General features: G+C 66.1%; 55 protein-coding genes and 1 pseudogene (1 of these 56 running past the window's edge). 28 read left to right on the forward strand and 28 right to left on the reverse strand.

The annotated features are described in order from the left end of the window. Positions 1-53: 53 nt before the first annotated feature. Positions 54-983, forward strand: a complete 930-nt coding sequence (locus BKA02_RS01360; RefSeq protein WP_179430582.1) for a LysR family transcriptional regulator — start codon at positions 54-56, stop codon at positions 981-983. A gap of 14 nt (positions 984-997) precedes the next feature. Here BKA02_RS01360 and BKA02_RS01365 read toward each other — a convergent pair whose 3' ends face one another. Further along, the gene (locus BKA02_RS01365; protein WP_179430584.1) at positions 998-1,633 is read right to left on the reverse strand and encodes a DUF1349 domain-containing protein; all 636 of its coding nucleotides are present in this window, start codon (positions 1,631-1,633) and stop codon (positions 998-1,000) included. Between the two features lie 131 nt (positions 1,634-1,764). Here BKA02_RS01365 and BKA02_RS01370 point away from each other — a divergent pair, with 131 nt between their 5' ends. After that, entirely contained in the window at positions 1,765-2,340 is a 576-nt protein-coding gene (locus BKA02_RS01370; RefSeq protein ID WP_179430586.1) for a hypothetical protein, read from the forward strand. A gap of 247 nt (positions 2,341-2,587) precedes the next feature. Next, positions 2,588-3,853: pseudogene (locus BKA02_RS01375) on the forward strand (IS256 family transposase). A 171-nt stretch (positions 3,854-4,024) separates the two neighbouring features. On the opposite strand, the gene BKA02_RS01380 reads toward BKA02_RS01375, so the two are convergent. The 4 genes from BKA02_RS01380 to BKA02_RS01395 form a co-directional block, all read right to left on the reverse strand. Next, positions 4,025-4,576 carry a type IV toxin-antitoxin system AbiEi family antitoxin domain-containing protein gene (locus BKA02_RS01380; protein ID WP_179430588.1) on the reverse strand — a complete coding sequence of 184 codons (552 nt, stop codon included), beginning with the start codon at positions 4,574-4,576 and terminating at the stop codon, positions 4,025-4,027. Positions 4,577-4,885: 309 nt separating this feature from the next. Continuing rightward, positions 4,886-5,383 (reverse strand): hypothetical protein, encoded by a 498-nt coding sequence (locus BKA02_RS01385; protein WP_179430590.1) that lies wholly within the window; start codon positions 5,381-5,383, stop codon positions 4,886-4,888. A 33-nt stretch (positions 5,384-5,416) separates the two neighbouring features. Continuing rightward, entirely contained in the window at positions 5,417-5,728 is a 312-nt protein-coding gene (locus tag BKA02_RS01390) for a type II toxin-antitoxin system RelE/ParE family toxin (protein WP_179430592.1), read from the reverse strand. Next, positions 5,725-5,958 carry an addiction module protein gene (locus BKA02_RS01395; RefSeq protein ID WP_179430594.1) on the reverse strand — a complete coding sequence of 78 codons (234 nt, stop codon included), beginning with the start codon at positions 5,956-5,958 and terminating at the stop codon, positions 5,725-5,727. Before BKA02_RS01395 ends, BKA02_RS01390 begins: the two co-directional genes overlap by 4 nt. Positions 5,959-6,101: 143 nt before the next feature. On the opposite strand from BKA02_RS01395, the gene BKA02_RS01400 reads away from it, so the two are divergent. Continuing rightward, complete coding sequence (locus BKA02_RS01400; protein WP_179430596.1) at positions 6,102-6,872, forward strand: hypothetical protein; 771 nt, start codon at positions 6,102-6,104, stop codon at positions 6,870-6,872. A gap of 212 nt (positions 6,873-7,084) precedes the next feature. Here BKA02_RS01400 and mobF read toward each other — a convergent pair whose 3' ends face one another. The 8 genes from mobF to BKA02_RS01440 form a co-directional block, all read right to left on the reverse strand. Then, complete coding sequence (gene mobF, locus BKA02_RS01405; protein WP_218844398.1) at positions 7,085-10,594, reverse strand: MobF family relaxase; 3,510 nt, start codon at positions 10,592-10,594, stop codon at positions 7,085-7,087. A gap of 307 nt (positions 10,595-10,901) precedes the next feature. Next, complete coding sequence (locus BKA02_RS01410; RefSeq protein ID WP_179430600.1) at positions 10,902-12,794, reverse strand: hypothetical protein; 1,893 nt, start codon at positions 12,792-12,794, stop codon at positions 10,902-10,904. Between the two features lie 86 nt (positions 12,795-12,880). Further along, the gene (locus BKA02_RS01415; RefSeq protein WP_179430602.1) at positions 12,881-13,411 is read right to left on the reverse strand and encodes an ABC-three component system middle component 2; all 531 of its coding nucleotides are present in this window, start codon (positions 13,409-13,411) and stop codon (positions 12,881-12,883) included. 58 nt (positions 13,412-13,469) lie between these two features. Then, positions 13,470-14,504 (reverse strand): hypothetical protein, encoded by a 1,035-nt coding sequence (locus BKA02_RS01420; RefSeq protein WP_179430604.1) that lies wholly within the window; start codon positions 14,502-14,504, stop codon positions 13,470-13,472. Positions 14,505-14,996: 492 nt separating this feature from the next. Further along, entirely contained in the window at positions 14,997-15,434 is a 438-nt protein-coding gene (locus BKA02_RS01425) for a hypothetical protein (RefSeq protein WP_179430606.1), read from the reverse strand. Positions 15,435-16,284: 850 nt separating this feature from the next. After that, positions 16,285-17,172, reverse strand: coding sequence for a DNA-processing protein DprA (locus BKA02_RS01430; RefSeq protein ID WP_179430608.1), 888 nt, complete (start codon positions 17,170-17,172; stop codon positions 16,285-16,287). A gap of 93 nt (positions 17,173-17,265) precedes the next feature. Continuing rightward, on the reverse strand, positions 17,266-17,799 hold the full coding sequence (locus tag BKA02_RS01435; protein WP_179430610.1) for a hypothetical protein: 534 nt from the start codon (positions 17,797-17,799) through the stop codon (positions 17,266-17,268). A gap of 33 nt (positions 17,800-17,832) precedes the next feature. Then, entirely contained in the window at positions 17,833-18,939 is a 1,107-nt protein-coding gene (locus BKA02_RS01440) for a ParB/RepB/Spo0J family partition protein (RefSeq protein WP_179430612.1), read from the reverse strand. A gap of 490 nt (positions 18,940-19,429) precedes the next feature. Here BKA02_RS01440 and BKA02_RS01445 point away from each other — a divergent pair, with 490 nt between their 5' ends. The 5 genes from BKA02_RS01445 to BKA02_RS01465 all read left to right on the forward strand — a co-directional run bounded on the left by BKA02_RS01445 (position 19,430) and on the right by BKA02_RS01465 (position 22,314). After that, positions 19,430-20,542 (forward strand): ImmA/IrrE family metallo-endopeptidase, encoded by a 1,113-nt coding sequence (locus BKA02_RS01445; protein ID WP_425487508.1) that lies wholly within the window; start codon positions 19,430-19,432, stop codon positions 20,540-20,542. Positions 20,543-20,550: 8 nt separating this feature from the next. Further along, complete coding sequence (locus BKA02_RS01450) at positions 20,551-21,300, forward strand: DUF2637 domain-containing protein (protein WP_343045315.1); 750 nt, start codon at positions 20,551-20,553, stop codon at positions 21,298-21,300. Further along, positions 21,297-21,731 (forward strand): hypothetical protein, encoded by a 435-nt coding sequence (locus BKA02_RS01455; RefSeq protein ID WP_179430614.1) that lies wholly within the window; start codon positions 21,297-21,299, stop codon positions 21,729-21,731. The genes BKA02_RS01450 and BKA02_RS01455 overlap by 4 nt, the downstream gene beginning before the upstream one ends. Positions 21,732-21,805: 74 nt before the next feature. Beyond that, on the forward strand, positions 21,806-22,024 hold the full coding sequence (locus tag BKA02_RS01460) for a zinc-binding dehydrogenase (protein WP_179430616.1): 219 nt from the start codon (positions 21,806-21,808) through the stop codon (positions 22,022-22,024). Positions 22,025-22,083: 59 nt separating this feature from the next. Then, on the forward strand, positions 22,084-22,314 hold the full coding sequence (locus tag BKA02_RS01465; RefSeq protein ID WP_179430618.1) for a hypothetical protein: 231 nt from the start codon (positions 22,084-22,086) through the stop codon (positions 22,312-22,314). 97 nt (positions 22,315-22,411) lie between these two features. Here the strand turns inward: BKA02_RS01465 and BKA02_RS01470 are convergent, their stop codons facing one another. Beyond that, on the reverse strand, positions 22,412-22,741 hold the full coding sequence (locus BKA02_RS01470; RefSeq protein ID WP_179430620.1) for an ArsR/SmtB family transcription factor: 330 nt from the start codon (positions 22,739-22,741) through the stop codon (positions 22,412-22,414). A gap of 79 nt (positions 22,742-22,820) precedes the next feature. Here BKA02_RS01470 and BKA02_RS01475 point away from each other — a divergent pair, with 79 nt between their 5' ends. Beyond that, positions 22,821-24,851, forward strand: coding sequence for a heavy metal translocating P-type ATPase (locus BKA02_RS01475; RefSeq protein ID WP_179430622.1), 2,031 nt, complete (start codon positions 22,821-22,823; stop codon positions 24,849-24,851). A 513-nt stretch (positions 24,852-25,364) separates the two neighbouring features. On the opposite strand, the gene BKA02_RS01480 is transcribed toward BKA02_RS01475, so the two are convergent. After that, on the reverse strand, positions 25,365-26,801 hold the full coding sequence (locus BKA02_RS01480) for a PepSY-associated TM helix domain-containing protein (protein WP_179430624.1): 1,437 nt from the start codon (positions 26,799-26,801) through the stop codon (positions 25,365-25,367). A gap of 61 nt (positions 26,802-26,862) precedes the next feature. On the opposite strand from BKA02_RS01480, the gene BKA02_RS01485 reads away from it, so the two are divergent. From BKA02_RS01485 to BKA02_RS01510, 6 genes are all read left to right on the forward strand, one after another. Next, positions 26,863-27,474, forward strand: a complete 612-nt coding sequence (locus tag BKA02_RS01485) for a DUF5134 domain-containing protein (protein ID WP_179430626.1) — start codon at positions 26,863-26,865, stop codon at positions 27,472-27,474. A 125-nt stretch (positions 27,475-27,599) separates the two neighbouring features. Beyond that, entirely contained in the window at positions 27,600-27,983 is a 384-nt protein-coding gene (locus BKA02_RS01490) for a BlaI/MecI/CopY family transcriptional regulator (protein ID WP_179430628.1), read from the forward strand. Between the two features lie 4 nt (positions 27,984-27,987). Then, positions 27,988-28,791, forward strand: a complete 804-nt coding sequence (locus BKA02_RS01495) for a M56 family metallopeptidase (RefSeq protein WP_315900941.1) — start codon at positions 27,988-27,990, stop codon at positions 28,789-28,791. A gap of 75 nt (positions 28,792-28,866) precedes the next feature. Beyond that, on the forward strand, positions 28,867-29,097 hold the full coding sequence (locus BKA02_RS01500) for a heavy-metal-associated domain-containing protein (protein ID WP_179430630.1): 231 nt from the start codon (positions 28,867-28,869) through the stop codon (positions 29,095-29,097). Beyond that, positions 29,090-31,153 carry a cytochrome c oxidase assembly protein gene (locus BKA02_RS01505; protein ID WP_179430632.1) on the forward strand — a complete coding sequence of 688 codons (2,064 nt, stop codon included), beginning with the start codon at positions 29,090-29,092 and terminating at the stop codon, positions 31,151-31,153. Before BKA02_RS01500 ends, BKA02_RS01505 begins: the two co-directional genes overlap by 8 nt. After that, positions 31,150-33,423, forward strand: a complete 2,274-nt coding sequence (locus BKA02_RS01510; RefSeq protein ID WP_179430634.1) for a heavy metal translocating P-type ATPase — start codon at positions 31,150-31,152, stop codon at positions 33,421-33,423. Before BKA02_RS01505 ends, BKA02_RS01510 begins: the two co-directional genes overlap by 4 nt. Positions 33,424-33,505: 82 nt before the next feature. Here the strand turns inward: BKA02_RS01510 and BKA02_RS01515 are convergent, their stop codons facing one another. The 13 genes from BKA02_RS01515 to BKA02_RS01575 all read right to left on the reverse strand — a co-directional run bounded on the left by BKA02_RS01515 (position 33,506) and on the right by BKA02_RS01575 (position 44,788). After that, positions 33,506-33,883, reverse strand: coding sequence for a hypothetical protein (locus BKA02_RS01515; protein ID WP_179430636.1), 378 nt, complete (start codon positions 33,881-33,883; stop codon positions 33,506-33,508). A gap of 56 nt (positions 33,884-33,939) precedes the next feature. Then, complete coding sequence (locus BKA02_RS01520) at positions 33,940-34,842, reverse strand: cytochrome c oxidase assembly protein (protein ID WP_115261558.1); 903 nt, start codon at positions 34,840-34,842, stop codon at positions 33,940-33,942. A 69-nt stretch (positions 34,843-34,911) separates the two neighbouring features. After that, positions 34,912-35,937: a c-type cytochrome biogenesis protein CcsB gene (gene ccsB / locus BKA02_RS01525; protein WP_155049580.1), complete on the reverse strand. Its 1,026-nt coding sequence runs from the start codon at positions 35,935-35,937 to the stop codon at positions 34,912-34,914. A gap of 11 nt (positions 35,938-35,948) precedes the next feature. Further along, the gene (gene lnt / locus BKA02_RS01530; protein ID WP_179430639.1) at positions 35,949-37,523 is read right to left on the reverse strand and encodes an apolipoprotein N-acyltransferase; all 1,575 of its coding nucleotides are present in this window, start codon (positions 37,521-37,523) and stop codon (positions 35,949-35,951) included. A gap of 3 nt (positions 37,524-37,526) precedes the next feature. Next, positions 37,527-38,465 carry a cytochrome c oxidase assembly protein gene (locus BKA02_RS01535; protein WP_179430641.1) on the reverse strand — a complete coding sequence of 313 codons (939 nt, stop codon included), beginning with the start codon at positions 38,463-38,465 and terminating at the stop codon, positions 37,527-37,529. Between the two features lie 89 nt (positions 38,466-38,554). Beyond that, a complete protein-coding gene (gene resB, locus BKA02_RS01540; protein WP_179430643.1) occupies positions 38,555-40,249 on the reverse strand; it encodes a cytochrome c biogenesis protein ResB in 1,695 nt (564 codons plus the stop codon). Further along, entirely contained in the window at positions 40,230-40,991 is a 762-nt protein-coding gene (locus BKA02_RS01545) for a cytochrome c biogenesis CcdA family protein (RefSeq protein WP_155049584.1), read from the reverse strand. The genes resB and BKA02_RS01545 overlap by 20 nt, the downstream gene beginning before the upstream one ends. After that, positions 40,988-41,587 (reverse strand): TlpA family protein disulfide reductase, encoded by a 600-nt coding sequence (locus BKA02_RS01550; protein WP_179430645.1) that lies wholly within the window; start codon positions 41,585-41,587, stop codon positions 40,988-40,990. Before BKA02_RS01550 ends, BKA02_RS01545 begins: the two co-directional genes overlap by 4 nt. Next, positions 41,584-41,919, reverse strand: coding sequence for a DUF6804 family protein (locus BKA02_RS01555; protein WP_179430647.1), 336 nt, complete (start codon positions 41,917-41,919; stop codon positions 41,584-41,586). Before BKA02_RS01555 ends, BKA02_RS01550 begins: the two co-directional genes overlap by 4 nt. Continuing rightward, a complete protein-coding gene (locus BKA02_RS01560) occupies positions 41,916-42,434 on the reverse strand; it encodes a signal peptidase II (RefSeq protein ID WP_155049587.1) in 519 nt (172 codons plus the stop codon). The genes BKA02_RS01555 and BKA02_RS01560 overlap by 4 nt, the downstream gene beginning before the upstream one ends. Next, positions 42,424-43,065 carry a copper resistance CopC family protein gene (locus BKA02_RS01565; protein WP_179430648.1) on the reverse strand — a complete coding sequence of 214 codons (642 nt, stop codon included), beginning with the start codon at positions 43,063-43,065 and terminating at the stop codon, positions 42,424-42,426. The genes BKA02_RS01560 and BKA02_RS01565 overlap by 11 nt, the downstream gene beginning before the upstream one ends. A 95-nt stretch (positions 43,066-43,160) precedes the next feature. After that, positions 43,161-44,138: a flavin-containing monooxygenase gene (locus tag BKA02_RS01570; RefSeq protein WP_315900938.1), complete on the reverse strand. Its 978-nt coding sequence runs from the start codon at positions 44,136-44,138 to the stop codon at positions 43,161-43,163. A gap of 26 nt (positions 44,139-44,164) precedes the next feature. Continuing rightward, the gene (locus tag BKA02_RS01575) at positions 44,165-44,788 is read right to left on the reverse strand and encodes a DsbA family protein (RefSeq protein ID WP_315900937.1); all 624 of its coding nucleotides are present in this window, start codon (positions 44,786-44,788) and stop codon (positions 44,165-44,167) included. Positions 44,789-45,875: 1,087 nt separating this feature from the next. Between BKA02_RS01575 and BKA02_RS01580 the strand changes: the two genes are divergently transcribed. The 12 genes from BKA02_RS01580 to BKA02_RS01635 all read left to right on the forward strand — a co-directional run. Beyond that, positions 45,876-46,526: a M23 family metallopeptidase gene (locus tag BKA02_RS01580; RefSeq protein WP_315900936.1), complete on the forward strand. Its 651-nt coding sequence runs from the start codon at positions 45,876-45,878 to the stop codon at positions 46,524-46,526. Between the two features lie 438 nt (positions 46,527-46,964). Then, on the forward strand, positions 46,965-47,216 hold the full coding sequence (locus BKA02_RS01585; protein ID WP_179430654.1) for a serine hydrolase: 252 nt from the start codon (positions 46,965-46,967) through the stop codon (positions 47,214-47,216). Between the two features lie 9 nt (positions 47,217-47,225). Further along, positions 47,226-48,206, forward strand: a complete 981-nt coding sequence (locus tag BKA02_RS14525) for an AraC family transcriptional regulator (RefSeq protein WP_179430656.1) — start codon at positions 47,226-47,228, stop codon at positions 48,204-48,206. A gap of 625 nt (positions 48,207-48,831) precedes the next feature. After that, positions 48,832-49,635 carry a hypothetical protein gene (locus tag BKA02_RS01595; protein WP_179430658.1) on the forward strand — a complete coding sequence of 268 codons (804 nt, stop codon included), beginning with the start codon at positions 48,832-48,834 and terminating at the stop codon, positions 49,633-49,635. Next, on the forward strand, positions 49,632-50,807 hold the full coding sequence (locus BKA02_RS01600) for a ParB N-terminal domain-containing protein (RefSeq protein ID WP_179430660.1): 1,176 nt from the start codon (positions 49,632-49,634) through the stop codon (positions 50,805-50,807). Before BKA02_RS01595 ends, BKA02_RS01600 begins: the two co-directional genes overlap by 4 nt. 79 nt (positions 50,808-50,886) lie before the next feature. Continuing rightward, the gene (locus tag BKA02_RS01605) at positions 50,887-51,576 is read left to right on the forward strand and encodes a flagellar basal body-associated FliL family protein (protein WP_179430662.1); all 690 of its coding nucleotides are present in this window, start codon (positions 50,887-50,889) and stop codon (positions 51,574-51,576) included. A 14-nt stretch (positions 51,577-51,590) separates the two neighbouring features. After that, positions 51,591-53,210: a M23 family metallopeptidase gene (locus tag BKA02_RS01610; protein ID WP_315900935.1), complete on the forward strand. Its 1,620-nt coding sequence runs from the start codon at positions 51,591-51,593 to the stop codon at positions 53,208-53,210. Between the two features lie 7 nt (positions 53,211-53,217). Beyond that, a complete protein-coding gene (locus BKA02_RS01615) occupies positions 53,218-53,532 on the forward strand; it encodes a DUF6112 family protein (RefSeq protein ID WP_179430664.1) in 315 nt (104 codons plus the stop codon). 207 nt (positions 53,533-53,739) lie between these two features. Beyond that, on the forward strand, positions 53,740-54,012 hold the full coding sequence (locus tag BKA02_RS01620; RefSeq protein ID WP_071644218.1) for a DUF6112 family protein: 273 nt from the start codon (positions 53,740-53,742) through the stop codon (positions 54,010-54,012). Between the two features lie 39 nt (positions 54,013-54,051). Then, positions 54,052-55,524, forward strand: coding sequence for a conjugal transfer protein TrbL (locus BKA02_RS01625; protein ID WP_179430666.1), 1,473 nt, complete (start codon positions 54,052-54,054; stop codon positions 55,522-55,524). Between the two features lie 3 nt (positions 55,525-55,527). Beyond that, positions 55,528-56,997, forward strand: a complete 1,470-nt coding sequence (locus tag BKA02_RS01630; protein ID WP_179430668.1) for an SCO6880 family protein — start codon at positions 55,528-55,530, stop codon at positions 56,995-56,997. A 72-nt stretch (positions 56,998-57,069) separates the two neighbouring features. After that, positions 57,070-57,671, forward strand: partial view of an ATP-binding protein gene (locus tag BKA02_RS01635; protein WP_179430670.1) — the 5' end (the start) only. The gene runs 889 nt beyond the window's last position; 602 of the gene's 1,491 nt are visible here — the first part of the coding sequence; its start codon is at positions 57,070-57,072; its stop codon lies beyond the right edge, outside the window.

Here is a 57,671-nt window from a genome sequence, read left to right on the forward strand (position 1 = left end):
TCGAGACTCACCAATACTTATTTTTCAGTAAATCGATGCTTGGGAGGCATCACATGGAACTGCGGCTCCTGCGCTACTTCGTCGCCGTCTGCGAGCACGGCACGGTGCACGGCGCCGCCGATACCGTACACGTCGCCCAGCCCTCACTGAGTCGGCAGATCCGGCGACTCGAGCAGGATCTGGGCTTCGCACTATTCGACCGGGCGCCGCGGGGGCTGACCCTCACAGCCGCTGGCCGGGCGTTCCTCCCCGTCGCTCAGGATCTTCTCACCCGCGCGGCGCGGGCGACGTCCACGGCACGGGCGATCGCATCCGGTGCGGGCGATTCGCTGACAGTGGCGTCGGCCGCCACGACCGTGACCGACATCATCGCCCCCTTCGTCGTGCGCCAGGGCGCTGACGGACCGATCGGGAACACCGTCGAGGTCTTTCCCGAGAACGTGTACGGCGTCTTCGCCCGCGGCGACGCGGACTTCGCGGTGGGCACCCGCATCCCTCCCGCCGAGTTCCGTTCGCGGGTGATCGGGCATGCCTACCTGTGGGCGCAAGTGCACCCCGCTCATCCGCTGGCCGGAGCGCGCAGCATCTCCCTGGCGCGCCTGGTCAACGAGCCCCTCATCGTCATGAGCCGCTCTCACGGCGTGCGGCACATGTTCGACACGGCCGTCGCCCGAGCGGGGCTCTCCTACACGCCCGCCGTCGAGACGGACTCGTCAGCGCTGGCCATCGCGCTGGCCGCCGCGGGGCGCGGGCTCAGCGTGCTCTCCGACGACTCCCGGTACGGCTTGCGCACCGTCCCGATCCGCGCTGCGGATGGGGACCTCGCGATCACGCTCTACGGCGTGTGGGACGACAAGCACTTCGCTCGCGATCGTATCGTCCAATGCCTCGACGAACTCGGAGACTTCGTCGCTGAGCTGTACCCGCAGGGGTCTCACAGCGCCCGCTCGTCAGTCCGCCCTGATACCCCCGACGCATCCTGATGCCTTCTCAGGCATCACCGTGGACCAGCGTCGTCGTGCGCTCCGTGCAGGAAGGCATCGGCCGACCCTCGCCTCCAGGCGTGGAACGGGATCGTGAGCCCGGCTCTCGTCGGGGCGCACACGAACGGCCCCGCCTCGGCAACGGCATCCGGCACTAACGGCACGACGCGCACGAGCTGCAGCTGAGTATCGGCACCGGCGCGGATGGTCAGCGCATCACCGGAACGGCTGATGCGGATGAGGATGCGTCGGTCGCGCCAGTCGGGCACGGGTGCGAGCGACCAGTCCGAGGCACCGTCGGTGACGACCGCGCCGAGCTGCGGACGGCCGTCGGCGAACTCCACGCCCGCTTTGATCCAGTGCGTCTCGCTGACGCGGACGAAGACCCCGGCCTGATCGAACTGTTCGGAGAACGCCGCCGTGAACTCGACCTCGACGGCGGTGTCCTGTGCGAAGGGCGCGAGGAGCGCGTGTTCGCTGTCGTGCACAAAACCGTAGGACGTCGTACGCCAAGCGTCGCTTCCTTCGACGGCGGTGACGAGCAGATCCGATCCCCGCTCGATCGCGGACACCGGCGGATGCGTCCAGGTGCCGTCCGCCCAGGCGATGTCGCTACAAGGCTCGCGCGCCGGGGTGTCGGAGTCGTTCATGATTCCGCCATCGTATGCCGAGACATTGCGGACTCAGGGGAGCAATCAGCGCGGGGCCTTCCCGCCGGGCGGGTGGAGGTATTCCGTACGATGGGGACATCGACGGCAGACAGCGCGGAGAGGACGCGATCATGCGCGAGAGACTTCTTGCCATCGCAGGGACCGCGGTGATGATCCTCGGCCTGGCGGGCTGCACGGGAGAGGCTTCTCCTGACAGTGACGACGAGACCTCGCCGCCGCTGTACTGCGACCTCATCTCACCCGAGTCCGTGGCCGCGATCGTCGGCGACCTCGAGGTGAAGGACTTCGGCGGCCCCGTCCCCAAGGACGAGTACCGGCGCGTGCAGTGCTCGCTGTATTCACCGAAGGGACGGGAGACGCTGCTCACCGTCTACGAGTACGAGTTGTGGTCGGATGAAGAGGCAGAGAAGGCGCGGACCGAGACCGTCGAGGCGATGCGGATGCATGCCAACGACGGTTCGCAGCACTACGCCGAGCTCGAACTCGACGGCGACGACCTCGGCTACGCGTGGTTCACCGGCGACACTGCGGCCTCGCTGATGCTCACCGAGACGAGGAGCATCTCCGTCAGCGCACCCGCAGATGCCGCGCAGGCCGGAGAGTTCACCGGGCTTCTCGGCCGTGTCGTCGAGGAGATCGACGACAACCTCGACGCCTGGGATGCCGCCCACCCGATCGACGGCTGACGCCTGACGACTGACGACTGACGACTGACGACGCAAGACGATCACCCGGACGAGTAGGGCTGTTCGTTGAGAACTTTGGCCAGATGCGCCGTATTGCGCGCAAGCGTCGCGGTCGCCCTTGCGACCCGAGTAGTGCCCCTTAAGGTGGTGTAGCCCGCGGTGGCCGGCTCGTCGCTCGCGACGTAAGCGCGGTCACCGTGTGATCCTTCGAGAAGTCTCTTACCTCCACTCGAATGGAGTCATCACGATGACCGCACTTCATATTGTCGACCCTGCGAGCGTGCTCGCTGAAGCCCTGACCGACGCGTCGCCGGATCTGATGCGCAGCCTGCTGCAGACCACGATCAATGCGCTGTTGTCCGCTGACGCGGACGCCGTCGCGGGCGCGGAATGGGGCAAGCCCTCACCCGATCGGCTCGCGCAGCGCAACGGCTACCGGCACCGCGACCTGGACACCCGGGTGGGGACCATCGACGTCGCGATCCCGAAGCTGCGGGGGGGGGGGGGGGGGGGGGCACCTACTTCCCGGAATGGTTGCTCGAGCGCCGCAAACGAGCCGAGACCGCGCTGATCACCGTTGTCGCGGACTGCTACCTCGCCGGCGTCTCGACCCGCCGGATGGACAAGCTGGTGAAGACCCTCGGGATCCACTCCCTCTCGAAGTCGCAGGTCTCCCGGATGGCGGCCGAGCTCGACGAGCACGTCGACCAGTTCCGCCACCGACCGCTCGGCGATGCCGGCCCGTTCACGTTCGTCGCCGCCGACGCTCTCACGATGAAGGTCCGCGAAGGCGGGCGAGTCATTAACGCCGTGGTGCTGGTCGCGACCGGCGTCAACGCCGACGGACGTCGCGAAGTGCTCGGGCTTCGTGTGGCAACATCCGAGACCGGGGCGGCGTGGAACACGCTTCTTCGCCGACCTCGTCGCCCGCGGCCTCAGCGGCGTCCGCCTCGTCACCAGTGACGCGCACGCCGGTCTGGTGGAGGCGATCGCGGCGAACCTGCCCGGCGCGGTCTGGCAAAGATGCAGAACCCACTACGCAGCCAACCTGATGTCCGTGACACCGAAGACCATGTGGCCGGCCGTCAAGGCGATGCTGCATTCCGTCTATGACCAGCCCGACGCCGACAGCGTCCACGCGCAATTCGACCGACTCCTCGACTACGTCGACGACAAACTCCCCGACGCATTCGAGCACCTCGACAATGCACGGGCGGACATCCTCGCGTTCACCGGATTCCCCGAAGGGCTCTGGCAGCAGATCTGGTCCAACAACCCCAACGAGCGCCTCAACCGCGAGATCCGCCGCCGCACCGACAGCGTCGGGATCTTCCCCAACAGAGACGCCATCATCCGCCTCGTCGGCGCCGTCCTCGCCGAGCAGACCGACGAATGGGCAGAAGGCCGCCGCTACCTCGGCCTCGACATCCTCGCCAAGAGCAGACTCACCCTCGTCACCGACACCGGAACCGAGGAGGTGAGCGACCCCTTGAGCAGAAAAAGCGGCTGCTGATTTTGCCCCAACGCTCGCTGGAGCGCAGCGATGACGATCGTCGAGGCCAGAATCCATCCCGTGCGGGCGACGGTCGTGCCGAGCGTGGCTAATGCCTGATGAACCCATTGGTCCAGTACGCGCGTGCTTGCAGGAGTGCGATCCTTCTCAGGGAGCGCGGCGAAAGGGTCGTCAGACATACTTTGCCTCGATCTTCGCTGTCAGGTCGGTCGCCTCAGCGACCGTGATCCGGCCACGTTCTCGAGCGGTGTCTGTCGCCACTCGAAGCAGATGCACCGGGACGCCGGTGTCGATCCCCTGCTGGATGGCGGTCTTCTCTGTGACGGTGCGGATGCCCTGCCACCAGGAGAAGTCCGATTCGGCGAGCGGAGCGCGGTGAAGAATGTAGGCGTCTCCGCCGCGCTTGTTGACCCGATGACCTTTCAGGACGGTGACGTGGATTCGGTCTGGATTGATGTCGCAGAGCTCGTACACCGCCAACGCGGTGTCGTGGCTGAGCGCGGCGCCCGGGGTGTTCGCCCACAGGACAGCCAGCATGTACTCATCGCGCTCGGTGGCGGGGAGTTCCGGGAATCGATAGATGCCGTGGCCCACACGATCGAGCTTGTCCCGACGTGCGAGCCGAGCCAGTTCCCCAGGTGCGGCTCCCAAGTTTCGCGCGTCCCGCTCCGTCACATACCCGTACTGGTCAAGGGCGACATCCCAGAGTTCTTTGCGAAGCATGACTCCCCAATCACGTGACGCAAATAGTGTGCCATAAACGGCTTACTTTTCGCTCCTCTCAGTAGGTCCACGTCACGTCGGCTAGTGCGCACTCCCCTACAACATCAGGTTTCTATAGCCAGAAGATCTCAGAAGTCCCAGTCCTCGTCGGGAAGCACGTAATCTTGCGGTCTCTGCGTCTCCGCAGACCGTCCGTGCCACCTGCGTGCCACCCGTACCAAGAACGGCTGTTGCGCCCGCCGAAGCGAGCCGTGACGCAGTACAAATTGTACTCGTCCCAGGTGGCATCTGCACGGGTCCGTCGTGGATCTATCGCCGTTTCGGGAGGAAGGGCAGTTGCTGCACGTCGGGATCACCGGCGGCGAGGCCATCGACGGTGACCTCGTATCCGACGAGGTCCTGACTCGGCCACGGCTCCCCGCTGAGCAGCGAACGCACGGCAGCCAGGCGCTGTTCGAACTCGGCTCGGTTGTCGGCACGGATCTCGAGCGAGTCGGTCTCGTCGGTGGCGCCGATGGGCGTGATCGTGAAGAGCGACTTCGTGATGCTCGATGCGTCCGTCCCGCTACCGATCAGGTCATGTTGGAGGCCGTGTTCTGCCAACGCCGTAGCGACACGGTGACGCACCCGCTGTTCGGCGGCGCCTTCGTCCGCTGCCTCGTCGATGGTCATGGTCTCGAACAGTACGAGAGTGCTCCGGCGCCCGCCGCCGATCGGACGCGCCTCGTATTCGAGTCCGCTCGCAACGCGGAGCGCCTCATCCACGTCGTCGAGCGCGACCCGCACGGTGAGAAAGACCGTCGCCATGCTTTCAGGATAGTTGCGGTCGCCGTGACGGCGTCAGTCTCTTCCGCTCCAGTACAGCGGCATGCGCCGTTCATGAGCGATCGCGACGATCTTTACGGCTTCGTCGGTGAGGTAGTAGACGAGGCGATAGTGCGAGTGAGGAACCTTGGCGTGGCGGAAGACACGTCCGGCCGGGGCGTCCGGGATGGTCTCGGCCGACTCCGGCCATTCGAGGAGACGGTCGATGACCCGGTTGACGTCGGTGCGGAACCTCGCGCCGCGGAGCTGGCCGCCCTGGTCGTACCACTGGATCGCGTCGTCCAGTTCGCGCACGGCATCGGGGTGGAACCCGACGCGGAGCGTCAAGCGTTTCTCTCGACGGCGCGGGCGTCGAGGTAGGCGTTCGCTTCCTCACGGGACAGCATTGCGACCGTACCGTTTTCCAGCTCATCAGCCCTACGTGAAGCGACGGTCGCCCAGGCTTCGTCGATGACGGCCTGGTCGGGGGCGTCGGCATCGTAGAGCACGTCGGCGACCCGCGAGCGCTCCTCGGGCGTGAGCGCCATCGCGGCTTGGATCACCTCAGCCACCGTCATGCCCTGATTCTACCGTGTAGCCGTTCGGATCAGCGAGGTTGCCCCGGTCATGAGGGTGAGAGGAGTCGTCGGTGCCGCTTGGGGTGGTCGTCTCGTACCTGCGTTGAGCAAGTGAGCGGATTGATTGGATGCGAGGAGTGGCCATGGCTTTGGAGTTGGATCGCAAGGCATCGACGGTGGCCGGCGGCATGTTGCTGTGGGTCGAGAAGACAGGCGCGGCACCCGATGAGGCAGGCGGGAGCCGGATGCAGTTCTCTTACGAGGTGCGTGCCGGTGAGCACGTCTACCGAGGTACGGATCTGTATGCGGGTGTTGGGGTGGATGTCCCGGCGTCGCGGATGGTCGGGGTGCTGGCGGGGTTTCTCTCTGATGCGGGTGAGAGATACCGGTCGGGAATGTGCCCACCGGATGACGCCTACCCGGAGTGGGTGTACGAGCAGGCGTACCTCAACGAGGACGAGCTGGCGATGGCGTCGTTCGAGCTGGAGGAACCGGAGGTGTTCACCGGGCGATCCGGTGAGGAGGAAGGGCCGTGGGCGTCGGTGGTGTTCTTGCAGGGCGAAGATGCGGACGCCGCGCTCTCGATCCTGGAGGAGCGAGGTCCGGTGTCGACGATCGCGCATCTGGCGCAGTGGGATTTCGGAGACGAGACCGTGCAGGCAGCCGCCGCGAACGGTTACGTCTACGAGACGCCGCCTGCCGGGACGTGGGACAGGGAATTCCTCAGCGGCCCGTATCACCTGTCCTGGAATCACTCGCTGGGCCACGTGAGCCTGATCCGCAGCATCGCCGGCGCGGCCGAGGCGACGGCACCGTCGGAACGCGCAAGGCGACTCGGGTCGGCGTCCCCGACGATGGCTGCCGGGGTCGGCAGCCCCCGTATCGATGCCCGCACGGAGTCGCTGAGCAGGTGACCGCGTGCGCATAGGCACGCGCTGAGAGGGGAAGGGAGGAACGCCGGGGCGTCGCAGAATTGCGGCGCCCTTTCGGCGTGTCACGGTCAATGCATGGCACGCAAAATGGTGTTCAGCTCGTTGATGACCTTGATGGCGCCGGGCTCGATGCGACCGGTGAGAGCGTCACGTTCGGGATGCCACATGCGACGCCGTGTCCTGACCAGGAGCACTCACCGTCCGATACCCTCTCGTGTGACCTCGGGAGTGGCTGGAGGCGCACCAGGCTGGCGGAGGCTGCTGAGGAAGCCGTCGATGCGTTCGTGATCGAGACGCGGCTGCGTGGCATCCGGTTTCGCCCCGAGCGGGGTGCTGTCGCTGATGCCGTAGCGGTCCCGGTAGGCGACGACCATTCGCAACACCATCCCCCATGAATCTCTCGCTGCTGAACCGGGACTTGGCCTGGCGCCAAGGGCCTTAAGCCAAGGAGGCTTCTCCGTGAGGGCGTCGTCCGCGAGGGCATGGGCGCGCTGTTCGATGAGTGACCGAAGTTCGGTCAGCGCGCGGGTCATGTCCTCTGGCATGCTGCCGGTTGCTTCGGGGATGAACCCGGCGATGAATCGGCGCCGGGTGCCGCGGCTGCGCCCAGGGCTGGTGCGCGTGATGAGTTGCTGCACGCGGTGGCGTAGCAGGCTCGCCGGATCGTCGGCATCGGTGAGCGGCCCGGCCTTCAGGGCGCGGTCGATCAGCCGGTCCGGGCGGTGCCCGACGGCTTCCGCGCGGCGCAGGGTCGCGACGATGGAACCGAATGTGTCCGATTCGATGACCTCGTCGAGGAGGCCCTGGGCAAGGCCCGCTTGAGCAAGGAGTTCGGTGATGTGCTCGGTCTGGGCTTCCTGCGCGATGGTCTCGTACTGATCGGCGAGGTGCGCGATCGAGGACCAGGCTTGCTGCTCAGCCTCGATGGTCTCGTGCGCGGACTTCTCCGCCCCCTCGTGCTGCAGGACCCCGTACAGGATCGATCGGGCGGTGGGTTCGGTGGCAGAGAGCTGGTGTTCTTCGAGATGAGCTTGGTCGGTGGCGACGTACGCGGTGTTGGAGGCCCGGCCGCGGGTCATCGCGACGTAGAAGTTCTCCCGCGTCATCGAAGACGAGTGCACGATCGCGTGCGCGGTGTCCACAGTCGCGCCCTGGGCGCGGTGCGCGGTGACCGCGTATCCAAGGTCCACGTTCTCGGCTGCATACGCGGCTGGCAGGATGACGGTTGTGGCATGCCGGGCGTCCGCACGTGCGATCGTGAGGGAACCGTCGTCGTGGTGTTCTGTGACGCACCACCGGTCCCCGTTCTTCACCCACGACCCGCCGCCTGTGGTGAGGCGGCGGTCGTTCTTCCTGGTGATGATGATGTCTCCCGCACCGGCGCGGGTCCCGTCTCGCAGTCGGACACCGTCGGGTGAGACGTGGCCGTCGAGGATCCGGTCGTCGCGAGCGCGGCTGTTCAGCTCGGTGACGGTCTCGTTGGTCTCCGCGATCAGGAGGCTGCTCTTGCCGTCGGCGATGTCCGTGTACCAGGACCGGTAGGCGGCGTCGAGGATATCTTCATAGTCGCCGCCGACGATCCGGCCCTGATCGTCGTAGGTATCGATCACCTCGGCCCGGCCAAGGCGGAGCTGCAGGGATGCAGTCTTCTCCCACTCGGCATGGAACCGGCGCACGTCCGCCAGCTCGGGCGCATCGCCACGGTCGCGGACCAGCAACCCGAACGCCCCGCCCGCATCGACCGCGGTCAGCTGCGCCCAGTCCCCGACGAGAACAACCTTCGCGCCGGCCTCGGCGGCGTGGGTGGCGATGCGTTCCAGGGCGAGGGTGCCGGCGAGGGACGACTCGTCGATGATGACGAGTTCCCCGGCCTGTAGGTTCCACCGGCCGTGGTCGTGTTCATGAAGCCACTTCGCGGTGTTGTCCGTCTCGATGCTCAGGTCCTCCGCAAGCACTTCTGCGGCGGCAGCGGAGGGGGCAAGCCCGATGACGGTGCCGGTTCCGTGGTTCTTCTCCCACGCGCGGCGCAACGCCCCGAGGGTCGTGGTCTTGCCGGTGCCCGCAGGTCCCACAAGCACATCGATACTCCGCCCGGAGACAGCGATCTTCTCCACCGCAGCCTGCTGCTCCACCGACAGCCTGATGCCTCGTTCGTCACGCCGAGCGACGACCGCGCTGACGGTGCGCAGCGGCACGACGGGGGCGGCCGCGGCCTGTGAGAGAGCGAGGAGGGTATCTTCGGCTTCCAGGATGCGGGTCGAGGAGAAGATCGTGTGATGCTTCGGGCGGAACATGCTCGACCCGTCTGGACGGGTGAACTCCACTGGCGGGGCGACGAGCTCAGGCGGCGTCAGCCGCAGCGACGCGGTCTCGGCGGCATCAACGACCATGCCGATGATCGCTTCACGGTCGGTGGTGGACGCGAAGCGCAGCCCCATAGTCTGCCGGGAGGCTTCCGCGTAGAGATTCCACCGCCGCCAGGTCGACCGCTTCACCCCGACCTGCGCGACGACGACCTCACCGATCGCTGTGACCTGGTCCAACGGAAGATCATCCGCGCGCAGGGTGCCCCAGGCAGCGCCGGATTCGAGAAGATGCGTCGCCCACGTGGCGCACTCCTCGCCCAGTACCTGGGTCGCCCGGCCACGCCACTCCTCCGTCAGGTCAGCGAGAGAGCGGATTTCTTTCGCAGGGCGGGTGGCAAGCGTCGCCTGCTGCCGCAGCCGGATGATCGTCGTCTCCGACGGGTACTTCCCGTAACGTGACACGTACCTCTCGATGAGCCGGTTCTTCTCCGTATCGATCGCCGCCGACCGGGACGAGAACTCATCGATCAACGCATCATCCACCCCGGTGATCTCCCACGAGGGATTCCGGTCGCGGCCGCGATCGCGAGCCTCCCACCCCACGCCGAGGACACGGGTGAGGTGATCGGCGAGCACCGCGTTGTAGTGCTCAGACAACGCGACAACGGCCGCGTGCATCGGCCGGCCATCCAGCGTCCGCCATTTCCCGTCCGCCGCCTGCACCCGGTTCGCGATCACAACATGCGTGTGCAACTGAGGGTCACCCGCACGGGAATCGAAGTGATCGAACGCGGTCGCCACCACGCCCCGCACATCGACCTGCGCGACACCGTTCGTGCCCATCCTGCTCGCCGCGACATCACGATCGATCAGATCGATGACGTCCCGGATCGCCGCGTGATGCGCCTGCCCGATTAGCGCTTGCGTACCGCCGTCAGCAACAGCCCAGAGCACCGAGACCGACTTCGGGACAGAGAACGTGTAGTCGTACCCCGCGACCGTGCGCGGGCGCTTGCGCTCCTTCTCCTCACGGACGATGTTCGCCACCGCCGCTTCCCGTTGCTCCGCGTTCAGGTCATCGGACAATCTGCCCGTGCGGATCTTCACACGCTCCCGCAATGGCTTGAACGCGAAGTACGCCCGCCCGAGCTGCTCACCCGTCGTCGGATGCTCACCCCGACCCAGCAGGTGACGAAGCTGATCCTCCGTCACCACCTCACCGTCCGCGACGGCCGCATCCTCGAGACCAGTCAAGCCAGTGCCGAGCCAGAATCCTGGGGGCGTCCCCGCTTCCGCGTAATAGCGGGTCAGTGACGTGGTGAGATCCCGCCCGGTATCACCGGCCGCGATGCTCTTGAGGAGATACCGATACCCCTCCCCAGCACTAAGCACACGCATCGACACCGTCACACGGAACAGGTGCGTGATCAGATCCCGTTCTCGCGCTCCCTACGGCGTCGTAGCATGCGGTACTGGACAGTTCGTTTTTCGACACCAGCTACGTTCACGGGATGCTCGTGGTCCGGTTGAAAAGCGAAAGCGGCTGCGCCAAGTGGAGGGCGGCGGTCATCATCAAACCCCCAGCAGACGACGGGGGCTTCCAAGTGGCATTCGCGAGGCTCCGGCGAGCGCAGAGTATCGGCGGTGCACCGAATAAACATTGGCGTCGACAGCAGACGCCTCGGCCCTCTCCTACGCGTAGCCTCTAGGTTGTGGCATCGTCGATGAGCCCGAACGGCGGTTGCGTCGCGCGACCCGAGAAGCGCACAACAACATGCTCGTCGACAGCAACGGGCGGACTGTTGTCTACGAAAATGACCTGCGCTCCCTCGCCCGCCGCGTCCAGCCATCGTTCGACGTGCTCGTAGACGTTGTTGACGAGCTTCGCGTCAGCGAACTCATCGTCATCCGGGCGTGCGGCGTGACCGAGGTTTTTCTGCGGACTGTCGATGATGAGTAGACCTGGCGCGAGAGCCTCGCGTTCGTACGCGATCTCCCACAAAGCCAACGCCCAAGCCAGGCTGATCAGCGTCAGCCCTCCGCTGCTCGATTTCGTGTAGTTGACGCCACGGACGGTGGGGATCAGCTTCGCGTCCAGCCAGGCGTTGCTGAGTTTCGGGTAGTCGAAGTCGCCGAGAATCTCGACGAACCGATCGGAGATGGTCCGGATGATGCTGTCGCGGTCAGGGCGAGTCGCCTGCTCCTGCCGCTCTCTGCGCAACTGCGCGAGTTGCCCGACCTTCAGCGCGGCTTCGTTCTCGGCCTGCGTGACCCGTTCCCAAAGACGGATACCCTGCGCTTGATACGCAGCGACCTTCTCGGCTTCAGCCAACTGCTTGCTGAGCTGATCGCGGAGCGCCAGGAACGGAGCGGGAAGGCTGGCAACACGATCGAGCTCGGAAGCGGCCGAGTTGGCGAGGGCCGAGGCGTGCTCACGAGAGCCCCGGATCGTGGCGAGTTCGCGAGTCAAGGAATCGAGGTACACGTTGAGCTGGTCGAGTCGCCGCGAAGTCGCGGTGAGCTCGCGTTCGATGAGCTGTCGTCGCTCTCGCTCGTTCTCATCGTTGTGCTCATGGCTCAGGTTATGGCCACAAAGGCTGCATGCGCCGGAGACGGTGATGTGCGGATGCGACGTGAGCTCGGCGAAGCATACCGGGCAGTGGGTGACGTTTAGCGGGTCGAAGAGCTGCTCGGCTTCCTTCAGGAAGGTCAGCTTCTTCTTGTCGTCGGCATACTGCAGAGCCAGGGAGGTGAGCCGTTCGATCAGGCTTTCTCGGCCGCGCACTCGTACATCCCACGCTTTGACCGCGGTCTCCGCCTCGGACAGTGAGCGTCGCAGATCGTCGGTCGCTTCCTGCCGGGCGAGCTCGTCGGTATCGAGGTTATCGATCTGCTCCCGGACCTGGGCAGCAAGTTGGATCGCATCGCTCTGCTGAATCTCGACACCTGCGGGGCCAAGCGGGTACTCGCTATCCACGATGGTCTTGAGTGTCCTGGCAGATCGTTCGGCTTCGCGGGCTGCGTTCTCGGCGGCTCGAATCCGGTCAGCGAGCTGGGCGAGCGAGGCGTCCGCCACGCCGAAGATCAGGTCGATCGTCTGCTGTAGCTTCTGCGCGACGACGTGGTTGCCATGCTCCTCAAGCAGGTTCTGGCTGTCGAGCCGGGAGTTCTGGAAGTAGACGAGCCTGGCCACATCTCGGATGCTCAGCGCGTGAGTGTCGGAGTCCTCCTTGGATGGGCTCAAGGGCAGTTTGATGCCGCCCATGCCGAACGCGGCGAGCAAGAACTGGGAGAGCGAGTCCGGATCCGACGGTGGCTCGATCGTCAGTCGAGTCTCCAGCGATGAAGCCCGTTCTTCGAGGGCAGCTGGCCACACTGAAGCGAACTTCGACGGCGCGCCGGTCGTCGTGCGCTCGATCGTGTGAACGACGCCGTCGATCTCCAGCTCGAGGGCGACAGCGGCAATGCGCTGCACCATCTCCTCGTGCTCCGGGTAGTCTGACCCGCCCAGGCAGTACAGGATGTACTCGATCGTACTGGTCTTGCCCGTCTGGCTTGCCCCAGCGACGATAGACAGCGGCCGCCATCGCTCATCCACGGTGAAATCGACATTGTAGGTGCGGTCTGCGCCAGGCGGGGCGAATAGACGAAGTCGGCGAATCCGAATCCCAGAAGTGCTCGTACTCATGAAGCTCCGCCTCCTCTGGTGACGGTGTCGACGCCCTCGACGTCGGCGAGGAAGTCGATGAGCAGCCACGGCGCTCCGAGCAACTTCTCGGCTTTTGCCCGCAGTCTCGTCTCCGAGAGTCCACCGAATCGTTTGAGGACGATTAAGGCAGCAGTGCGATATGCCTCCGCGTAGACCGTCTTCAGCGCGCTCGCAAACTCCGCACCCGACGGCGTGATCGCGTAGCGGTCGGCCAGAGCCCGAGCCAGGCCGCGAGCAACGAGTAACGCGAGATCGTGTCGAATCCGCTCATGTCGCGTTGCGAAGCGGTGCCCGACCGTGCCGTAGGTGAGCTGACGGTCTGTGAATCCGGCAAGGCGAAGAGTGAGTCGATCGCGCGCATCCTTCTCGACGGACTCGCCATCGAGAACGATGAACGGGTTCGCGGCGAAGAAGTCGAAGTATGCCAGCCTGTCGAGGTTCGTCAGCTTCGCGCCGGTGTCTTCCGCGGCGGCCAACAGGAGCGCGAGCTGGGCAACGCGGAACACCGTCCTCTCCTCCGGTCCCTCCCACGCGGTTCGCTCCGTGCCCAGTTCAGGTTCTGACTCAGACAACGGTGGCCCCCTCTCCGGCATGGTCTGCAGGTGGTGCGGCGCTTGGCAACTCGCCGCTCTTTTCAAGGGCTGTCCCAGCGGACGTGCCACGATGCCCGGCCGCGACGTCCCGCCAGTGCGTCACCCATCCTGCGCGAGCACCCTCGACGAGACGGTGAACCAGGCCCCTGCGGTGCGCAGGACGGAGCCTCAGCTCCGGACTGCTCGCCAGCTTCGCAACGCCGCTATTGACGTCGTCGATGAGCCCCACCATACGGCCATCCTCCGACGCTGAGCCTGACCTAGCGTTGTACTCTTGTTCCCAGGTGCCGTGAGCTTCAAGCTCCGCCTCATTCAGTGCGCTGACCTCGGCGGATACGCCGCGGCCAGCAACATCGCGGGCCATAGCCTCCGCCGCGAAGAAGAAGCCCTTCGCGGCATCCGTCTCCGTGTGGCCGGCGGTCTCCAACTGCACGACGAACAGTGCGTCGGACAGCGTTCCTAGATTCGTGAGAGCAGCTACGGGAACGTCGCTGCCGACCGGCATCTGATCAGGAAAGTACAGCTCGCGAAGCTCGCGTGCGTCCGCCTGCTGAAGCGCAGACCGAATATGAACGCCATTCCAGAGCTCGATTCGCACGCCCGTCTCTCGGGTCTGGCGTTGGCGCCAGCCGTCAAACCACTTCTGCTGATCCGGCGGAAGGACGCTCGGCACACAGAGCGTCCACGCCGTCACCGTGAATCCTTGATCCTTCGCCTTTCCCACCACTTGCTTGAAGGAGTCACGGATCTCACCCTGTTGCGTCTTACCCCAGGCCGTGAAGAACTTCGATTGCCAGACGACGATGTCGCTATCGAGGCCGCCAACATAGGTGTCGATGCCCCAGTCTCCGCCACCCGGGTACGCGACCTCCGACGCACCAGGCAGCTTCACCATGACAAGGTCGGTCACCAGTCGTTGGAACCGGGTACGGGCAGCCGCTTCATCACCGCTGTCAGAGAGGAAACGGACGAACATCGCCCTGTGGTCTGGGAGTTCGCCGGTCATAGCTTCTTCGACCGTCCAGCTTCGTTGCGCATGATTGCTCCTCACCTAGCGTGTCGGCGAGCAGCCGTCACCTGCCTAGCTCATGACCATCATGATATAGATCAGGAGGCTTTCCCCCGTGATGCGAAGTGTCGTCGACGGTAGGACTTCGGCGATGAGGAGCGCGCAGGGGTCCCGAACCTCTGGCGACGCTGCATAAGCCGGGTGGTAACCCTCCTTTCCCGGCGACGACGTTGGTGTGCATACCGTCTCCAACGGAGAGAAAGCCCTTCGGCGAGGAGACGATCTTGAGGCTCGTCGAGACGGCAACATGCACCGGGTACAGACCACGGCCTGTCGATCGTGCAGCGCATCGCGACGCAAAACATCACGGCGGCCTCCTACTAACTCCTCGATCAGATGGTCAACTGGCTGTGCGGCTGCGATTGCCGCGAGTCAGTCGGTCGCGGCTCTGACGTGACGAGAGCTAAACGGCCACACTCCTCGTGTCGCCTACGGGATGAGTAGCGTGTGCCTCATATTACGGGTGATGCGGCGTCGTTCTGCGGCGGTGTGCGTCGACGCGGTTCGGCCTTCTGCGAGGGCGGTGCGTCGTTCGTTGCGGATGGCGGCGCGGACGGCGAGGTTCTCGTGGCTGCGAGCGATGAGCAGGCGCAGGGTGGCCGCGAGTCCGTGGACGACCAGTTTGAGGGCGGTCCACCAGCAGATGAGCATGCCGAGGTAGAACCATTCAGTGTGTCCGAGGCGGACAGCGCCGTAGCAGCCGATCCCGGCGAGGAAGTAGAGGGCGCCGAGGAGGACCGCGGGCAGGCCCCATCGGTAGCCTCGCCGGGTGCGTAGGAGCGTGACGAGGCGGTTGCTCGGGAGCCACCGCTGGCACCAGTAGAAGACAGCAGCTGCAGGGCGCATGGCGAGTGCGATGAGGAACATCAGGGGGCCTCCTTCAACGGTCGAGCACGTTTGTGCTCGGTTGTGTTGTTGGTGGCTGGGCCCCTTCGCACCGATGGTGCGTCCTGAATCCTGAAGCGTGTATTGCCCGCCGGGTGCTGTCAATTCTACGGGGTGTTGCATGGTGCCGCCAGGGCTTCGTTCTCGCGATGCAACGGGGCCCTGCTGGGGTGCTGCAACTCGTGGGTGGGCCAGAGCGACGCCTGCAGCACGGCTGTCGCTGCCGGGGTCGTCGCTGCGCGCAACATGCTGCGGGGTCGCGGGTTGCGGATACCGCATGCGGGCTGTTCGGACTGCGCGGGTGTTGCGGAGCACCGTCGCGTCGCCGTCGCATACGGTGGGCGCGGTGCAGGAATGTCGCAGCCTTGATCGCCGTGGTCGGTGGTGTGAGCGTCGACGGTGGCGAGGCCCGCCGTTCGACTGTGGCGCGAGCTGTGAAGTCGCGCTCGTCGTGACTTCTTGGGCACGGGTCGATGTATCGGCAGGTTTCGGACGCGGGAGCGGGAGCGGCGACGGCTGATCTCTCAGGCGGAAGCGAGGTCGCCGCAAAGCGGCGGTGGAGTCGCGTTCGCGCGGTCGCGGATGGGGCACGGCGTGTAAATGCAAGACGTGTATCCGACTGTGAGAAGAACGGGTGCGGAGCGTGGTGGAAGAGGTCGGCGGCGTCGGCTTCGGATCGAGCAGCGACCGCGCAAGTTCCGGGTGCTGGGTACTCGGACTGGTCATGGTGCTGGCAGCGAGGGTCAGGCGCAGGGCGCGGTGTGAGAGGGGTTCGGGCGGTGCCGACCGTGGCTCGTGGTGGATGCTCGGCACCGTCCGGGGGCGCTGGCGGTTACTCGTCCCGAGTGGGGGCGAGGTCGTCGACCATGGTGATGAGGCGGGCGATGCCCGCTTGGATGAGGAGGTGGCATCCTGTGCTCGTGGTGCTGGTGATCGGGCCGGGCACTGCTCCCACCGTGCGCGCGAGGCGGTGCGCGGTGTGCGCGACCTGGGGTGCGCCCGAGCGTGCTCCGGCTTCCACGATCACGGTTGCAGCGGCGAGGGCTGCGAGGATGCGGGTACGTGCAACGAACCGGGAGCGGGTCGGCGCAACACTCGGCGGGGTCTCGGTGAGCACGAGTCCGTGCTCGGCGACCTGATGCAGCAGGCCGATGTTGCCTGCCGGGTAGGGGCGGTCGATGCCCGATGCGAGCACGACGATTGCATGCCCGGATGCGGCGAGGGTTGCGCGGGTGGCGGCGGCGTCGATCCCGTACGCGCCGCCGGTGACGATGCTGTGCCCGATGCCGGTGAGGTCGTGGGCGAGTTCAGCGGCAATGTGGTCGCCATAGCTTGTGGCGGCTCTGGCTCCCGTGATCGTCACGGCGCAGTCGGGAGTGCCGGTGAGGAGGTCAAGATCTCCGGATGCCCACAGGGCGACGGGCCGATCCGTGCCGAGGTCGTCCAGCCCCGTGGGCCATTCCGCGTCGGTGGGGATGAGTACCCGATGGGTGCCGTCTGCGGCGCTGTCGAGGGCGTCGATAACGGTCCGCTCAGTGATGGCGGGCGGGAGGGTATCGAGGGTGTGCTGGACAACAGCGGGGCCGTTGGTGCCGGTGAGGCGGGCGGCGGGCGTATTCGGTTCGCCGGGGATAGTCAGGCAGGCCAGCGCGATGCGTGCGTAGCGCTCCTGCTGGTCGGGGTCGGCGGCGGTGATGCGGTCGAGAATCTGAGTGCTCATGATGTCTGCTCCGGTGAGGTCGTGAAACGGGATAGGGGGTGGGGCCGGTCGCCGGCGATGCGATGACCGGCCCCTGTGGTTGTTGACGGCAGGTCAGGCCGCGTCCGCGACCTCGGCGTCGGTCGCGTTGTCCTCGTCAGTGCCGCTTGCCTCGGTGGCGTCGGCGTCGTCCGTCTCGGTCGACGATTCCTCGGCATCAGCGGGGTTCTCGAGCGCGGTCGCGTCCTCCGCCCCTTCCACGTCGGTGGCGTCGTCTTCGTCCGTGCCGTTCTCCTCATCGGCGGCGGCATCCGTCTCCTCGTCACTCGTCTCCTCGGCGGCGATGTTCTCGCTGGCGGTGTCGTCCTCGGGGGTGTCCTCGGTGCGGGTGACGCTGTCGGGGTCGGTGATGAGGGTTTCGACATCGGAGAGGGTGTATCCCCATGCGGCGAGCTGGTCGAGGTACTGGCGGGTCACCTGGTCGGGGTTGCGCCAACTGTTCTTGTCGGTTGCCGCTTCCAGAGCGCCGAGTGCGACGGCGAGCAGTGCATGTCCGGCCTTAGTCGGGGTGGCCTGGGTCATCGCGGCGATGGGGTTCGGCTGTCCGTAGTGGCGCTGACCGTCGAGGTTGAGGAGGGTCGCGGCCATGTCGTGCCCGTCGTTTGCGGCGCGGGCGACCTCCTAACGGCTGTCCGCGATCACGGTTGCCGCGAAAGCGAGCGCCTGGGAGGGCAGACGCTTGCGGCCGAGCAACTTCGTCACCCATGCGCGGCGTACCTTCTCCGCACTGACCCATGCCTTGTTGTTCGCGACGACGCGGCGACGTTCGGCCTTCTCCTCCTCGGTCATCGCTCCGGATCGGGTGGTGGGCTGGCTGTGCCGGATGGAGGTCAGGCCGTGCTCACGCCAGTTCACGACGACGTGCGCGATGTCGATGCTCCCCCAACGCTCCCCGATAGCGACGGCGTGCCCGTCCTTTCCGGCGTAGTTCTCTTCGGTGATGCGCTCGCCGTCGGCGGTGAGGAGGTCGTGGAAGAACGCCACGTCCTCGTCGCCCCATGCCGGGTAGTCCACGACGGTGTATCCGTCTGCTTCGTACTGGGCGCGCAGGGCCGCGATTTCCTCCTTGGTGGCCTTGTCGTCCAGGTGCCGCTGGGCGTAGTGGTCGAACGATTCCGGGTCGCGGGCGGCGATGCTGGTTAGTTCGGCCAGCGCGTCGGGGTCGTCCTCGAACTCGGTGAGGATGAGCGCCTGATCGAGGGTGAGGGCGTGCTGGGCCACGGCGGTCTTGGCGATGTCGCTTTCGGCGACGGCAAGGCCGGTCTTGACGGTGGTGCGCTTGGTGCCGGTCTGCTTGGCGATCGCGGTGATGCTCATCCCGTCCAGTGCCAACTGTCGCCATGCCTCGGCCCGGTCGGTGTCGGTGAGGCCTGTGCGGTGTTCGTTGGTGATGTATTGCTGGATGATGCGGATTCGCTTCTCGTCGGAGGCGTCCACGACGTAGACGGGCACGTCCTCGGCGTCGGCCTCGCGGGCGGCGAGGGTGCGGCGCTGACCGTCGCGGACGATGATGTTCCCGTTCTGGTCGGGGTGGGCGAGGATGGGCACGATCACGCCGTGGAGCTTGATCGAGTTGACGAATGCCCGGTCGAGGTCGACCTGTGAGCGGATGTTGTCCTCCACGACGAGGGTGTGGGGGCTGATCCGGCGAACTTCCGGCCCCTGCACCGTCTCCTCAACGGGGGTGAGGTCTGCGGCCTGGGTCGGGGTGGTGTCGATGATGGTCATGGCTCTCGGTTCCTTTCCTGAATCCCGGAGGGCCGTCACACCTGGTGGTGTGGCTGTTCCCTCCCTGCCATTGCCTTTCGGCACATGCCGAGAAAAGGGGCCAGGAATGAATGTGCAAGGCCGAAGAGTCAAAAAATCTCCTCCCCCACGTCAGGGAGAGGAGATGGACTATCGGGGAGAATTTTTGCGTGCCTTGCGCAGAAGGGAATGGTCCCGCACAATCAAGCAGCCGAAAGGCAATCCGCAGGATTGCCCGATCAGCACAGCCACCGCGTCAGCGGTGACCGCCCGACTATCGGCGAAGAAATCGCGACAGCGTCAGCCATGGCTCATGGCGTGCAACCATCATGATCGGCTGGCGTTGCACGGCCTCAGGAAAGCTATCCGAGCTTAGAGCAGCATGCGCCGTCACGGAGCTCCGCCGTGTCTTGGGGTGGGACTCCCGCACCTGTCTTCACGAATAGCCGATCCGAGAACGGTCGGCGCGGACGTGAAGGCGGTGGTCTGGGTGGCCCGGATGAGACGTTCCCCCGCAGAGGCGCAGGCGGCGCGTGAAGCCAAGCTCGAGCTGATGGCGGAGAAGCTGCAGGCGGCGGTCGAAGGGCTCACGACCGGGGAGGACTGGAAGCGTGCGATCGAGTTCGCGGCCCGGTTCCGGGCAAAGAGTTTCCGGAATACCCTGTTGATCTTCGCTCAGCATGCTGAGGCATATGAGCGGGGGAAGGTCTCGGAGCCGGTGCCGACGTATGTGGCGGGCTTCAAGCAGTGGCAGCAGTTGGATCGGTCGGTCGCGGGACAGTCCGGCTACATGATCTACGCCCCGGTGATGGGGCGTTTCGCGTCCAAGAACCCGTCCGATCCGATGTCGTGGCGTCGCCTGACGCAACGAGAGAAGCCGGCGGCCGGCGAGGTGGTCCGCTCGAAGATGGTGAACGTGAAGCCTGCCTACGTGTGGGACGTGTCACAGACGACGGGAGCGGAGATCCCGGAACGGCCAATGCCACGGCTGCTGGAAGGGGAGGCGCCGGCGGGACTCTGGACGGGGCTTGCCGGCCAGGTGACGGCAGAGCGCTTCACCCTGGCGGACGCCGCTGGAGCGTCGGCGATCATGGGCGCAAACGGGATGACCGACTACGAGAGCCGCGTCGTCACCGTCCGGGCCGACATGGACGACGCGGCCCGCGTGAAGACCCTCGCCCACGAGCTCGGGCATGTGCGCATGCACGACCCTGCCGAGTCGGTCACCCATCATCGGGGCATCCGGGAGGTGGAGGCGGAGTCGGTGGCGATGATGATCGGCGCAGCGCACGGCATGGACACCAGCGACTACACGATCCCCTACGTCGCGTCCTGGGCATCATCGGTGGCTGACAAGGAACCGGTCGACGTGGTCCGCGAGACCGGCGAGCGGGTGCGTCGCGTCGCACTGGATATCCTCGACAAGCTGCCCGACACGGGCATCGGCGACGGCTACCCGCCCGGGCTTGACCGGTCCGGTCCGGACGCGGAACGCGAGACGACAACGGAGCGGACGGCGGAGCTGGGCGCGGCGGCGCCCATGCGGTCGACGGCGAGCGTCGACGTGGCCGTACCGGCGTTGTGACGGTGCCTGTGAGCGGGCCGGGTCAGCGCCGGGTGGGCGCATGGGTGGTGGGCGCGTCCATCATCGGCACGGTGCTGCTGGGCGTGGGAGCGTTCTGGCTATCGTTCACCGCGCTCGCGGACCTCGCGTCCCGCGCGGGCACCGCGGTGGGGCTCGCGTGGGTATGGCCGTTGATCGTGGACGGGGTAATCGTCATCGCGACTATGTCGGTGGTCGCCTTGTCACCGTACGGACGGGCGGCGACCCGGTATCCATGGCTGCTGCTGTCCGGGGCGGCCCTGGTGTCGATCACGGCGAACATCACGCACGCCCTGGTCGCCGCCGACGACACCGTGCCCGGCATAGTGGCGGCACTCGTGGCATCGGTGCCACCGATCGTACTGCTCGCGGCCACGCACTTGACCGTGGAGCTGGGCCGCTACCGCCGCGCCGTGCCGACCGTCCGTGAGGATACCGATGTCGACCCGGCCACGACCCTGGCGCAGGAAGGAAGGTCGGAGTGTACGCCGGTTCGAGCGTTGACGTCCGGAACAGTGAGCACAGCAGTCACAGCGGAGGACACGCACGCGGCATCATCTACGCCGAGCCGGGCGCCCGCGGATATGGGCGGCCCTGGAGACGCGATCCGTCTGAGCATGCAGGGTCTGTCGAACAGACAGATCGCGCTCGAGTTCGGTGTCCATCCGACGACCGTCGGACGGTGGCTGAAATCAGTCGAGAAGCGGTCCGAAACCACCGCGGAGAAGGAGGAATCATGAACACGGGTGACGACGAGCGGTACATCCCGCTGAAGCAGGATGGCAGGGATGCGGTAGTGACTGTGGCGTCGGGACGAACGGCGGAGCCGGAGCATGTGGAGACGGCGCAAATGGATTCGGACGCGCTGGCTCGCTTGTCGGACCCGGCGTTGGCGGCGCGTCGAGAGCGCATCGCCGCTCAGGTGAAGGACCGTTCGCGGCTGACGTGGATGCCCGCATCGGAACTGATGCGACACAGCAGCCAACGTGCCGCGGACGCGATCAGTCACGGGCAGGCCAGACTGCACCGGGCTGTGCGGGACGCCACGGTAGCCGGTGCAAGGAAGGTGGCGCAGGCCATCGGCGAGCGGCTACGAGGGTTGGGCACGCCGCGCCCCGTCATCGGGCGACCGCAGCAGAGCGAACCTTTGGTGAGCCGTCAGAGCATCTGAACGGCACCGCGTCGGAGACCGACGCTTGTGCACTGCACAGTGAAGAGCCGGTCGGCAGTGTGCGCTTAAACGCGATGAACAGAGCCGTGATCGCCGGCGCAGCCACGATCATCGCCGTCGACGTGGCGGACAACAAGCTCGAGAAGGCCAAGCTATTCTGTGCCACGCACACCATCAATTCGACCACCACCGATCCTGGTGTCGTCGAAGTACACCGGATCACCGAACGCGGTGCAGATGGCGCGTTCAATTTCGTCAGAATCCTGCCGTCACCCAGCAGGTCCTGGACATAGTTCGCCCGAGTGAAGGCCTATACTGTACCGGCATCCGCGACCCCACCGCTACAATGCCGATGCAGACGATCGGCCTCGTCGGCGCTGAAAAGTGCATCCGGGGCGTCGACATAGGCTCTACTACGCCTGAGCACGACATCCCGCTTTACGCCTACCTCTACGTGCAGGGCCGCTTCCGACTCCACGAGCTCATCTCGAAGGAGATCGCTCTGGACGAAATCGACGCCGGTTGCGACGCGCCGCACGACCCCGCGGTCACCCGTGCGGTGATCACTGGCGGACTCGACTGAGATCCATTCCCCCACAAGACGAGCAATGACGACCGACTGATGAGGATTGTCACAGTTGCCCAATGGCCCGGCGCGCTGTTCGGCTAATGTCAAGTGGTCAACGATTACTCGGAAGGTGCCGGAGGTGTCCCATGGCCTCGTCGAAGAGATCTGCGACATGGTCGTCGAACAGCGCGTAGTGAACGTGCCGTCCGTCACGATCTCCGCGGACCACGCTGAGATTCCGGAGAAGTCGTAGGTGGTTTGAGAGCGTCGTCTGTCCGGTGCCGAGCTGCATGCCGAGGTCGGTCACCGTGCTGGGGCGGATGCGCAACACGCTCAGGATGCGCAGTCGGACCGGTGATGCCAGAGCCCGCATGATCTCAGCTAGCCGCTCGGCATCCCCCGCTGACAGCGGAGCAGACGCCGATTCCACCGAATCGGTCATAGTTGACTTCCTCCCTCATGAGCACGATTATCATTCACATACATCACAATATCATGTTCTTGTGATGTATTGTCGAGGCATGACCACCTCGACTGCCACGAACTCGCCCTCCGCCATGGAGGAGCACGCGCACGGCTCCGCTCGATGGGAGTTGTGGTTCGCCGTTGTGGCGGGCATCACCTACGCCGCGGGGATGATCGCAGAGTATGCGGTCGGCCTGCCGCTCATGGGCCTGCCCTTGATCCTGTTCATCGCCACCTACATCTTCGGTGGCTTCTTCACTGTCCGCACGGCGGTCACGTCGACATTGCGGGGCAAGTTCGAGGTCGACTTCCTCATGATCGTCGCCGCAATCGGCGCCGCCCTGATCGGGAAGTGGGCGGAGGGCGCGGTGCTGCTGTTCCTCTTCAGCCTCGGCCACGCCCTCGAGGAGTACGCGATGAGCCGCGCCAGCAAGTCGATTGAAGCGCTGGCCGAACTCGCACCACGGACCGCCCTGGTACGCCGCAGGGACGACGATCCCGTCGAGGTCCCGGTGGAGCAGATCGTGGTGGGTGATGTCGTGGTGGTCCGCCCGAACTCGAGGATCCCGTCGGACGGGTTCGTGATCACTGGGATCTCGGCCGTCGACCAGTCGGCGGTCACCGGTGAGTCGATGCCCGTCGAGAAGGAGCCGGTCGCCGATCGCGAGCGGGCGATACGCACCGTCGATACCCTTCCGGCTGCGAATCGCGTGTTCGCCGGTACAGTGAACGGCTCCGGCGTTCTCGAGGTCGTAGTGTCGGCGACGGCCGCGGACTCGACGTTGAGCAAGGTCGTCGAGCTGGTTCGCACAGCCGATCAGTCCGCGTCACCGACGCAACAGTTCATCAACCGTTTCCAGCGGTGGTACGTGCCCGCGGTGATCCTCGCCGTGGCCGCAACCCTGCTGATCGCGATGTCCATACTCTCGCAGCCGTTCACGGATGCCTTCTACCTCGCGATGACCGTCCTCGTCGCCGCGAGCCCGTGCGCACTGGCCATCGCGACGCCGGCGGCCGTTCTCGCTGGAGTCGCCCGAGCGGCGCGCGCCGGCGTGCTGGTCAAGGGCGGCGCTCCGCTGGAGACCCTGGGGCGGGTCAGGGCGATGGCCTTCGATAAGACCGGCACCCTCACCTGGGGCAACCCGCAGGTAACGTCGGTCACTCCCGTGGACGGCGTGGACGGAAGCCTCCTCGTCCCAACACTGGTCGCCGTGGAGTCTCTCAGCGATCACCCACTCGCCGCAGCGATCGTCCGCGACCTCGCGGGTCAGGTGTCCGCGGCGGAGCGTGTCGAGGCATCGGATCTCAACGCCGTCGTCGGTCGCGGTGTACGCGCCGCGGTCGAGGGAGAGGTCGTCGAGGTCGGCAACCTGCGGATGTTCGACGAACAGGGTCTCACCCTTCCCTCGTCAGTCGAGGACGCTTACACGGAGGCTCGCGATTCCGGCCAGACGTTGATGATCGTCCGGCGCGGTGACCGGTTCCTGGGGGTCGTCGGCGTGATGGACACCTCTCGCGCCGAGTCCGCGCAGGTACTCCGCGTCTTGCGCAGTACGAACGTCGGCCAGCTCGTGATGATATCCGGCGATAACCAGCGCGTCGCGGATGCCGTCGGCCGCGAGGTCGGCATCGACACCTCCATCGGTGATCTGCTGCCGGAGGATAAGGTCGCGCACATCAGGCATCTCGCCGAGACGCATCGCCCCATAGCGATGGTCGGCGACGGTGTGAACGACGCCCCCGCGATGGCCCGTGCGGACATCGGCATCGCGATGGGGGCCGCCGGTTCCACCGTCGCGCTGGAGACCTGTGACATCGCTCTTATGAGCGACGATCTGGGGCGTGTCCCGTTCGCCGTGCGTCTGAGCCGCGCGACCAGCCGGATCATCCGCCAGAACCTCATAGCGAGTCTCGCGATCGTCGTCCTCCTGGTGATCGCGACCTTCATCGGTCTGAACATCGGTGCAGTGGTGCTCATCCACGAGGGCTCGACGCTCGTCGTCGTGGCCAACGCGCTTCGACTCCTCGGTTTCGAGCGTGGGAAGGAGCACGCCGGTATCGACCACGAAGACCGCCCCTCGCGTTGATCCTCGTGGGAGTAGTTCTGACGCGGTCGATGTCGGGTCGAGTAGCTGACGGAATGCTCATGGAGGTCGGATGGTGGATGGGAGCGCTGGCGTTGCCCACTGCTCTCTTGGTGATCATCTTTCTCATCGCAATGGGAGCTCCCCAACGACAGGAAGAGGAAGAATCACCTTCTCTCGCCGAGGAGTGGGCCGATGTGACATACCGGTTTCGAAAGGTCGGCGCGTGGGTGCGTAGGCGCTGGCGAGGAGGTTCGAAGTAGACCACCGTGGCTCACTCGCAACCGGTCAAGAGTTACGCGCTCGTGCTCTCACCGCCGCAACAGGGCTGCTCAACAGAAGACGCACCGTCCGTCATTGACATCACGCAGTCTCACTTCCCGCCGTTGCGCGGTAGTAGAGAACTGCCCCGGGTTGCTCGTCGTGGGCACCGATGAGGTCCTCGCTCTGGCGCGCCGTATCTGTATCAGCACCGTGGGGACTGCTCGCGAGTGTCCGCGGCCGCCTCTCCATAACTCAGACGCTGCCGAAGAACTTCTTCATCCGGGGCATGCGGCGGATCAGCAGCTGGTCGAGCGCAAGGATGACGAGCAGGGACAGGCCGAACAGGGGCAGGAAGATCCCGAGGCCGACCATCACGACGACGAGCAGCCAGTTCCCCCAGATCGGCAGCTTTGCGCGGGGTGCGGCCATGCCGGATGCGGTGCCGCGTCTGGTCCACCACATGATCGGCGCAGACACGCACATGAACATCACGGCGAGGCAGAACAGGGTCGACAGGATCGTATTGATGACCCCAAGGCGGCGTCCTTCGTGGACGGCGATGCCCTGTGAGACGACCTGCGCGGTGATGCTGTAGTCGTCGTATCCGTAGGTTCCGACGATCTCTCCGCTGTACTGGTCGATGTGGATGGTGCGTTCGAGGCTTACCTCGGATTCGGCGGGGTTGCCGTTGTCGTTCCACTGGCTCGACATGACGCTGAACACGCCTGTCTCGCCGTCGGGGTAGATGATTGAGTACGGCTCGGGGACTCCCTCGGCACGGGCTGCGGCGACGGCGTCGTCGATGGAGATCGGTGTCGTGCCGGTGCTCGTGCTGGTGCCGGTCGGTCCGTTGCCGATGGCCCAGCCGGCTTCGGCGTTGGTGCCGCTGGTGCTTTCGATGAGCTCGTCGATCGTGGATTCCGCCCCCGGGTCCTCGCCCCACAGGGACGAGCCGTTGTCTGAGGCGACCTGCTGTGCGACCGAACCCCATACGCCGGTCCAGGGCAGGCCGGAGACGACGAGCATGAGGATGCCCAGCCCGACGGGCAGGCCCACGATCGCGTGCCATCCGCGAATGCGTGCACCCTTGGCGCGTTTCGCCTGAGCGGCTTTGCGGGGCCGGCGTCCGAGGAAGAAGATGATGAACCCGGTGATGGTGAGCACGATCGCCCAGCTGCCGCCCAATTCGACGATGCGGTCACCGATGCCCTCCTCGCCGATGAGCAGATCGCCGTGGATGCGCTCGGCCCAATCGGAGATCAGCTGATCCGCCGTCAACTCCCCAGTCACCGTCGCCGTGTACGGGTCGACGTAGACGTTCGCATTGACCCCGTCCGCACGTTCGGTGACGAAGACAGTCGCCCGGTCGCCGGTCTGGTCGACGACGGAGAGGATCGGCCGGTCCGGGAACGCATCGCGGACGGCGTCTTCCTGCACGGACAGCTCCTGCCGTTCCGCTGCCTCGAGCACGGTCACCGTGAGCACTCCCGGGTGGGTGAAGGCATCCACTTCCGCGCGGAACATGTAGGTCATGCCGGTCACCGCGAGGACGAACAGCACGGGGATGACGATCAGCGAGCCGTAGAAGTGCCAGCGCCAGAACGCGCCGTACCAGTTCGTCTTGCGTCGTTTCGGTGACGGCGCGGTTCGGGGCGATATGCCTGCGGTGTCGGTCTGGGCGGCGGTCATCGGGAGGCCTCTCGGAGCAGCGGCAAATTATCTCTACATATTGTAGTAGTAAGGTGGGGGTGTGATCGCATCGCCCTGGGACCTCATCCTCACCGTCGTCTTCCTTGTCACCGGCCTCATCTGCCTCGGCGACCTCATCGCACGGCGCATCGGCCGCCCCACGCGCACGGAGGGCTTGGAAGATGAGGAGCTGATCGACATCAACCATGCGGTGATGAGCGCCGCGATGATCCTCATGACCTGGGTCGCGGTGCTGGATGCGGTGACGTGGGCGCAAATCGCTCTGTTCGCGATCTTCGCCCTCGCGCTCCTGCCCGCGCTGACCCGAGCCCACGGGTTCCCGCATCGCGTGGAGCTGGTCGGGCACATCGTGCTGAATGCGGCGATGATCTGGATGCTCGCAGCAATGCCGCTCCTGATGGCCGGGATGGACATGGGCGGCGACGGAGGGTCCGCGCACGCCGGACACCACGGCGGCGGTGATGAGATGGCGCTGATGGCGACTCCCGTATGGGCCGGCGTCGTCAACGCGGCCTTCATCGTCGCCTGCACCGTGAGCGCATTGTGGTGGCTGTATCGCGCGGCCGCAGCCCGAGGGCATCGAATGCACGCGCTGTGTCACGCCCTGATGGCCGCGGGCATGGGGACCATGCTCTGGCTGATGAACCTCTGACCGCCTGTCTCGCCAGCGGTGTGTCGAGGGAGCGGCAGCAGCGCGCGTTGATGTGAGAGTTGCGAGCGTACTCTTCGAAGTCACGAGGATTCGACTCTGGGTAGGCTAAACGGTGGAGGTGTCATATGGCAGGTGAGCGCACGCGTGAACGCGGGGAACTCGAAGGCGAGGTCATGCGCATCCTCTGGGAGGCAGCCGAGCCTATGAGCGCCCGCGATATCCAGGCCGTGTTCACCGGTCACATCCCGGCGTACACGACGTTGATGACGGCCCTGGAGCGGTTGCAGAAGAAGGGTGATGTCGTCCGATCAGGAGACTCCCCACGCAAGGTCCGCTTCCATGCGGCGCGCAGTGGCGACGAGCATGTCGGACGGTCCATGATGAGCGCCCTGGACGGAGCCGGCGACCGGCAGGCAGCACTGTTGCAGTTCGCCGGGCACCTCGCCGAGGAGGACCTCGACCTGCTCCGCAGCGCGATCACCGGCAAGACCTCGCGCAAGCGCAGGTGATCACGTGATCGCCACGGGCTCCTTCCTCGCTGCAGCAGCGCTGATGCTCCTGTTCGCACCGCTCGTGCTGACCGCCGGCAGGTGGCAGGTGCACCATCCGCGCACCGCACTGACGCTGTGGTTCAGCGCCCTCTTCGCCGGCATCGGATGCGCGGTCGCCTCTGCCACGACTGCGCTGATGTGCTGCGTCGAGGCTGTCGAAGTGCACGGCCCCGCCGAAGGATTGCTCTTGACGATCGCGGGCTGGCTAAGCCTTGGAATATTCGCGGCGGTGATCGTCTTGGTCTCCGCATCCGCGGAGCCCCTCGCCGATTCCTGGCGGGAAGCGGTCGGACGCCTCGCACCTGTCGCGGTGTCCCGTGAGGAGTCGGACGGGGTCACCCTCGTCTGGTTCGAGTCTGAGGAGCCTGCCGCATGCGCCGTGCCTTCGGGGGCACCGGAGATCTTCCTCTCCACGGCCCTCAAGGAACTGCTGAGCGGCCCGCAGCTTCGCGCGGTGATCGAGCATGAGCGCGCTCATCTGCGCCAGCACCACGGGTGGGCCGTGCGGATCGCTGAGATCAACGCCCTCTGCCTCCCCAAGCGCTTCCCAGCTGGACGAGCCCTGAAACGAGCCACACTACTGCTGGTCGAACTCATCGCAGACGATGCCGCCGCCCGCCGCGCCGGCGCCGTCCATCTCGCGAACGCCCTCGCGACCATGGGACGCACCACAGGCGATCCCGGTCTCGAACTTCGCGCCGACCGACTCACCCTCCGCCGCTGGAAGACACCCCGCAGTCGCCGCGCCGCCCTCGCACGTGCCTAACCCGTCCCCGCCACCACTCACATCTACGACACAATGTAGAGTTAATGGCGTGGTCCGGCATCAGGAGGAGCAGTCATGGCCGAGTTCGAGTTCTGGGTGAACGGGATGACGTGCGAGCACTGCGAACGCGCCGTCACAGCGGAGCTGACCGCGCTGCCGACCGTTCTCGGCGCCCACGTTGATGCTGTGTCCGGACGCGTCTTGATTACGACATCGGCGCGAGCCGACCGCGCCGATGTCGAACGCGCGGTCGAGGAAGCCGGCTACGCAGTGAGTTCGTGGCCATCCCTGTCGCAGAATGACTGAAACATCTCCCGCTGCAATCGACCCACACAAGACGAAAAGAACGTCTGTCCGGAGTGTTCGGGGCAGCGCCATCACGTCCCTCATCCTGGGGTTCTCTATCCTGGGGATTGCTTTCCCGGTCACGGTGGCCGTGCTGCTTGGGGAGGCACCGTACCGGAAGATCTTCGTCAGCTACCCAGGGGTTGACGTCGCCGTAATCACCACGGTGCTGCTCGTTGCGGCACATGCTGCGAGCCTGGTCAGCGTCGGCGCGATCGTACACCTGTTGTTCCTGCGCGACGCCCCCGCTCAGCGAGCACAGTATCTTTCGCAGGGGTTCGAGATCAGAGTCTTGCGGATCGCATCCGGCGCCTGGGCGCTCTGCGCGGGGGCGCTGGTGATCTTTGAAGCACTCGACGCCAACGGCGCCCCGCTGGAGCGGCTCAGCATCAGCTATGCCCTCCCTTTCTTATGGGACGCCAGCGATGCGCCGAAAGCTTGGACGATCAGCCTCATGGCGGCGCTGATCGTCTTGTTCGCGTCGTACTTCGCGGACCGATGGACAGGGTTGCTCATCCCGCTGTGGGTATCCGCGATCGGAATTCTTGCGCCGGTGGTCACCGGGCAGGTTCTGGTCGGCCCTGACCACGACTTCGGCGGCGATGCCGCGGTCTTCCAGACCGTCGCGGTGTACGCGTTCTTCGGCGCAGTCTGTGTCTCCGGCCTGCGCGTCGCTTCCGGGCGCTTTGTACCCCCGGAAACGCTGCGTCGCCTGTTCCTGCTCGGAATCATCGCGCTGCCGCTGATCATCGTCAGCGATGCGGTTATCGGAGTGTTCAAGCTCGCTGGTTCTCCCATCACCGGTTCGGTGACGGGATGGCTGATTCTGTCCGGTGGTGCGTGCTTGGCTGTCCTCACCGGGGCCATGTCATACGGATGGTGGCAAGCCCGACGCGGCCGAATGCGCGCCGGCGCCCTCACAGTTCTTCTGACCGTGTGCGGTGTGGCGGTGGCCGGGTGGATCGGCACAGGAGTGGCGATGACTCGGCAGCCCCCGCCGCAATACTTCGTGCCGACAAGTATCGGCCAGGTCTTCATGGGCTTCGAGGTGCCCGACGCGCCGACCCTACTGGTGCTGTTCGGACAGTGGCGACCCAACCTCCTCTTCCTCGGCATCGCGGCCGCGGCGATCACCGTCTACCTGGTCGCGGTGCGTACGCTGCACCGTCGTGGAGACACGTGGCCCATCGGACGAACGACCGCCTGGCTGGCCGGATGGGCCGTGGTAATCGTGGCGACCAGTTCCGGGTTCGGGAAGTACTCCGCCCCCGATTTCGGGGTGCACATGATCGTGCACATGTCGTTGAACATGCTCGCCCCCGGACTCCTCGTCCTCGGCGGCGTCGTCACCCTGCTGCTGCGCGCGAGCCGCTCCGACCGGAACAAGCCGGCAGGTCTTCACGACTGGATCACCTGGGTGCTGCAGTGGCGGGTGCTGCGCTTCCTCTACAACCCGCTGATCGTCTTCATCCTCTTCGTCGGCTCATACTATGGCCTGTACTTCACGGGGATCTTCGGCGAGTACATGCGGTTCCATTGGGCGCATCAGCTCATGAACCTGCACTTCCTCATCGTCGGCTACCTCTACTACAGCCTCATCATCGGCGTCGACCGCCCCCCACGACCCCTGCCGCACATCGGCAAACTCGGTTACGTTCTCGCGGCGATGCCGTTCCACGCCTTCTTCGGAGTAATCCTGATGACCACCCCCGAGATCATCGCCGAAGACTTCTACCTGCGACTCGACCTTCCCTGGGCTGACCTGCAGGCGCAGCAGTATCTCGGCGGGGGTGTCGCCTGGGCGGGCGGAGAAATCCCGCTGATGATCGTCATCGTCGCCCTCGCCATCCAATGGAGCCGCCAAGACGCCCGCGAAGCCCGTCGGAAAGACCGCCACCTCGACACCGGACGGGATGATGAATTCGATGCCTACAACCGGATGCTCAACCAGCTCACCGAACGCGAGGCATCTCGTCCCGGCCCGAGACCGGCGACCCAGGAGGAGCCACTACCATGACGATCTCTGACACCAGAGCCAGACGAACGTCGGCTGCGCCTGTCGAACTCGACGTCTCAGGCATGACCTGCGCCGCGTGCGCCGGACGCGTCGAACGGGCCCTGAACAAGCTCGACGGCGTGACCGCGAGCGTCAACTACGCCACCGAACGCGCCATCATCACAGGGCTCCCCGACAGTGAGGTGCCCACGGCGATCCGTCAGGTCGAGAACGCGGGATACGGTGCGCACCTGCGCGACGGCAGCGACGACGCCTGGTCCGCGCGCGCCACCGAGGTGCGGATCTCCTCCCTGCGCCGCCGCCTGGCGGTCTCCGCTCTGCTCACCGTGCCACTGATGGACATCACCATCGTCCTCGCGCTCGTCCCCGGGTGGCGGTTCCCCGGCTGGGAATGGGTCTGCGTGCTGATGGCGCTGCCGATCGTGACCTGGGCTGCGTGGCCGTTTCACCGGGCTACGCTCCGCAACCTCCGTCACGGCGCGGTCAGCATGGACACCCTTGTCTCCCTCGGCATCGCCGCCTCGTTCGGGTGGGCGATACTCACCCTGCTGCTTGGGTTCGGCACCACGGAAGCCGCCGGCTACTGGCTCGGGTTCGGTGTCACCCCCGCAGGCGCGGACTCGATCTATCTCGACGTCGCCGCCGGCATGACGACGTTCCAGCTCGCCGGCCGCTACTTCGAGACCCGCTCCCGCCGTAAGGCCGGAGACGTGCTCGGGGCGCTGAACGCTCTCGCCGCCACCCACGTCCGGGTCGTCCGCGACGGCGTCGAGGCGATTGAGCCCGCCACGGCGCTGCGGATCGGCGACATTTTCGTCGTCCTCCCGGGGGAGATCATCCCCGCCGATGGCACTGTCCGTGCGGGCACAGCCGCGGTCGATGCGAGCATGATGACGGGAGAACCCGTCCCCGTCCCGGTCGGCCCCGGCGCATCGGTGACCGGCGGCACGATCAGCACCGACGGCCGGCTGGAAGTGACCACGACCTCGGTTGGCGCGAACACGCAGCTGGCGCAGATGGCGGCCCTCACCGAACAGGCACAGGCACGTAAAGCGCGCGTGCAGAACCTCGTCGACCGCATCGTCACCTGGTTCGTGCCCGCCGTCATCACCCTCGCGATCATCGTCACTGTCGCCTGGACGCTCACCGGAACCCCGTTCGCGCAGGCATTCGGCATCGGGATCAGCGTCCTCATCATCGCCTGCCCCTGCGCCCTGGGTCTGGCGACCCCCACCGCGCTCATGGTCGGCATCGGCAGGGCCGCGACCCTTGGCATCCTCATCAAAGGCCATGACGCCCTCGAAGCCTCCGGCACCATCACCACCGTTGTCCTCGACAAGACCGGCACCCTGACCACCGGCCGCATGACCGTCGAGACCGCGACCGCCTTCGGAATCCCCGAGCACGAACTCTGGCGCCTCGCCGCGTCCGTCGAGCAGGGCTCCGAGCATGCGATCGCTCGCGCCATCCAGGACGCCGCCCGCGCTCACGTCACCGACCTGCACTCCTTGGAAGACTTCACCGCGCTCCCCGGTCTCGGCGCCACCGCCCGCATTGCCGGCAGCACCCTCCTCATCGGCAACGCCGACCTCCTCCGCGAACACGACATCGACCTCACCCCCGCCGCCACTGCGCTCGCCGACGCCCACGAACAAGGGCACACCGTCGCCCTCGTCGCCCGCGACGGACACCTAATCGGGCTACTGGCCCTGGCCGACACCATCAAACCCGGCGCCGCCGACGCCATCAGTGCGCTGCGCGCGCAGGACCTCACCACCGTTCTCCTCACCGGGGACAGTCCCGCCGCCGGCGCCCGCATCGCCGCCGAGCTCGGCATCGAACGCGTCCACGCCGGTGTCGCCCCCGCCCAGAAGGCCGACGTCGTCCGTGAACTCCAAGCGGCAGGGGAGAAGGTGGCGATGGTCGGCGATGGCATCAACGACGCCGTCGCTCTCGCTACCGCCGACCTCGGCCTCGCGCTCGTCTCCGGGACCGACATCGCCCTCAAGGCCGCCGACATCATCCTCGTCCGCGACGACCTCCACGTCATCCCCGACGCGATCGCGATCTCCCGCAAGACACTCCGCACGATCCGCACCAACCTCGGCTGGGCCTTCGGATACAACATCGCCGCGATCCCCATCGCCGCAGCAGGCCTCCTCAACCCCCTCATCGCCGCGGCCGCGATGTCTTTGTCCTCCGTGCTCGTCGTCTACAACAGCCTCCGCATCCAACGCGTCCGCAGCACCGAGACTGGGTCTGTCCGCTGAACGGGGACTGTCGACGGACTCGAGATCGTCGCGATATACCCGGAGAGATCGGTGCTGTTTCGAAAGTAGGGTCTAGCGGCGCTCAGGCAGTCGTTGCCTCCGCCTTGTCCCCTCGCCGTGCGGTGAGGAACAATCGGACACCGGTGACGATGTAGACGATGAGCAGGACGAACGTCACGGTGCTGGCCCCAATGGCCAGCGGGCACTCGGCTTGGCCGGAGATGAGCTCGCCGACTTTCAGTACGTTCATGCTGGTTCCGAGGACTCCGAGGACCGATATCACGAGTGCGATCGAGAGCCCGCTCGTAGTGTTCTTGAGCGCGATGAGCCCGCAGATCACGATGAGCATTCCGAGGAAGGCGGGGATCAGCGCCGTCCAGCTGATGAAGCCGGTCACGGCGTAGGAGATGATTCCGACGGAAATGAGCAGGCCGCCAAATGTGAGCGTTGTACGGGGCATTTTCCTCCAGAGGTGGGTGCGAGAGCGGGGATGAGGGAGTTGCGACGCGCAGGAAGCTAGCTCTCGTTCCGTCTTCGGGAGAGGCTGGCGAGGTACTCGTTGTAAGAGTCGAGTTCGGCGTCCTCGGCTTTCTGTCGCTGTCTCGAGGTGCGCACGTCGCGGGCTCGCCAGCGGGACAGGCAGACGATGAGCACTACGAACATCGGCAGCTCCGCGTAGGTCCATACCAGCGTGCCGGCGATCGCCTGGTCGATGACGGGGTCATGGCTGCCTGTGGGGGTGGCGTATGCGCTGAACAGCGGCGTGGCGGTACGAAGGAGGATGAGGCCGAAAATGGCGTGGATCTGGATCTCGACTGCGATGTCGATGAATCGTGCGGCGAAGGAGGGTTGGCGCGGTAGCGGATCGGAGGACCATAGCGGTGTTGCCGAGACGATGCCGAGGATGAGGATGACGACGAGCAGGACGTCGTGGCCGAAGGGGATGCGCATGATGACGCTGATCGCGTCGGTCAGGTAGAGGACCGGGTACAGCAGTATCGCAATGACGATGGCGACCACAGGGTGCAGTGCCGCGCTCCAGAATCGTGAGCGCAGTCCCCCGTGTGCAGCACGGAGGACGAGACGCCCGAGGCCGGTGTGCGGTGTGCTGCGCAGGAGCAGCAGCCCGGGTGACCCTGCGATGAGGAGCGGCGGAACGACGGTCAGCAGGGTGATCTGCTGGAACACCAGCGCTGTGATGGATTCCGTTGCGAGACGGTTCACACCGAACATCGTGATAGCGAAGATCAGGACGCACCCGATCAGGAACGATGCTGTGCGGGCGATCGCCCAACGGCGCCCGCGTCGCCACATCCAGATCGCTCCTCGCAGGTACAGCGCCGCGAGCAGCAGGGCGGCGATGGCGACGGGTGAGCCGGTGAGGGGTTCGAACGTGACCCACTGGTCGATCGGCGGCATAGCGGATTTCCCTTCATCGAGGCGATCAAACGTCGGCGACTTCGGCCGCGGTGGTGGTGCCGGAGCGGGTCAGGTGAGGCCGGAGTAGGAGTGCAGGCCGGGGAAGTACACGTTAACGACGGTGAAGTTGAACAGCACGGCGGCGAATCCGATGATGCACAGCCAGGCTGAGCGGTTGCCTCGCCAGCCGCGGGTGGCGCGGGCGTGGATGTACCCGGCGTAGAGCACCCAGATCACGAATGTCCAGACCTCCTTGGTGTCGAAGCCCCAGTAGCGTCCCCAGGAGTCGTTCGCCCAGATCGCTCCGGCGATCAGAGTGAAGGTCCAGAACATGAAGCCGACGATCACGAACCGATAGGCGAGCGTCTCGAGCACCTCGCCGGAGGGCAGGGTACGCAGGAACCCGCCGCGTTGCCCTGCGGATTCAGGGGAAATGCTCGCGCGACGTTCACGGCGGGATTGCAGCAGCTGCGTGACGGAGAGACCGCAAGCGAGGGCGAACAGGGCGGTGGCGAGGGAGGCAACGAAGACGTGAATGACGAGCCAGATGCTCTTGAGCGGGTCCATCAGCGGGACGACCTCGACGTAGAAGCTGAGCGTGGCACCGCCCAACAGCAGCACGATCATGCCCACCAGGAACGCGCCGAGAAATCGCAGGTCATACCGCCGGAGGGCGAGGAGGTAGACGGCGACGATCAGGACCGTCCCAGTGAGCGCGAACTCGTACATGTTCGCCCAGGGAACCCGCTCTGCGGCGATGCCGCGCGCGATGGTCCCGGCGAGCTGGAAGAGGAAGGCGAGCACGGTGAGCGCCGTGCCGATCCTCGCCCACAGCAACCGCGGGCGTTGTGCGGGCGGGACGTGGATGTCGTCCGGCCGCGCCTGTGCGGGCAGAGCCGGAGCATTCGGAGACCCCTGGTCAACGGCGCCGACAAGGGTCGGCGTGCGCTGCTGCTCCAGAGCCGGGTTCGTGCGGGCGGAGCGCTGTGCGAGATCGACCGTGTAAGCGACGAACGCCAGCGCGTAGGTGGCGATGGCTGTCCACACCAGCAGCAGTGAGATGCCATCGAGGGAGAGCGTTTCTGTTCCGGGCATGGTGAGCTCCTTCATACGGACGAGCGATTGCGGATGCGGTGGAGGATCCCGAGCGCGGTCAAGACACCGAGAGCGCCGACCGGGACCAGCACACTGATCCAGGGTCCGAGAATCGTGGCAGGTGTGAGGCCGGTACGCAGGGGGACGGTGGTGATCGCTGCGGAGGCGGTGTCGACGGGGATGGTGGCGACGGTTGTCCCATCGGGGGCGATCACCTGGCTGGTGCCGGTCGTGGAGACGTTGACGATGGCGCGGCCGGTCTCGATCGCGCGCATGCGGGCGAAGGCGAGTTGCTGCAGGTTCTCCGCGGTACCGCGGAAGTCGGCGTTGTTGGTCTGGAAGACGTACAGCTGGGCCCCCTCGCGTGCGCCGTCCCATATGACCTGGTCGTAGATCACATCGAAGCAGATCGCCAACCCGACTCCGACGTCATCGACAGTGACCAGCGGCGGGAGTGTGCCCGGGGTGTACTCGCGTTGGATCAGTCCGACAAGGTCCGGGACGATCATCTCGTATAGCCAGCGATCGGGGACGTACTCCCCGAACGGGACGGGGTTGATCTTGTCGTGCCGCTGGCGTTCATCAGGCTGCGTGGTCCAGAGCAGGGACGAGTTGAACACATCCCCTCCCCGCGCGGTCGCGGCGTTCATCAGTAGCGGGGCGTCGGCTTCGCGGACGATGCGGTCGAGCGTGGCAGCGGTGGCGGTATCGGCGAGGGGATCGTCGTCCACTCCCCCTTCGGGCCAGGCCAGGAGATCCATCGGTTGTCCAAGTAGCGGAGCGGTCGCCTGCGCCTGTGCGGCGAGCACATCACCAGGTTCTCGGGTGTCGAAGTATGCCGCCGGGCCGTTGCCTTGCACCCACCCGACCTCGAACGTGCCCGCGGGCGAGGTCGGGAACTGCGGGGCGAGGAGCAGGAGAGCCATGACAGCGGCGGCCGGAAGGGTGCCGCGCAGGAATCTGAGCCCGCCGGCGCGCGCCCACTGCACGACGCCGGCGCACATCGCGACGAACAGGAAGGAGAGCCCTGTTACGCCCGTCCAGGAGGCGACTTCCGCCATCGGGCTCTCGACGAGCGTCATCCCGATGCGCGCCCAGGGGAACCCGGAGTACGGCCACGAACCGAGAACGACTTCCCTGCCCGCCCACAGGCCGCCAACTAGCAGGGGGATCCCGACCAGCTGCGCTGCACCCCGATGTGGGAGTCGTGCCGCCCACCGGTAGGCGAGGGCGATCAGGACGGCACCGATGCTGAACAGGATCGTCTCCAGACCGGCAAGAGCAATCCACGGAACAGGACCAAGAAACTCTCCCACCCAGATCAGATGGGTGAAGAAGAACACTCCCCCGAAGCCGGCGCCGACCAGCGCTGCCCCGCCGATGCTCCGGCCGACGAGGGTGATCAACGCCAGGGTCACGCCAAGCAGAGCCAGCGGCCACCACCCCACCGGCGGCGAGGCCAGGCTCAGCGCGAGCCCTCCGATGAGCGCGGCGGGAATCGCTGCCCAGAGCGGCAGCCCGCTCGACGAGGAAGAGACGTCGGCGGTGGGCACGGCACCGGCCGCGGGTGTCAGGGACAGTTGCATCGGTCAGGTGTCCTTCTTGCGGAGGGCATCGAGGTAGGCGTTGTAGGCGTCGAGCTCGGGATCGCCATGGGTATCGGCGTACGTGTCGGCCTTGGCGGCACGGGTGGTGTCGTCACGGAACCACCGGTGCATGACGTAGAGGAGCATCACCACGGTGGGTCCTTCCCCGTAGGACCAGGCCAAGCCTCCGGCGAGCCACTGATCGTCCAGCGGGTCGATGCCCATCGACCTCGTGGGGCCGGCGAAGTGCTCGACGAATAGCGTCGGGCTCATCATCAGGAACACGCCGAAGAAGGCGTGGAGGGCTGCTTCGGCGAACAGGTCCATCGCTCGGCCGGGGTACGTCATCCGCACGGGGAGCGGGTCGTGGGACAGGATCGGGATGGTGAACAGCACGCCGGCTGCGAGGAACGCGATCTCCAGCAGCGGATGCCCGCCCGGGGTCTGCAGGATCGGGTCGGCGAGACCTCCGAGGTAGAGGCCGTAGAACGATATCAGGAACAGCGGCATCGCGACCCAGGGGCTCAGTGCCCATCGTGCGATGCGACTGCGCAGCCCGGCCAGAGCGAGACGGAGGATCACTCGCCCGAACCCGCGATGCGGGGTGGCGCGCAGCAGCAGAGTGCCCGGAGAGCCGAGCACGAGCAGCGGCGGGATGGCCATTAGCAGGGTGAGCTGCTGGAACATGAAGACCGAGAACAGCAGGTACCCGTACCCCTCCACCGCCAGGCCGGTCACGGCGACCAGGACGATGCATCCGAGGAGGAAACACACCGTCCGGGTCACCGACCATCCTCGTCGCTGCCGCCAGAGCCGGATGGCACCGGCCAAGTACAGCACGGCCATGAGCAGGCCGAGCGCCGGCAGCACCGGAGCCGGCGGCAGGATTGGCGTGAGAAACGCCCCCAGCGTCGGCGGTGTGTCGGGAATCCAGTCGTTCATGGTGTGTGATCGGTCGGGGGGGGTTCAGGAGTCGATCTCGACGCGGGAGCGGTCGGTGGCTGGGAGTGTCGTGCCGTCAACGGGGCATCTCATCGGTTCTCTCCCGTCTTCGGGGATGAGTCGGAGGTGCCCGTGAGCGCCGCCGTGTGGGCGTCGGCGATGTCGACGACGGCTTTGCGGAGGGTGGGGTCTTCGCCGCGGGCCAGTCCCGCGTACTCGAGGCGGACACCGTCGTCGGTCGGGTGTGCTTTGATCCAGATGCGGCGTCGGGGCACGAAGAGCCCGGCGAAGAGGCCGAGCATCGCGAAGATTGAGAAGGCCAGCACCCATCCGGCGGTCGGGTCGCGCTGGATCTGCAGCGACGCGAATCGCTTGACCGGGTCCTCAGGCGACGCGATCTCCCAGGTGACGGTGCCCCACCCGTTCGGCAGGTCGGCGGTCTCCCCCGGGGTCAGCTCGATGGAGTCCACTCCCGTCGTGCCACCGGTGAGCTGGGTGAGCCCGCCGGTTTCGAGAGTGTATACCGATCGCGGAGTGCCATCGTCGATACCGAGATCGCCGCTGTACACGTTGAAGGTGAGCAGCGGGTTGATGACGTCGCCGTAGATGGAGGTGTAAGCGCCGGAGTCCAGCACACCTGCAGTGGGATAGAAGAACCCCGTCAGACCGACCTGCTCGGGCAGCCCGTCGGGGATCTTGATGATCCCAAGGGAGGTCATGTTCGAGTCCTGCGGGAGGAACGGCTGCGACTCGGTGTACACAAGTTCTCCGGCCGCATCGCGTACGGTGATCGTGGGGGCGTAGCCATTGCCCAGCAGATGGATGCGGTCGCCGGCGACGGAGATGGGATAGTTCACGATCACACTCTCGGCCCGGTCCTGCTCACCGGGGATGCGGACTGTGACGTCGGCGGAGAAGTCTCCCGCCTGCCCAGCCCCCGGCGTGCCAGGCGGCTGATATGTGACCTGGAACTCGTCAAGGGTGAGCGAGTACGGGGCGAGGCCGGTGCCGTCGATGAACCGGCCGGCATCGAACGAGGAGTAGTCGCTGAGAGCGTTGACGAAGGTGGTGCCCTCGACGACGACACGCTGGCCTGTGTAGGAGAAGCCGCCTCCGAGACCGACGGAGACGAGCACGCCGATCAGCGCGGTGTGGAAGACGAGGTTGCCGGTCTCGCGCAGGTATCCGCGCTCGGCGGACACAGAGAGCGTCCCGCGGCCGTCGTAGCGGTGCACCCGATAGCCGGTGCGCCGCAGCTGCCTCTCAGCGGCATCGACCGCCTCGCGTGCCCGTTCCGCAGGATCGGTGGCCGAAACTGTGCGCTCGTCATAGTCGGCGAGCCGGGACAGGCGCGCCGGCGTGCGGGGAGGCTGGGATCGGAGGGCCTTGTAGTGGTGTTTCGTGCGCGGGGTTACGCATCCGATCAGCGACGTGAACAGCAGCAGGTAGATCGCCGAGAACCATGGCGACAGGTACACGTCGAACAGCCCTATGGCATCCACGATCGGATAGGCCTCGGGGTTCTCGCGCTGCCACTGGATCACCCCGTTGGGGTCAGCGCTGCGCTGCGGGAACAGCGATCCGGGCACGGCGGCGATCGCCAGCAGCAGCAACAACACCAGGGCGGTGCGCATGCTGGTCAGCTGACGCCACGCCCATCTCGCCCACCCCATGATCCCTAACGTCGGCTGGGCGATGGCAGAGTCGTTGCCGTCGGCGTGGTCGTCGGGTCGCAGGGGGTCGACGGGCGCGTCGGTGATGGTCTCAGAGCGGGAGGGGGACATTGATCACCACCTGCTGGAGGGCGGACATCATGACAGTCCACAGCCCGGTCACCATCAGGATGCCGAGGAGGACGAGCATTCCCCCGCCGACGATGTTCAGGGTGCGGATGTGGCGGCGCAGGAATGCGACCGACCGGGATGCCCATCCCCATCCGAGAGCGAGCGCGAGGAAAGGCAGGCCGAGCCCGAGCGAGTAGGCCAGGCCCAGGAGGCCCGCCCGAGCTGGGTCGCCGAGGTTCCAGGAGACCGACAGGATCGCGGCGAGCGTCGGGCCGATGCACGGTGTCCACCCGACGCCGAGGGCGAACCCGAGCAGCGGTGCGCCGAGCAGCCCAGCACGGGTCTGCAGGCGTGGGCGGAGGGTGCGCTGCGCGATCCCGAAGAACCCGATGAATACCAGGCCGAGGATGATCACTACGACACCGAACACACGGGTCAGGACGTTCGCATATTGCAGCAGCAACAACCCGAACGTCCCGCCCAGGATCGTCACGGTAACGAACACGACAGTGAACCCGGCTATGAACAGGAACACGCCCAGCAGCAGCCGCATGCGCTCCGCCGTCGCCGCGCCGGTCGACCCGCGTGCGGCGGTGCCGCTCGAGGTGCCGCCGAGGTACCCGAGGTATCCGGGCACCAGAGGCAGCACGCACGGGGAGACGAAGGAGATCAGGCCCGCAAGGGTCGCGATCGGGACCGCGACCCACAGGGCGCCGTCTGCGACGAGATCTCCCGGGTTCATGGTGATTCCCCAAGGACGTCGCGGACGAGGGTGGACAGGATGGATGCGCTCTGCAGCTGCCCGATGATCCGCGCAGCGACCCGCCCCTCCCGGTCGACCACGAGCGTCGTCGGAGTCGCCTGGATCGGGGTGACCTGCGCGAACACCAACTTGACCTTGCCGTCATTGACGTCGATCACGCTGGGGTAGGTAACGTTGTTGTCCCTGGCGAAGGAGAGCGCTGTGGCGGGCTGGTCGTAGGTGTTCACGCCAAGGAAGGACACGCCCTGGTCCTGGTACTCCTGCCACACCTCCTCCAGCATCGGCGCTTCGACGATGCACGGTCCGCAGGCGGCGTACCAGAAGTTCACGACCAGCACCTCGCCTCGGTAGTCGTCGCCGGAGACTGTCTCCCCGGTCTCGGTGACACCCTCGAAGGCCACCGGGTCGCCCCGCTCTCCCGCTGCGATCTCCTGCACCTGGAAGTCCCCAGAGATGTACCCCTTCTCATCCCCCTCCTGGTACTGCTGCGCCAGGGAGTCGCTCGCGGCGCACCCCGTCAGAGCGATGGCACCCAGGAGTACCGCGACGACAGCGACCATGATCCGGCAGGTCATGGTCGACGCACCTTGATCAGTGCCCCCGCGACCAGAAAAACGATGGCCGCAGCCGGCTGCGCCGCCGCCCAGACCGGACCTGTGAACGGGAAGGGCACGACCGGGTTCCACAGCACGAGGACCGCGACGAACACAGGAATCCACCACCATTGGCGTGCCTGCCCGGCAAACCAGGCCACGATCGCTGCGAGGATCGCTGTCACGAACAGCACCACCTGGAACAGACCGCCGTTCGTCCACAGCGGAGCGGTGAACAGCACGGCCGCACCCAACAGTCCCGGTGCCAGAGCATTGCGCTGGAAGGTGGACGGGGTGCGTTGCTTCGCGCTCATGCGGCACCTGCTTCCACTCGTGCCGAGCGAGCCGGCTCGACCGTGCGCCGTCGGGTCCAGGTCACCCCGAGAAGGAGGACGACGCCGATACCGAGGGCGATGTCGGCGAGGTTCCCGATGAACAGGTTCCCGTAGGCGAGGAAGTCGGTCACATGCCCGACGCCGAACCCGGGTGGTGAGAACAGCCGGTCGATCAAGTTCCCTAGTGCGCCGCCCAGGATGAACCCGAACGCCACCGCGAACTCTGCCGTGCGTGCACGGCTCGCCGCGAGAAACACCCAGACCACCGCTCCGACTCCGACCAGGGTGATCACGCCAGTAAACCCGGACCCGAGGGAGAGGATCGCACCCGGATTGAACGCGAGCTGGAGGCCGAACAGGTCACCCAGGAGCGGGATACGAGTCTCCTCGCTCAGCGTCGCGAGAGCAGCCGCCTTCGTGGCCTGATCGATCACCACGATCCCCGCCGCCACAAGGGCAGTCACCGCGAGATATCGCGCCCGGTTAGGACTCATCAGTGTTCTCCTTTCCCTGCTGTGCCGCACGATCACGACGGCGCCGGTTACGACCGGCCATGACCGTCAGCAGTGCTGAGCTGCCCAGGAGGGCAACTCCCCCGGTGATGACCAGAATGGGGAGGGCCGCGAGATCCGCGCTCGGTTGGCTGTGGATGTCTCCGTTCCCGGACGCAGCACTCGGCGTCGCGGTCTCCGTACCCTCCTCCGATGGAGAAGGGCTACTCACCGGCGTGGGACTACTCGTGGGGGTGGGGCTGCTCGTCAGCGTCCCCGTCGGCTCCACCATGAACGTGTACTCGTCGCTGATCGGATGCCCGTCGCTGGACACCACCCGCCACCTCACCGTGACCTCGCCGACGACCGACCCGTCGGACAGGTCCTGTGTGACCGTCGCCTCGAGGACCTCGGGGGCGCCGTTGGCGAGGTTGCTGCCATCTTCCGCGAGGACCTCGATCACCGTCGCACCCTCAAGCCCCTGCGGCTCACCTGTGAAAGTGAGGGAGATCTCCGCCGGGACACCAGGTGTGGTTGCGGAGGCTTCGGGGTAGGTGGAGAGCAGTTCGTCGTGAGCGGCGGCGGGACTCGCCGTGCCGAACACGGTTCCGCCGATGATCAGCAGGGCAGACAAGCTAGCAAACGCGGCGAAGCCACGGCCGCGCCTATCCGACGTTCGAGAGGTCGAAAGCCCTCGACGGTGGATGGATCTCATGGATTCTGCTTTCTTCATGGGCGTTCGATGATGTGGCGGGCGATGATCGTGGCATCTCGAAAGACTCCTGCGATGGTGTCCGAGCCCCCACCGCCGTACTGGGGGATCCCGGCGACGAACATTCCCGGCAGCCCGGTCATCGTCCGCTGGGGAGGAACGGTCCGGGCGTCATCCGGTAGCCAGTCGTCACCAGGGTCGAATCCGGTCGCGAGAATCACGGACCCCGGCGTTGCCACTGTTCCGTCGACGAATGTGACAGCGTTCCTCCCCGCCTTTGCCACTGCAGGGCGGATGCTTACGCCAACATCACGCAATTGTTCGTAGTTGTCCCCGAATACCGGCTCCGGTCGCGATCCTCGGGCAAAGAGTTGCCTTCGCAGGTACCGCGATGCCGGCTTGTGCCTACGAGCCGTGCGAACAGCCAAGGTCACCGCATGCGACGGTGCGAGTTCACGGGCCAACTCCACACCGCTGTTCCCGCCGCCGACGATGAGCACATCGTTCGTGGGAATCTGCCGCGGATACAGATACTCGCTGCTGTGCAGCACAACCCCGGGCACCTGAAGCTCCTTTGCCCATGTCGGGGTGCGCGGATGTGTGGCGGCACCCGTTGCGCACACGACGTTTCGTGTCTGCACCTCGCCTTCCGTGGTCGACAGGTGCAAGACCGAGCCGGACCCGCGCCGCTCCAAACCTGTCGCCCGGACACCCCAGAGAGTCTTGACTCCGAGATCGACCTCGACATCGCTGAGGTATTCGATCATCTCGTCGACACGCGGCCGCCGTCGTTGATTGCCTGGAAAGGGTAGGCCCGGCAGAGCGCTGTGACGGGCATCGCTAAGAAGCACCATCGAGTGCCATCGAGAAGCCCAGCTGCGCAAGCCTGGTGCGGCCTCGTCGATCACGACGAAATCCTGCTGGGGCTGCAGCCCTTTCGCGATCAGGGCGGCCGCCACGGCGAGACCGGCCTGACCGCTGCCGACGATGATCACTCGTCTATGCGACAGTCCTGCCCGCATCACCGATCACCGTTCACCGCTGCTTCGATGGCGTTCTCGAGGTCGTCCAGCTGCTGCAAATCGAGCTGCTCGCCCTCGAGGAAGAACGTCGGCGTGCTGTTGACGCCGAGCTCCTGTCCCGCGTTGAAGTCGAACTCGACTCGTTCCAATGTGGCGGGGTCTGCGATGGCGGTGTCGTACGCGGCCATGTCCAGTCCGATCTCCTCAGCGAAACCCCGAAAGAGATCAGCACGGGATTCCTGGGCCTCGCCCCACTCCGCCTGCGTCTCAAACAGTCGGCCGTACATCTCCTCCAGCCGATCCTGCTGGGCAGCAGCCTCCGCGGCCAACGCCGCGTTCTGTGAGTTGAAATGTCCGGGAAGCGGGAAGTACCGCACCACGTAGGTGATCTCTCCCGCGAATCTCTCACGAAGATCCTCGACGATCGGATAGAACATCCCGCAGGCCTCGCACTCGAAATCGAGGAACTCAACGACCTCGACAGCACCCTCCCCACCGTCGTCGAGGATGTGCGAACTAGCGTCAACAACCGCGGGCGGCGGAACTGTCTGCCCGTCCGGCACCTCGGCTGAAGGGGCGGTCGGGTCTTGGCTATTAATCACCACATAGATGATCGCTGCCACGACAAGGGCGGCGACGATCCCTGCGCTGATCAGGATCGGCCGCCAGTTGAAAGCGGGGTCGCGCGGCTTTCCAGAAGGGTTCATCAATTACTCCAAACAAGAACAATCGGCATGGAACAGGCACCGGGAGGGTATCCGGGTGCGAAGTGCCGTCCGCACGAGACGGCATGCCAAATATCAGGTTCGGGAAAGACCCAACTGTGTCAGCGACAGTGCCCCGGTCCGGGCAACGATGATGCGCACCGGGACGAGCCAGAGTGCCATCCATCGGGGGACGAGATATGCGACCCCCCGACGGCGCGAAACCATCCGAGCAAAGATCACGAAGACGAGCCCGCACAACAAGCCGAGGGCGCACAGCGCTGCCCCGACGAGGACCCCCGCCGTCGAGGCATCGGCGGCTGCCATATGCTCGTCGACAGTACTCCCGGGCTCTCCCGAAGCAAGGTGCGGATCGAGGAGTGTGCTCGCCACGAGCAGTGAAGACGAAGCCTCCTCGCTCTCGGAATGCGATGCACCCGCTGCCCCCAGAAGCAGGAGGAGAGCCAAGCCGACTGCCGTAATGATCCTCGTTATCAGAAGCTGCTCACTGAGCACCCTTGAGGGTTGCACTTGAGCCGAGGGGACCATCTCTCCAATACTACCGTGCCAACTTTCTGAGTCTCCTCCATGTACGCGGATCCAGCTCTCTAAGCAGATGCTGTGAAAGCGCATCCCAATTTGACCTAAGCGAATCGGACTATCTACCGTTACAGATCAGTGACGATCGGGTCTGCGATCGAGATAAGTAATCTGCTCCACCGGAAGGATCACGATCATTTCTGGGTTACCCGAGCGCGCATCCGAAAAGGCGACGACGACGTCGACAGACCCCGGCTTCCCCGATCGCCCCCTCCTTCGTCGCGATCTCCGCGGCCAAGGCCGCCCGGTGTCACAGGAAGCTCCGACGACCCACCAGGCCCCCGTCATCCCGCGGCACGGAACTGAAGCCCCCGTACAGGCAGTGTCTGCAACACCTCTCCACCGTCCACGCGCCCGGAGCCCGTGGGCTCAAGCAAAGGCACTCGGAGCCGTCCTCGCCGTCAGCGTGTTGATCACCGGCGCCGCCCTTCCAGGAATATCCGACGCAGAACCGGAGCAGGTCGAGGCCGCGGCCACCGTTGAGACACAGTCCTACACCGCAGGAGAAGACATCCGTGTCGAGGTCCTCCCTCGCGGGGACTTCTCCGCGACGACAGAGAAAGAGATCGCCGCGTCGCGCGCGCAGGCAATCGCTGCCGCCGTCGCATCTGGCCGGCCCCTCTCGACAGCTGTGAACCTGCCAACAGCTCAACAGGTTCTCATGCCGTTATCCTCCGGAACCTACTCGATCAGCGACGGGTTCGGCGCCTCTCGTCCGGGTCGCTCGCACATGGGTCAAGATCTCGCGGCGTCAATCGGGACGCCCATCTATGCGGCTGTCGAAGGCTGTGTGTCGCTCTCAACCGAGAGCAACAGCGGCTATGGCGTGAGCATTCAGGTCGAGAGCCTGCTCGATGGAGAGACAGTCAGCACCCTCTACTCGCATCTGAACAGCGGAACCCGTGCGGTCGAGGTCGGGGACTGCGTCGCTCCCGGCCAGTATCTCGGCGACGTCGGCTCCACCGGCTACGTCTTCGGATCCTGCCTGCATTTCGAGGTCGACATCAACGGTCGCCCCATCGATCCCATGCCGTGGCTCAGGAAGAACGTGCAGTGAGATCAGTTCAGCTCCGGAAAAGGGGCTGAACAATCATCGACCTGCTGAGGCCGAACAGCGCGCCGACGCCCGTGGGGAGAAAGGGTGGTCCGCCCGGGGCATACCTCCTCAGCGGCCGCAGCACACTACTGGGCCACTCCGCATCTCGTACACTCGCGGCGTGGGCTATGTCGGTGAGCCCGAAGCCAACGTCTCGCAGAACCCAGGGCAGTGCACAGCAGGATGCGGGACACTATCGGGATATGGAACGCTTCTGGTGCCGCAATTCAGGTGGTGGCCTTCATGTTTTCTCGGCTGGGACGACCCCGCAAAGGAGAAAACCGTCTGGGACTACTGCCTCACCGTGCTGCGCCCCTATCTGAACTGACCAAACATACCCCACCTGAGCAGACGTATCAACGGGCAACTCTTCATCGCCCAACAGAAAGTGAGCACACCATGACCAGAGAACGTACCGCGACCGATTCATTCGCTGACATCAGAGAACTGTTCGAGAGCAAGCTCGACGGCAACCAAGAGCTGGGCGCGTCGATCGCGCTCGATATCGACGGCCAGCGGGTTTTCGGTTTCTGGCGCGGCTACCGCAATCCCGAGCGGATCAACCCCTGGACTCGCGACACCATCATGAACGCCTTCTCGACTACCAAGCTCGCCACTGCCCTGACAGTGCTCGCGCTCACCGACCGCTGACAGCGCGCCGTGCGCCGCTTCGCGGCTACGCGAGAGGACTCATTCGAGGCCAGGCATGATCTGCCGCTCCCTCCGCCGCTCGGGGTCACGCTCTCCTACCCAGCGATCCAGATACCAGGTGACATCGCGGCCATCGAGATGGTGCGCACGATTCCGTCAAGCCGTACCGTTTTCCGGCATGTGAAGGTGATCAATGTCGTCGAGGGCTCTTGCGCCTTCGAGACCGCAGAGAGCATGCACATCCTGCGCCCGGGCATGTCGCTGGCACTCGGCACCGGCAAGTGGTGCCGAGTTTGGCCAGCACCCACAGCACGAATCTGGGCCATCTACGCCGACGAACAGTTCTGGCGCACACAGATGGCATGGTTTCTCCCCGATGCGGATCGAGTGCTCCGAGGAGTGCACCCCCTCGAGTGGGACGGTCGCGCGATTGTCCTTGCACCGGGCGTCGCCACACTGCAACAGGCCGAACCGCTATGGCGACAGATGAGCGTCATACGCAGCAAAGCCGAATCACCCGAAGTCGTCGCAACTCACACTCTCGAGCTTCTCGCACGATGGATGAGGCTGGTGCTGCCGACCTTCTTGAATGCGGCGCCAGCCACTCCCCCAGCCCCGTGGACGCCCATTAGTGGACGACTGACCGACACTGGATCTATCGGCTACATCGGTCGGGCAATCCAGTTGCTCCGCAGGCGCATCGCAGAACCGTGGACTATTGCGGCACTCTCACGAGAACTCTCGCTTTCACGAACCCACCTCACCCGCTTGTTCGTACAGCACGCCGGCGCCGCACCGATGCGCCTGCTCACTGAACTCCGGCTCACAGAGTTCACGCGGCTCATAGAAGAAACAGATCTTTCAGTGATGCGTGCCGCGAACGATGTTGGATGGAACGATCCGCGCGTCGCGTCCCACTGGTTTCGTCGTCGCTACGGCACCACGCCCACGCAGTACCGGCGCACGCCACACACGGTTGCTGAGGATTGACAAGGCCACGTTATCCCAATCAACCGCACGGAGCTCGATCCGACGTCGTTGTCCCAACGAACTTGCTCATCAGATTCTCGGGAACTACCGTTGGCTGGCCGCCTCGGCGTCTCTTACCGCCACTCGCCGCATGAACCGTGATTCTCGACGAAGGGCTCACGTTCGTCATGTGCATCTCGACGGATGCGCCGCAGGCCAGTAGACCGAAGCAGACACGTCGGGTTCGTTGTGGAGCCTGACGGTCGGCCCTCCGTCCGCCATCCGTCCTCGCTCCGCTGATCTTCCCGGCGCACCACATGGTCGCAAGGCCGTCCGCATCTTGTGGGAGCCCTGGGAAGGAGTAGCGCATGGCTATAGAGGCGATACGGGACGACGCTCGCAAGACCTGCCACGGGTTCGCGAAGGTCATGACCAACTTACGCCAGCGGCAGTCGGCCAAAGCTGTAGGCCGCGAGTTCGCTGCGGCATGTCCACTGGCGGAGGTGGTGATGGTCGAGCGTGAGCGAAGAGCAACACTCATGGCAGACCCGTCGCCCGAGTGCAAAGGATCGATTCCGTGCCGCGAAGAGAATTTGGGGTCGCCGTCACACACCTATTGGTCACCTCGTCCTAAGGAGTTGACCTCATGAGAGAGCCTTCATCTGAACCGCTTCCCGACTTCACCACCGGCGAAGGACTCCGCGTCCTGCTGGAGCAGCTCACCGCCGAGCATCTCTGGCGCACGCACCCCGCCGCCCGCGCGTTGATGCAGTATGCGCAGGAGAAGTACCTTCCGCTGGCACGGTCCTGGCACCGTGACCCCGCCGATGCCGCGTATGAGGCGTTCATGGCGATGCGGACGCCAGCGATCCGCCGTGCCGCGGACCCGTGGGCCGCGATCACTCGCGCGGTGGAGCTTGGCATCGCCGCCGAGGTGCACGCCGAACGTCTCCTCACCTCAACCGACAAGGCCCGCAGGCCCGATCAGCGTCCCGACGAGTACCCGATGCGGGCCGGCCACTACGAGACGTTCTTTTACCACGTGCTCGCCGCCGCAACCCCGCCTGCCTCACCGACCGTGGCTGTGGAGAGGGTGGTGCGATCCGCGTCCGTGTTCCTGGTGACCACCGGCTGGTATCCCCGCACCATCGAGACCGCGGTGGAATACATCTGCCACCGCCTCACGACTCTGGCGAGCACCCAGTCCGGGATCGACGTGCTCCGCAAAGACGACGCGATGCGGCAACGACTCGGGTTCTCCGCCCGCGACTGGAACGGGCTGCTGCGTTTGCTACTCGGGCCGCGGTCAAAGAAAGAGGTCACCGGCGCCGACCCCGCACGGCTGGGGATCTTCGCGCGGCTGCTGCTCGGCGACCGCACCGAAGACCTCCTCGCGGATCACCAACTCGCCGCCATCTCCCGCAAGTTCACGCGAGGGACCGCAGCATGAACACCACGGCGTCCGCGAGCGAGCAAACCGTAGCCCAGTTCCCCATCGAGAGCCTCGTCCTGGGTCGCTCCTACCGGCGTGAGCTCGGTGATCTGACCGACCTGACCACGTCGATCCAAACGCTCGGGTTGCTGTGCCCGATCGTGATCACCTCCGACGGGGTCCTCATCTCCGGCAGGCGCCGCCTGGAAGTGATGCGGCAGCTTGGGCACGCGACCGTCCCGGTGTGGATCGCTTCTGAGGTGTCGGACAAGCTGCGGACGTTGCTGGCGATCCAGGACGACAACTTTCTGCACAAGCACTTCACCACCACGGAGAAGGCAGCCCTGTACGCGGAGTACAAGACGCTCCTCACCGAGGAGAACGCCCGCCGTCAGGCCGCGACCCGGTTCGGCGCCGCCGCCCTCCCGGACTCGGACGATGGCGAGGCCGATGACACCGACCCGGATGAACGAGAAGCGATGATCGTCGCGACCTATCAGGGCAGCGGCAGCGGCCGTTGGGATTCACAACCGCCGTCGAAACGGAAGTCCCGTGTGCAGGCCGCGACCGCGGTGACCGGTCGGGACTCTTCCCAACAGCTCGAGCAGGTCCTCGCGCTGGAAAGGCTGGCAACCAACGAGGACGAAGACGAACGGGTCCGGCGAGCAGCAGCCGAAGCGGTCGTGGAGATCAACGGCGACGCGAAGGTCCACGGCCGTTACCACGAGGTCATCGCCCTGCGCGGGGTGTGCTGGCTGGAGAAGACCGCAGTGAACGAGACCGCCACCGCCGCCGTCCGGGAAGCCGCCGACGACGAACTCCGCGCGGTGCGACAGATTGACCGGCCGGTAGAACGATCCCGGGCGGTCGCAGCCGCCATCGCCCGCGTCCGCAAGCTCGCCCTCACCCCGACTTCCGCTGCGACAACCGCGGAGAGCGGCGAGTCGGGCGCCGAGGACGACGGGATGTCCGCTGACGGGGTACGGGGCCGCTACCACGCCCGCCGACTGGTCGACATTCTCGCAAAGGCCGAGGGGTGGTGGGAGATCAACGACGCCGCCCTCGTCGGCCAGTACGCCACCGTCGAGCAATGGGACGCGATCACTCGCCACCGTGACCAGGCGAACGCGTTCCTCGACACCGCCGCCCACGCACGGGGCGCCACCAGCGGAGCGGGCGTCCTGCCGTGAAGTGACCGGTGGGGTCAGGCGTCCGCACCTGCATGGCACACACCGTTGACCGTTCTGCTGTGAAAGGACGTCCCCTGCCATGTCGACTGATTTCCCCGATGCGGCCTCGCGTAAGCGGGGCCGCGCCCTGTTGATCGCCGGTATCTCCGGAACGGTCATCCTCCTCGTCCTGGTGGGACTGGGCGTGTACGGGCTGATCGCCCGCCCACACGAGAACACCCCCACCCCTGCACCGACCACCTCCGAGCAGCGGCCAACGGCCCCGGCGCCGTCCGGACCGCCCGAGCTGACGCCGCTGCCGCGGACGAACGACCCGATCCGGTACGCACGCGCCGTCGCCGAGGCCCTCTTCACCTGGGACACCGCCTCCGGGCTCAGGCCCGCCGACTACGGGCAGGTGGTGCTCTCCGACGCAGACCCCACCGGAACCGAGACCCCCGGTCTCGCCTCGGACATCGCCGGCTACTACCCGGCGCCCGACGCCTGGCGCCAGCTCACTGGGCACGCCACCACCCAGCACCTCACCACCGAGACGGCGGTCATCCCCGACGCCTGGGCCGACGCTATCGCGCAAGACCGGTCCGGCACCCTCGTGGAAGGGATGATCGCGGTCACCATCGACGGCACCCGGCACCGCACCGGCACCGTCTCCGGGCAGGAAGCGACCAGCGAACACCCGGTGTCGTTCACCGTGTTCCTCGCGTGCGAGCCCGCGTTCGAGTCGTGCCACACGCTGCGGCTGTCCGAGCTCGACAACCCGCTGCGCTGAGTCCGGGGTCTGTCGTGCTGAAGAAGATCCTTGCCGCGCTGGCGGTCGTCGTCCTGTGCGTGGGACCGGCGGCCGTGCTGGTCGGGGTCGGGGTGCTGATGAACCCCGCCGCGAACGCGAGCTGCGGTCCCGGGTCATCGCTGACCGTGGGGCCGATCCCTGACGAGCTGGAAGTGACCACGCGGGACGGGGAGACATTCACGCTGAACAAGAAGCAACTCACTCACGCCGCCACGATCATCACCGTCGGCGGGCAGACCGACGGCGTCGATGCCCGCGGGGCCACGATCGCCCTCATGGCAGCGCTGACCGAATCGACACTGCGGCAACTGGCGAACACCGGCACCTACCCGGAGTCGGGGAACTACCCCAACGACGGCAACGGGTCCGACCACGACTCGCTCGGCTTGTTCCAGATGCGCCCGCAGGCCGGGTGGGGAACCGTCGCCGAGCTGATGGACACCACCTACCAGGCCAGAGCGTTCTACGGAGGACCTTCGGGTCCGAACTATCCCTCCCCACGGGGCATGCTGGACGTCCCGGGCTGGGAAACGATGGACATGGGCGAGGTCGCGCAGGCCGTCGAGGTCAGCGCGTTCCCAGAGCGGTATCAGAACTACCAGCCCGTCGCCGAAGCGATCCTCGATGCCCTCACCGTGCCCGCTCCCTCCAGCACTGGCGGCGGCACGGGGTCGGTGCCGGAGACCACCCGCATCATGTTCCCGCTGCCCGAGGGGACGTGGATGAAGACCAGCGACTGGGGATATCGGTCCGATCCCTTCACCGGGGAGACCACCTACCACGCCGGCACCGACTACGCCGCCGCCGACGGCACCCCGATCTACGCGGCAGCCGACGGTCGGGTCGTGTGGGCCGAGCTCAACGGAGGCTACGGCGGCCTCATCATCATCGAACACACCGTGCAGGGCGAAGCCGTCCGCTCCGTGTACGCGCATATGTGGGAACGCGGCATCCACGTGCAAGAAGGACAGACTGTCACCGCTGGCACCCACATCGGCGACGTCGGCTCCTCGGGACGCTCCACCGGCGCAAACCTGCATTTCGAGATCCGGCCCGGCTCCACCGGCACCGAGTCGATCGACGCCGACCAGTGGCTCGCCGACCACGGCGCCACCGAACCCGACGGCACCAGCACCCCCGGGCCCGGCTGCGCACCTGACGGGGCCGGGGCGGACGCGGCGGAGTTCACCGGGGACGGCGGGAAGTTGGTCGATGACCCGACCGGCACCGGCGGGCAGGTCACCGCCCGCACCGCGCATATGGTCGTCCAGACCCGCAACGCGTTCCCCGGCACCGGGTGGGCATGTTACTCGCCACGTCCCGGGACACGGTCGGATTATCCGCTCGGGCGGGCCTGCGATGTCACCGTCGGCAATCAGATCGGTCATTACCCGAGCGCGGAGCAGGTCGACTACGGGTGGCGACTGACCGACTGGCTCGAGACGAACGCTGAGACCCTCGGGATCAGTTACCTCATTTGGCAAGGACAGATCTGGTCGACTGCTCGCGCAGACGAGGGATGGCAGCCGTACGACGGCGGCGGGATGCACGACCCGGGGAACGTCACCGGAGGGTATTTCGACCACATCCACATCTCCGTGAAAGAAGGGTGACCCGCCGATGACGTTTTCCTTGTCCCGGCTGCAACCGGCCGGATTCCTGGTCTCGGGGAACGTGTTCCCCGACTTCGGCGCCGTGGGCGGCTCCAACGAGCTGGAGAGCATCATCGGCGCGCTGTTGACGATCGTGCTGATCCTGTCGGTGTTGATGATCGTGGTGAGCGCGGTGATCTGGGCGATCGGCTCCACGAACGGGCACCACCAGGTCGCCACGAAAGCACGCATCGGCGTGTGGACGGCGCTCGGCGCGGCAGCTCTCGCCGGGGCCGGGATCGCGTGGATGAACTGGCTGATCGCTCTCGGCGGGCAACTCTAGCCCGGACGCGAAGAACCGGCGGGGGCGGTGGAGGCGACGGGGCTCCACCGCCCCCGCTTCCTGCGCCGTGGGGTGCAGGAAGCGCACCTATGCGATACCCGGCCGATGCCGGCCGGGTATCCCCGCTTGGTTCATGAAGGAGCACCCGTGTCCGCCGTTCTCGATCTCACCACCACCGTCCTGCCTCACCTGGCCGCACTCGTCCCGATGCAGGTCGATATCGACCCCAACAGTTCCGGGCTGCCCGGTATCGCCCAGCTGCGCACCATCGTCGGCGCCGTGATGACGGTCGGCCTGATCCTCAGCGTCCTGGCGTTGATCATCTCGGCAATCATCTGGGGCTTCGGCGCGAACAGCAGCAACCCGCATCTGGCCGGGCGGGGAAAGATCGGAGTCCTCGTCTCCTGCGGCGCCGCGATCATCTGCGGCGCAAGCGTCACCCTCATCAACTTCTTCTGGAACGTCGGCCAGGCCGTCTGAACGGCCCCTCCACCGCACCGCCCCGGAAGGAGACCCGTCATGGCACTGTGCGACGTCCCGGTCATCTCGAACGTCTGCGACGCCGTCGGAGAAGGGGCCGCGACGCTCGTCGCGGCCCCTTTCGACTGGCTCGCCCAAGCAATGGGACAAGCCGCCGCCTGGCTGTTCGAGGGCGTCTGGTATGTCTTCGACACCACCACGCTCGTCGACGTCCAGTCCCCGGAGTACCTCGGCGTCTATAACATCCTTTTCGGCGTCGCCGTGCTGATCATGCTCGTGTTCTTCTGCCTGCAACTGATCACCGGCCTCATCCGCCGAGACCCCACCGCCCTCTCTCGGGCGGCGCTCGGACTCGGCAAGAGCGTGCTCGGGTCGTTCCTCATCATCACGCTCACCGCGACGCTGCTGGAGATCACCGACCAGTTGGCCATCGGCATCATCCAAGCCACTGGCAATTCGATGGAAGCGATGGGCGACAAGATCGCCCTGCTCGCCGCGGGGCTCACCGCGATCAACCTCACCGCCCCCGGTGTCGGCGCGATCATCACCATCTTCTTCGCCGGCCTCGCGATCACCGCCGCGGCGATCGTGTGGTTCTCGCTCCTGATCCGCAAAGCGTTGCTGCTCGTCGCGATCGTGCTCGGGCCGATCGCGATCAGCGGCGCGAGCTGGGACGTCACCCGCGGCTGGTTCGGGAAATGGGTGTCGTTCGTGATCGCCCTGATCCTGTCCAAGCTCGTCCTCGTCGTGGTGTTCCTCGTCGCGATCACCCAGGTCTCCCAGCCAATCGACTTTGACCTGGCATCCATCGCCGACCCCATTGCGGGGATCGTGCTCATGTTCGTCGCCGCGTTCGCGCCGTACATGGTCTACAAGTTCATCTCCTTCATTGGGTTTGACATGTATCACGCGATGAGCGCGGAGCAAGAGGCCAAGCAATCCATGAATCGACCCGTGCCCACTCCGTCCAAGCCCGCTGGCGACGGCCCGCAGAAAGTCCTCGACGGGAAAGGTCAAGGCGACGGACCACCGCCCGGCAGCGGGGGTGGTGGAGGCGGAGGCACGCCGCCCCCACCTCCGGACGGCGGGAGCGGCGCGACCGCTGCTGGTACCGGTGGAGGCGGAGGCGGCGCTGCGGCTGGTGGCGGGGGCGGCGCTGCCGGTGGTGCTGCCGGTGGTGGCGGGGCTGCTGCAGGTGGCGGGGCTGCTGCGGGAGGTGCGGCAGCGGCCGGACCCGCCGCAGTCGCGGTCGTCGCGGCGGCGGCCGTCAAGGAAGCCGCCACGGCCGGCCCCAAGCTCGGCGGCGCGATCGGCGGTGCTGCAGAGGACCAGGCATCAGCGGCCGGCCAAGATAGCGCCCCACCTCCGTCCGGTAACGCACCCCCGCCGTCAGCCCCATCGGCGCCGCAGGAGCCGCCGTCCAGCACACCGCCGGCATCGTCTGGCCCGTCGTCGACGCCACCGCCGAAGGACCCGCCGCCACCGAACACGGCGCCCGAAGGGAAGGAGTAACCCGTGGCGAAACCGCAGAACACGAAAGACGACTACCCGCTGACGGCGGTGAAGTTCTCCCGCCTCACCCGGCGTGGCCTCATCCTCGGCTTGTCGCTATCGCAGGTGATCGCGCTCGCGATCGCCGGGCTGGCGTTCATCGGGTCGCTGTACGCGGGAGGCGGGATGATCCTCGCCTATACCGCCCCGATCTGGGTCACCTGCCTGGGCATCACCTGGGCCCCGATCGCAGGCCGCAAGACCGTCGAGTGGCTGCCCGTCGGGGTGCACTGGCTGTGGCGGGTCACCGTGAAGCAGACGATCTACCGGATGCGGGTCGTCAAGCCCCGCCCCGCCGGGACCCTCGCGCTCCCGGGGGATATGGCAGCGCTGCGTCAGTACGAAGACCCGATCACCGGAGCGGTCATGGTGCATCACCCCTACGCGGCCACGCTGACAGCGCTGCTGGAAGTCACCCATCCCGCGTTCGTGCTCCTGGACCCTGGCGAGCAGGAACGCCGCGTGGCCAGTTGGGGGCGAGTCCTCGCGACATGCTGCCGGTCCGGGCGCATCGCCCGCCTACAGGTGCTGGAGCGCACCCTCCCGGATTCAGGGAGCGGGCTGGCGCAGTGGTGGGCCGAGCACGGCAACTCTGACGACGAGTCGTGGACGTCGCGCACCTACGCCGAGCTCATCAACCGGGCAGGCCCTGCCGGGGAACGCCACGCGACGACGATCTCCCTCGCCCTGGACATGAAGGCCGCTGCCCGGGCGATCCGCACCGCCGGCGGCGGCATGAAAGGTGCGGCCGCCGTGCTGCGACAGGAGATGAACACCCTCACCGCCGCGCTCCACTCCGCCGAGCTGAAAGCCATCGGATGGCTCACACCCGGCCAGCTCGCCGTGATCCTACGCTCCGCGTACGACCCGGCGATCGCCGCGACCCTGGAACGCTCCGGGAACCTCGGGCAGGACCTGGCCACGGCAGGACCGGTTGCGTTGGAGGAGACCTGGAACGGGCTCCGCTCCGACAGCGCACACCATGCCGTGCTCTGGGTCAGCGAATGGCCCCGATCGCTCGTGTACCCGGGGTTCCTGTCCCCGGTGCTCCTCGCCTCCGGGGTGCGGAGATCGTTCTCGTTACTGTGCACGCCGATCCGGTCGGATCAAGCGGCCCGTGACATTCGGAAGAAGAAGGTCGAGTACATCTCCGACGCCGCACAACGCCAGAAGATCGGACAGGTCGAGGACGCCCAACAGTCCGCCGAGTATCAGGACGTGCTGCAGCAAGAAGCCGACCTCACCAGCGGGCACGGCATCCTCCGCTACACCGGGCTGATCTCTGTCAGCGCCCCCACCCCGGACGAGCTGGAAGCGGCGGTCTCAAAGATCGAGCAGGCCGCCATCCAAGCCTCCTGCGAGACCCGGCGGCTGGTCGGTCAGCAAGCCCAGGCGTTCACCGCGGCCGCACTGCCGCTCGCACGCACCGTCTGACCCTGGGGCGCCGGTCCCGCACCTCCTTCCTGCACACCGCCTGCCCGGGCGGGTGCAGGAAGGAGTCGTGCTGTGAGCATCCCGAAACCTCGCGTGTACTCGACCGTGCTGATCGGACCGGAATCCGAGCACCGCAAGCAGCGCCGAGCCCGCCGGAAGGCCGCCGCGCAGATCCAAGCGAAGGACGTCGCCGCCCGCAAGGCCGAAGCCCGCGCCCAGTGGGAGGCGGAGCAGGCCGAGCGCCGCGCCACCACCTACCTCCCCCGATCTGGTGAGTCAGGTCCCGCCGCGCTGCGCTCGCACCGAGGGCTGCGGCTTCCCTCCCATCAGGACACCAGCGCCGCGCTCGCCGGTGCGTATCCGTTCCTCGCCGAAGGTGGCCTCGGGCCGGAAGGCGTGTTCGTCGGACAAGATATGTACTCGGGCGGGTCGTTCGTGTATGACCCGTGGGAGCTGTACAAGCGTGGCGTCATCACCGCCCCGAATCTGGTCTTGGCCGGGATCGTCGGCTCCGGGAAGTCTTCCCTCGCCAAGAGCCTCTACACGCGGTCGATTCCGTTCGGACGTCGCGTGTACGTGCCGGGTGACCCGAAGGGCGAGCACACGCCCGTCGCTGAGGCGGTCGGCGGGAAGGCGATCGTCCTCGGTCATGGGCTGCGTACGCGGCTGAACCC

It is taken from the genome of Microbacterium pseudoresistens (assembly GCF_013409745.1).
Taxonomy (GTDB): domain Bacteria; phylum Actinomycetota; class Actinomycetes; order Actinomycetales; family Microbacteriaceae; genus Microbacterium; species Microbacterium pseudoresistens.

Coding starts and splice junctions, on each gene's coding strand:
- ccsB (WP_155049580.1), bottom strand. CDS start 35,937: ATGCCCGGAACAGAAACGCTCTCCCTCGATGGCATCTCACTGCTGCTG.
- resB (WP_179430643.1), bottom strand. CDS start 40,249: ATGTCCCCCTCCCGCTCTGAGACCATCACCGACGCGCCCGTCGACCCC.
- BKA02_RS01435 (WP_179430610.1), bottom strand. CDS start 17,799: ATGGCCGCGACCCTCCTCAACCTCGACGGTCAGCGCCACTACGGACAG.
- BKA02_RS01605 (WP_179430662.1), top strand. CDS start 50,887: ATGTCGACTGATTTCCCCGATGCGGCCTCGCGTAAGCGGGGCCGCGCC.
- BKA02_RS01600 (WP_179430660.1), top strand. CDS start 49,632: ATGAACACCACGGCGTCCGCGAGCGAGCAAACCGTAGCCCAGTTCCCC.
- BKA02_RS01480 (WP_179430624.1), bottom strand. CDS start 26,801: ATGACCGCCGCCCAGACCGACACCGCAGGCATATCGCCCCGAACCGCG.
- BKA02_RS01490 (WP_179430628.1), top strand. CDS start 27,600: ATGGCAGGTGAGCGCACGCGTGAACGCGGGGAACTCGAAGGCGAGGTC.
- BKA02_RS01365 (WP_179430584.1), bottom strand. CDS start 1,633: ATGAACGACTCCGACACCCCGGCGCGCGAGCCTTGTAGCGACATCGCC.
- BKA02_RS01515 (WP_179430636.1), bottom strand. CDS start 33,883: ATGCCCCGTACAACGCTCACATTTGGCGGCCTGCTCATTTCCGTCGGA.
- BKA02_RS01385 (WP_179430590.1), bottom strand. CDS start 5,383: ATGGCGACGGTCTTTCTCACCGTGCGGGTCGCGCTCGACGACGTGGAT.
- BKA02_RS01470 (WP_179430620.1), bottom strand. CDS start 22,741: ATGACCGATTCGGTGGAATCGGCGTCTGCTCCGCTGTCAGCGGGGGAT.
- BKA02_RS01475 (WP_179430622.1), top strand. CDS start 22,821: ATGACCACCTCGACTGCCACGAACTCGCCCTCCGCCATGGAGGAGCAC.
- BKA02_RS01560 (WP_155049587.1), bottom strand. CDS start 42,434: ATGAGTCCTAACCGGGCGCGATATCTCGCGGTGACTGCCCTTGTGGCG.
- BKA02_RS01465 (WP_179430618.1), top strand. CDS start 22,084: ATGCAGACGATCGGCCTCGTCGGCGCTGAAAAGTGCATCCGGGGCGTC.
- BKA02_RS01545 (WP_155049584.1), bottom strand. CDS start 40,991: ATGAACCCGGGAGATCTCGTCGCAGACGGCGCCCTGTGGGTCGCGGTC.
- BKA02_RS01625 (WP_179430666.1), top strand. CDS start 54,052: ATGGCACTGTGCGACGTCCCGGTCATCTCGAACGTCTGCGACGCCGTC.
- BKA02_RS01370 (WP_179430586.1), top strand. CDS start 1,765: ATGCGCGAGAGACTTCTTGCCATCGCAGGGACCGCGGTGATGATCCTC.
- BKA02_RS01555 (WP_179430647.1), bottom strand. CDS start 41,919: ATGAGCGCGAAGCAACGCACCCCGTCCACCTTCCAGCGCAATGCTCTG.
- BKA02_RS01400 (WP_179430596.1), top strand. CDS start 6,102: ATGGCTTTGGAGTTGGATCGCAAGGCATCGACGGTGGCCGGCGGCATG.
- BKA02_RS01425 (WP_179430606.1), bottom strand. CDS start 15,434: ATGTTCCTCATCGCACTCGCCATGCGCCCTGCAGCTGCTGTCTTCTAC.
- BKA02_RS01360 (WP_179430582.1), top strand. CDS start 54: ATGGAACTGCGGCTCCTGCGCTACTTCGTCGCCGTCTGCGAGCACGGC.
- BKA02_RS01395 (WP_179430594.1), bottom strand. CDS start 5,958: ATGACGGTGGCTGAGGTGATCCAAGCCGCGATGGCGCTCACGCCCGAG.
- BKA02_RS01550 (WP_179430645.1), bottom strand. CDS start 41,587: ATGACCTGCCGGATCATGGTCGCTGTCGTCGCGGTACTCCTGGGTGCC.
- BKA02_RS01455 (WP_179430614.1), top strand. CDS start 21,297: ATGAACACGGGTGACGACGAGCGGTACATCCCGCTGAAGCAGGATGGC.
- BKA02_RS01500 (WP_179430630.1), top strand. CDS start 28,867: ATGGCCGAGTTCGAGTTCTGGGTGAACGGGATGACGTGCGAGCACTGC.
- BKA02_RS01585 (WP_179430654.1), top strand. CDS start 46,965: ATGACCAGAGAACGTACCGCGACCGATTCATTCGCTGACATCAGAGAA.
- BKA02_RS01440 (WP_179430612.1), bottom strand. CDS start 18,939: ATGACCATCATCGACACCACCCCGACCCAGGCCGCAGACCTCACCCCC.
- BKA02_RS01535 (WP_179430641.1), bottom strand. CDS start 38,465: ATGAACGACTGGATTCCCGACACACCGCCGACGCTGGGGGCGTTTCTC.
- BKA02_RS01595 (WP_179430658.1), top strand. CDS start 48,832: ATGAGAGAGCCTTCATCTGAACCGCTTCCCGACTTCACCACCGGCGAA.
- lnt (WP_179430639.1), bottom strand. CDS start 37,523: ATGCAACTGTCCCTGACACCCGCGGCCGGTGCCGTGCCCACCGCCGAC.
- mobF (WP_218844398.1), bottom strand. CDS start 10,594: ATGCGTGTGCTTAGTGCTGGGGAGGGGTATCGGTATCTCCTCAAGAGC.
- BKA02_RS01620 (WP_071644218.1), top strand. CDS start 53,740: ATGCAGGTCGATATCGACCCCAACAGTTCCGGGCTGCCCGGTATCGCC.
- BKA02_RS01380 (WP_179430588.1), bottom strand. CDS start 4,576: ATGCTTCGCAAAGAACTCTGGGATGTCGCCCTTGACCAGTACGGGTAT.
- BKA02_RS01430 (WP_179430608.1), bottom strand. CDS start 17,172: ATGAGCACTCAGATTCTCGACCGCATCACCGCCGCCGACCCCGACCAG.
- BKA02_RS01520 (WP_115261558.1), bottom strand. CDS start 34,842: ATGCCGCCGATCGACCAGTGGGTCACGTTCGAACCCCTCACCGGCTCA.
- BKA02_RS01420 (WP_179430604.1), bottom strand. CDS start 14,504: ATGACCGGCGAACTCCCAGACCACAGGGCGATGTTCGTCCGTTTCCTC.
- BKA02_RS01510 (WP_179430634.1), top strand. CDS start 31,150: ATGACGATCTCTGACACCAGAGCCAGACGAACGTCGGCTGCGCCTGTC.
- BKA02_RS01505 (WP_179430632.1), top strand. CDS start 29,090: ATGACTGAAACATCTCCCGCTGCAATCGACCCACACAAGACGAAAAGA.
- BKA02_RS01615 (WP_179430664.1), top strand. CDS start 53,218: ATGACGTTTTCCTTGTCCCGGCTGCAACCGGCCGGATTCCTGGTCTCG.
- BKA02_RS01460 (WP_179430616.1), top strand. CDS start 21,806: ATGAACAGAGCCGTGATCGCCGGCGCAGCCACGATCATCGCCGTCGAC.